47 protein-coding genes and 1 tRNA gene (2 of these 48 cut by a window edge) are annotated in these 57671 nt (G+C 59.0%); 16 read left to right on the top strand and 32 right to left on the bottom strand.

Annotated features, from left to right (window positions below):
- A protein-coding gene (locus tag AC13C8_RS07885; RefSeq protein WP_482846964.1) for a multidrug effflux MFS transporter crosses the window boundary here: on the top strand, positions 1–642 show its 3' portion. The gene continues 591 nt to the left of window position 1, outside the view; 642 of the gene's 1233 nt are visible here — the last part of the coding sequence; its start codon lies beyond the left edge, outside the window; the stop codon is at positions 640–642.
- Here AC13C8_RS07885 and mfd read toward each other — a convergent pair.
- Complete coding sequence (gene mfd / locus AC13C8_RS07880; protein ID WP_482846963.1) at positions 639–4109, bottom strand: transcription-repair coupling factor; 3471 nt, start codon at positions 4107–4109, stop codon at positions 639–641. The two genes, AC13C8_RS07885 and mfd, sit on opposite strands and share 4 nt — an antisense overlap.
- Positions 4110–4153: 44 nt before the next feature.
- Complete coding sequence (locus tag AC13C8_RS07875; protein ID WP_482846962.1) at positions 4154–4678, bottom strand: component of SufBCD complex; 525 nt, start codon at positions 4676–4678, stop codon at positions 4154–4156.
- A gap of 242 nt (positions 4679–4920) precedes the next feature.
- On the opposite strand from AC13C8_RS07875, the gene hemB reads away from it, so the two are divergent.
- Both hemB and AC13C8_RS07865 read left to right on the top strand, forming a co-directional pair.
- Entirely contained in the window at positions 4921–5937 is a 1017-nt protein-coding gene (gene hemB / locus AC13C8_RS07870; protein ID WP_482846961.1) for a porphobilinogen synthase, read from the top strand.
- Positions 5938–6117: 180 nt separating this feature from the next.
- Positions 6118–6651: a lipid-binding SYLF domain-containing protein gene (locus AC13C8_RS07865; RefSeq protein ID WP_245744700.1), complete on the top strand. Its 534-nt coding sequence runs from the start codon at positions 6118–6120 to the stop codon at positions 6649–6651.
- Between the two features lie 65 nt (positions 6652–6716).
- On the opposite strand, the gene AC13C8_RS07860 is transcribed toward AC13C8_RS07865, so the two are convergent.
- A complete protein-coding gene (locus tag AC13C8_RS07860) occupies positions 6717–7589 on the bottom strand; it encodes an NAD(P)-dependent oxidoreductase (protein ID WP_482846960.1) in 873 nt (290 codons plus the stop codon).
- Positions 7590–7700: 111 nt separating this feature from the next.
- Between AC13C8_RS07860 and AC13C8_RS07855 the strand changes: the two genes are divergently transcribed.
- Entirely contained in the window at positions 7701–10169 is a 2469-nt protein-coding gene (locus AC13C8_RS07855) for a penicillin acylase family protein (RefSeq protein WP_482846959.1), read from the top strand.
- Between the two features lie 47 nt (positions 10170–10216).
- Here AC13C8_RS07855 and hflX read toward each other — a convergent pair whose 3' ends face one another.
- The 9 genes from hflX to dusB all read right to left on the bottom strand — a co-directional run bounded on the left by hflX (position 10217) and on the right by dusB (position 22230).
- Complete coding sequence (hflX, locus tag AC13C8_RS07850; protein WP_482846970.1) at positions 10217–11515, bottom strand: GTPase HflX; 1299 nt, start codon at positions 11513–11515, stop codon at positions 10217–10219.
- 8 nt (positions 11516–11523) lie between these two features.
- Positions 11524–11760 carry an RNA chaperone Hfq gene (hfq, locus tag AC13C8_RS07845; protein WP_091430174.1) on the bottom strand — a complete coding sequence of 79 codons (237 nt, stop codon included), beginning with the start codon at positions 11758–11760 and terminating at the stop codon, positions 11524–11526.
- Between the two features lie 191 nt (positions 11761–11951).
- On the bottom strand, positions 11952–13499 hold the full coding sequence (locus AC13C8_RS07840) for a TrkH family potassium uptake protein (protein ID WP_091430175.1): 1548 nt from the start codon (positions 13497–13499) through the stop codon (positions 11952–11954).
- Between the two features lie 27 nt (positions 13500–13526).
- On the bottom strand, positions 13527–14903 hold the full coding sequence (gene trkA, locus AC13C8_RS07835) for a Trk system potassium transporter TrkA (RefSeq protein WP_091430177.1): 1377 nt from the start codon (positions 14901–14903) through the stop codon (positions 13527–13529).
- Between the two features lie 108 nt (positions 14904–15011).
- Complete coding sequence (ntrX, locus tag AC13C8_RS07830) at positions 15012–16445, bottom strand: nitrogen assimilation response regulator NtrX (RefSeq protein WP_091430179.1); 1434 nt, start codon at positions 16443–16445, stop codon at positions 15012–15014.
- Positions 16442–18655 (bottom strand): sensor histidine kinase NtrY-like, encoded by a 2214-nt coding sequence (locus AC13C8_RS07825; protein WP_091430181.1) that lies wholly within the window; start codon positions 18653–18655, stop codon positions 16442–16444. Before AC13C8_RS07825 ends, ntrX begins: the two co-directional genes overlap by 4 nt.
- A gap of 139 nt (positions 18656–18794) precedes the next feature.
- A complete protein-coding gene (locus AC13C8_RS07820) occupies positions 18795–20168 on the bottom strand; it encodes a response regulator (protein WP_482846958.1) in 1374 nt (457 codons plus the stop codon).
- A gap of 2 nt (positions 20169–20170) precedes the next feature.
- The gene (locus AC13C8_RS07815; RefSeq protein WP_091430185.1) at positions 20171–21253 is read right to left on the bottom strand and encodes a two-component system sensor histidine kinase NtrB; all 1083 of its coding nucleotides are present in this window, start codon (positions 21251–21253) and stop codon (positions 20171–20173) included.
- Complete coding sequence (gene dusB / locus AC13C8_RS07810) at positions 21250–22230, bottom strand: tRNA dihydrouridine synthase DusB (RefSeq protein ID WP_482846957.1); 981 nt, start codon at positions 22228–22230, stop codon at positions 21250–21252. The genes AC13C8_RS07815 and dusB overlap by 4 nt, the downstream gene beginning before the upstream one ends.
- A gap of 166 nt (positions 22231–22396) precedes the next feature.
- Between dusB and AC13C8_RS07805 the strand changes: the two genes are divergently transcribed.
- The 4 genes from AC13C8_RS07805 (at position 22397) to AC13C8_RS07790 (ending at position 25898) form a co-directional block, all read left to right on the top strand.
- Complete coding sequence (locus tag AC13C8_RS07805) at positions 22397–23542, top strand: bifunctional 2-C-methyl-D-erythritol 4-phosphate cytidylyltransferase/2-C-methyl-D-erythritol 2,4-cyclodiphosphate synthase (RefSeq protein ID WP_482846956.1); 1146 nt, start codon at positions 22397–22399, stop codon at positions 23540–23542.
- Between the two features lie 4 nt (positions 23543–23546).
- Positions 23547–24047, top strand: a complete 501-nt coding sequence (locus AC13C8_RS07800; RefSeq protein ID WP_091430190.1) for a phosphatidylglycerophosphatase A family protein — start codon at positions 23547–23549, stop codon at positions 24045–24047.
- A gap of 3 nt (positions 24048–24050) precedes the next feature.
- Positions 24051–24542 (top strand): CinA family protein, encoded by a 492-nt coding sequence (locus tag AC13C8_RS07795; protein WP_091430191.1) that lies wholly within the window; start codon positions 24051–24053, stop codon positions 24540–24542.
- 174 nt (positions 24543–24716) lie between these two features.
- Positions 24717–25898 carry an ammonium transporter gene (locus AC13C8_RS07790; RefSeq protein WP_482846955.1) on the top strand — a complete coding sequence of 394 codons (1182 nt, stop codon included), beginning with the start codon at positions 24717–24719 and terminating at the stop codon, positions 25896–25898.
- 57 nt (positions 25899–25955) lie between these two features.
- Here the strand turns inward: AC13C8_RS07790 and AC13C8_RS07785 are convergent, their stop codons facing one another.
- The gene (locus tag AC13C8_RS07785) at positions 25956–27245 is read right to left on the bottom strand and encodes an MmgE/PrpD family protein (RefSeq protein ID WP_482846954.1); all 1290 of its coding nucleotides are present in this window, start codon (positions 27243–27245) and stop codon (positions 25956–25958) included.
- 123 nt (positions 27246–27368) lie between these two features.
- Between AC13C8_RS07785 and AC13C8_RS07780 the strand changes: the two genes are divergently transcribed.
- Together AC13C8_RS07780 and AC13C8_RS07775 are read left to right on the top strand one after the other, a co-directional pair.
- Positions 27369–28643: an HlyC/CorC family transporter gene (locus AC13C8_RS07780; RefSeq protein WP_091432281.1), complete on the top strand. Its 1275-nt coding sequence runs from the start codon at positions 27369–27371 to the stop codon at positions 28641–28643.
- A gap of 99 nt (positions 28644–28742) precedes the next feature.
- A complete protein-coding gene (locus tag AC13C8_RS07775) occupies positions 28743–29111 on the top strand; it encodes a hypothetical protein (protein WP_482846953.1) in 369 nt (122 codons plus the stop codon).
- A 15-nt stretch (positions 29112–29126) separates the two neighbouring features.
- Here AC13C8_RS07775 and AC13C8_RS07770 read toward each other — a convergent pair whose 3' ends face one another.
- A complete protein-coding gene (locus AC13C8_RS07770; protein ID WP_482846952.1) occupies positions 29127–30680 on the bottom strand; it encodes a helicase HerA-like domain-containing protein in 1554 nt (517 codons plus the stop codon).
- 550 nt (positions 30681–31230) lie between these two features.
- On the opposite strand from AC13C8_RS07770, the gene AC13C8_RS07765 reads away from it, so the two are divergent.
- On the top strand, positions 31231–31872 hold the full coding sequence (locus tag AC13C8_RS07765) for an invasion associated locus B family protein (protein WP_482846951.1): 642 nt from the start codon (positions 31231–31233) through the stop codon (positions 31870–31872).
- A 69-nt stretch (positions 31873–31941) separates the two neighbouring features.
- Here the strand turns inward: AC13C8_RS07765 and AC13C8_RS07760 are convergent, their stop codons facing one another.
- From AC13C8_RS07760 to AC13C8_RS07745, 4 genes are read right to left on the bottom strand one after another with little or no spacing between them, the layout of a single operon-like run.
- Positions 31942–33150 (bottom strand): beta-ketoacyl-[acyl-carrier-protein] synthase family protein, encoded by a 1209-nt coding sequence (locus AC13C8_RS07760; protein ID WP_482846969.1) that lies wholly within the window; start codon positions 33148–33150, stop codon positions 31942–31944.
- Positions 33151–33164: 14 nt separating this feature from the next.
- Positions 33165–33431: an acyl carrier protein gene (locus tag AC13C8_RS07755; protein ID WP_091430205.1), complete on the bottom strand. Its 267-nt coding sequence runs from the start codon at positions 33429–33431 to the stop codon at positions 33165–33167.
- Positions 33432–33459: 28 nt separating this feature from the next.
- Positions 33460–34566, bottom strand: coding sequence for a UDP-3-O-(3-hydroxymyristoyl)glucosamine N-acyltransferase (locus tag AC13C8_RS07750; protein ID WP_091432282.1), 1107 nt, complete (start codon positions 34564–34566; stop codon positions 33460–33462).
- A gap of 58 nt (positions 34567–34624) precedes the next feature.
- Positions 34625–36250 (bottom strand): L,D-transpeptidase family protein, encoded by a 1626-nt coding sequence (locus AC13C8_RS07745; RefSeq protein ID WP_482846950.1) that lies wholly within the window; start codon positions 36248–36250, stop codon positions 34625–34627.
- 350 nt (positions 36251–36600) lie between these two features.
- Here AC13C8_RS07745 and mepK point away from each other — a divergent pair, with 350 nt between their 5' ends.
- Complete coding sequence (gene mepK / locus AC13C8_RS07740) at positions 36601–37182, top strand: peptidoglycan L,D-endopeptidase MepK (protein ID WP_091430207.1); 582 nt, start codon at positions 36601–36603, stop codon at positions 37180–37182.
- 81 nt (positions 37183–37263) lie between these two features.
- On the opposite strand, the gene AC13C8_RS07735 is transcribed toward mepK, so the two are convergent.
- Positions 37264–37929 carry a cytochrome b/b6 domain-containing protein gene (locus AC13C8_RS07735; RefSeq protein ID WP_482846949.1) on the bottom strand — a complete coding sequence of 222 codons (666 nt, stop codon included), beginning with the start codon at positions 37927–37929 and terminating at the stop codon, positions 37264–37266.
- On the bottom strand, positions 37922–39580 hold the full coding sequence (locus tag AC13C8_RS07730; protein ID WP_482846948.1) for a tetrathionate reductase family octaheme c-type cytochrome: 1659 nt from the start codon (positions 39578–39580) through the stop codon (positions 37922–37924). The genes AC13C8_RS07735 and AC13C8_RS07730 overlap by 8 nt, the downstream gene beginning before the upstream one ends.
- Before the next feature lie 173 nt (positions 39581–39753).
- Here AC13C8_RS07730 and AC13C8_RS07725 point away from each other — a divergent pair, with 173 nt between their 5' ends.
- The gene (locus AC13C8_RS07725; protein WP_482846947.1) at positions 39754–40494 is read left to right on the top strand and encodes a glutamine amidotransferase; all 741 of its coding nucleotides are present in this window, start codon (positions 39754–39756) and stop codon (positions 40492–40494) included.
- Between the two features lie 39 nt (positions 40495–40533).
- On the opposite strand, the gene AC13C8_RS07720 is transcribed toward AC13C8_RS07725, so the two are convergent.
- The 6 genes from AC13C8_RS07720 to AC13C8_RS07695 all read right to left on the bottom strand — a co-directional run bounded on the left by AC13C8_RS07720 (position 40534) and on the right by AC13C8_RS07695 (position 45536).
- Positions 40534–40610: transfer RNA gene (locus tag AC13C8_RS07720), tRNA-Arg, on the bottom strand.
- A 191-nt stretch (positions 40611–40801) separates the two neighbouring features.
- Positions 40802–42679 (bottom strand): M10 family metallopeptidase C-terminal domain-containing protein, encoded by a 1878-nt coding sequence (locus tag AC13C8_RS07715; RefSeq protein WP_482846946.1) that lies wholly within the window; start codon positions 42677–42679, stop codon positions 40802–40804.
- Between the two features lie 278 nt (positions 42680–42957).
- Positions 42958–43446: a 30S ribosomal protein S9 gene (rpsI, locus tag AC13C8_RS07710; RefSeq protein ID WP_091430215.1), complete on the bottom strand. Its 489-nt coding sequence runs from the start codon at positions 43444–43446 to the stop codon at positions 42958–42960.
- Positions 43447–43448: 2 nt separating this feature from the next.
- A complete protein-coding gene (gene rplM / locus AC13C8_RS07705) occupies positions 43449–43913 on the bottom strand; it encodes a 50S ribosomal protein L13 (protein ID WP_091430218.1) in 465 nt (154 codons plus the stop codon).
- A 147-nt stretch (positions 43914–44060) separates the two neighbouring features.
- On the bottom strand, positions 44061–45059 hold the full coding sequence (locus AC13C8_RS07700) for an SLAC1 anion channel family protein (protein ID WP_091430221.1): 999 nt from the start codon (positions 45057–45059) through the stop codon (positions 44061–44063).
- Positions 45060–45110: 51 nt separating this feature from the next.
- Positions 45111–45536, bottom strand: coding sequence for a PaaI family thioesterase (locus tag AC13C8_RS07695; RefSeq protein WP_091430223.1), 426 nt, complete (start codon positions 45534–45536; stop codon positions 45111–45113).
- A gap of 57 nt (positions 45537–45593) precedes the next feature.
- Here AC13C8_RS07695 and AC13C8_RS07690 point away from each other — a divergent pair, with 57 nt between their 5' ends.
- The 3 genes from AC13C8_RS07690 (at position 45594) to typA (ending at position 48693) form a co-directional block, all read left to right on the top strand.
- A complete protein-coding gene (locus tag AC13C8_RS07690; protein ID WP_482846945.1) occupies positions 45594–46391 on the top strand; it encodes an enoyl-CoA hydratase in 798 nt (265 codons plus the stop codon).
- 22 nt (positions 46392–46413) lie between these two features.
- Positions 46414–46743: a DMT family transporter gene (locus AC13C8_RS07685; protein ID WP_091430227.1), complete on the top strand. Its 330-nt coding sequence runs from the start codon at positions 46414–46416 to the stop codon at positions 46741–46743.
- A 126-nt stretch (positions 46744–46869) separates the two neighbouring features.
- Positions 46870–48693: a translational GTPase TypA gene (typA, locus tag AC13C8_RS07680; RefSeq protein ID WP_091430229.1), complete on the top strand. Its 1824-nt coding sequence runs from the start codon at positions 46870–46872 to the stop codon at positions 48691–48693.
- Positions 48694–48939: 246 nt separating this feature from the next.
- Here typA and AC13C8_RS07675 read toward each other — a convergent pair whose 3' ends face one another.
- The 6 genes from AC13C8_RS07675 to guaB all read right to left on the bottom strand — a co-directional run.
- Positions 48940–49227: a DUF1330 domain-containing protein gene (locus AC13C8_RS07675; protein ID WP_091430231.1), complete on the bottom strand. Its 288-nt coding sequence runs from the start codon at positions 49225–49227 to the stop codon at positions 48940–48942.
- Positions 49228–49306: 79 nt separating this feature from the next.
- A complete protein-coding gene (gene alaS, locus AC13C8_RS07670; RefSeq protein ID WP_482846944.1) occupies positions 49307–51952 on the bottom strand; it encodes an alanine--tRNA ligase in 2646 nt (881 codons plus the stop codon).
- Between the two features lie 127 nt (positions 51953–52079).
- Positions 52080–53156, bottom strand: coding sequence for a recombinase RecA (gene recA / locus AC13C8_RS07665; protein ID WP_482846943.1), 1077 nt, complete (start codon positions 53154–53156; stop codon positions 52080–52082).
- Between the two features lie 207 nt (positions 53157–53363).
- Positions 53364–55880 carry a hybrid sensor histidine kinase/response regulator gene (locus tag AC13C8_RS07660; RefSeq protein WP_482846942.1) on the bottom strand — a complete coding sequence of 839 codons (2517 nt, stop codon included), beginning with the start codon at positions 55878–55880 and terminating at the stop codon, positions 53364–53366.
- 105 nt (positions 55881–55985) lie between these two features.
- Positions 55986–57146, bottom strand: a complete 1161-nt coding sequence (locus AC13C8_RS07655; RefSeq protein WP_482846941.1) for an RsmB/NOP family class I SAM-dependent RNA methyltransferase — start codon at positions 57144–57146, stop codon at positions 55986–55988.
- 48 nt (positions 57147–57194) lie between these two features.
- On the bottom strand, positions 57195–57671 hold the end of the coding sequence (gene guaB, locus AC13C8_RS07650; RefSeq protein WP_091430238.1) for an IMP dehydrogenase. The gene runs 972 nt beyond the window's last position; the window shows 477 of its 1449 coding nt (coding positions 973–1449); its start codon lies beyond the right edge, outside the window — the gene reads right to left on this strand; its stop codon occupies positions 57195–57197.

The raw sequence follows: 57671 nt of genomic DNA, 5'->3' as shown, positions 1-57671 counted from the left end.
GAAACCCTGCCGAACGAGCGTCGGCGGCCACTGTCACTGCGGCCCACACTGGCGGCGTTCAAGGTGGTTTTGCAAACACGAGTGACGCTGATCTACATGGCGATCATCACGCTGGCATTCGGTCAGCTGATGTCGTTCATCAGTTCAGCCCAGCAGATTTTTGTCGATGTGTTGGGGGTTGGTACAAACTTCCCCTATTATTTCGCATTGGTGACGGTTTTTTCCGCCTTCTCTGGGTTCTTAAATGCCCAGCTTGTGATGCGTTTGGGAATGCGTCGGCTGGCGCTGGCGGGGTTTGCCACGCAGACGGTTCTGGCCTCACTGACGCTGCTTGCATGGTGGTGGTTGGCCCCACACGGCGCGTTTGCGCTGTGGCTGTTCTGCGGCTGGGCGACAACGCTGTTTTTCCTGAACGGGCTGAGCTTTGGCAACCTGAACGCGCTGGCCATTCAGCCGTTGGGCCATGTGGCGGGTACCGCAAGCGCCGTGATCGGTGCTGTGCCCACCGTGGCAGCGATCGCCATTGCGGCCCCGATTGGGTTGGCCTTCAACAACACGCCGTTTCCGCTTCTGATCGGGGTCACGACATGTTCGGCGCTTGCATGGGCGCTGATGCAACTGGACCGGGGAAACATGAGCTAGGACCCTGCCGTCTTCGCCTTGCTGGACGCCTCACGCGCCTCTTTCACCTTCATCGCCAAATCCTGCGCGATGGCAAACGCCCCCTTGATCTTGTCCGAGGTCTTGCGCCAGTCGCGGCGCACCACGATCTTGTTGTCACGCACCTTGGCCAGCCCGTTCTGGGCGTGGATGAACTCGACCAACCCTTCGGGCGAGGCAAACTTGTCGTTGTGGAACTGGATCGTCGCACCCTTCGGACCCCCGTCCAGCTTTGCGATGCCCGCACGTTTGCACATGCCCTTGATCCGCACGACCAGAAGCAAGGTGTTGACCTCTTTCGGCAGGGGGCCGAAGCGGTCGATCAACTCGGCGGCGAAGCCTTCAAGCTCGACCTTGGTGGCGAGCGACGACAGACGACGATAGAGGCCAAGGCGCACATCAAGATCAGGCACGTAAGTATCTGGTATCAAAACAGGAACGCCCAAATTGATCTGCGGTGCCCAAGTGCTGTCAGCGTCTGACAGCCCTTCAAGTTCGCCCGCCTTGATCTTGGCAATCGCCTCTTCCAACATCTGTTGATAAAGCTCATAGCCCACTTCGCGCATCTGACCGGACTGTTCCTCGCCCACCAGATTGCCCGCGCCACGAATATCCAGATCCTGGCTGGCCAGCGTGAAGCCCGCGCCCAACGCGTCCAGCGACCCGAGCACACGTAACCGTTTTTCGGCGGTCGGTGTCAGCGGCACACGCGGCTTGGTGGTGAGATAGGCATAGGCGCGCGTTTTCGACCGCCCCACCCGGCCCCTGATCTGGTAAAGCTGCGCCAGTCCGAACATGTCGGCGCGGTGTATCACCATCGTATTGGCGGTCGGAATGTCGATTCCGCTTTCCACAATCGTGGTGGCCAGAAGCACATCGTATTTGCCGTCGTAGAAGGCATTCATGCGCCGATCCAACTCGCCCGCCGCCATTTGCCCATGTGCCACCACGAACGTGACTTCAGGGACGTGATCGGCCAGAAACGCCTCGATCTCGGGCAGATCCTTGATACGTGGCACCACGAAGAAACTTTGCCCACCACGGTAATGTTCGCGCAACAGCGCCTCACGTATGGTGACGCTGTCGAACTCGGACACATAGGTGCGGATCGAAAGACGGTCCACCGGCGGCGTGCCGATGATCGACAGATCGCGCACACCTGACAGAGACATTTGCAAGGTGCGCGGGATCGGCGTGGCGGACAGCGTCAGCACATGCACGTCGGACCGCATTTCTTTCAGCCGTTCTTTATGCCCCACGCCAAAGCGTTGTTCTTCATCGACAATCAGCAACCCCAGGGTCTTGAACCGAACATCCTTGGCCAACAGCGCATGGGTGCCGACAACAATATCCATCGTGCCGCGGGTCATACCGTCGCGAGTCAGGTTCGCCTCGCGTTGTCCGACGAAACGGCTGAGCTGTCCGACCTGAATGGGAAACCCCCGGAAGCGTTCGGCGAAACTTTTATAGTGCTGTCGCGCCAACAACGTGGTCGGTGCAATGACCGCGACCTGCTGACCGGACATGGCCGCCACGAAGGCCGCGCGCATCGCGACCTCGGTCTTGCCGAAGCCCACGTCACCGCAGATCAAGCGATCCATCGGGCGACCCGAGGACAGGTCGGTCAACACATCCTCGATGGCGCCAAGCTGGTCTTCGGTCTCCTGATACGGGAACCGCGCCGAGAACTCCTCCCATGCATGATGGGGTGCGTCCAGCACGGGCGCTTTTCGCAGCTCGCGTTCCGCGGCCAGACGGATCAGTTTGTCGGCGATCTCGCGGATACGTTCCTTCAGCTTGGCTTTCTTGGCCTGCCACGCCCCACCGCCCAACTTGTCCAGCAGCCCGGTGTCCTGGCCGAATTTCGACAGAAGCTCAATGTTCTCGACGGGCAGAAAAAGCCGATCCCCGCCTGCATATTCCAGCGCCAGACATTCATGTGGCGCGCCCATCGCGGTAACGGTTTCAAGACCGGTGAACTTGCCCACGCCGTGATCAACATGGACGATCAGATCACCGGCGGACAGGCCTTGCGCTTCAGTCAGAAAGTTCTCGGCCCGTCGTTTGCGCTTGGGCGCGCGGATCAGACGGTCGCCCAATACGTCCTGTTCGGAAATCACCGTCAGATCCGGGCCTTCAAAGCCGTGTTCCAACGGCCAGACGGTCAGATAGACCCCGCCCTTGCCATCCGGCACATCGCGGAAATCGGTGATCCGCGTGGTGGCGATCAGACCTTCATCCGACAGCAGTCCTTGCAGCCGTTCACGTGCACCTTCGGAATAGGACGCAATGATCACCGGTTGATCTATCTTCGTCTCAACATGATCTGTCAGTGCTTTGAACAGATTGATGTTTTCCTGCTGACGCTCCGGCGCGAAATTGCGCCCGATGCGCCCACCACCATCCAGCACACCTGCACCCGTGGCTTGCGGAAGTGCGGCCAGTTGGACAACCCGCGTATCGGCCAATGCAGCTTCCCAAGCGGCATCATCCAGATACAGCAAGCCCGGCGGGCAGGGTTTATAGACCGTATCCATCCGGTTTTTCGCAGTCATGGCGATCTTACGGGTTTCATACTGATCAACAATCGCCTCCCACCGGCTTAGCCGCGACGGCGTCAATTGATCGTCCAGCATGACCGAGGCATCAGGCACGTAGTCGAAAATCGTCTCCAACCGTTCGTGAAAGAACGGCAACCAATGTTCGTTGCCCTGATGCTTGCGCCCGGCCGAAATGGCCTCATAAAGCGGATCGTCGGACCCGGCGGCCCCGAACTCGATGCGGTAGTTCTGACGAAACCGGGTGATCGCGGCCTCGTCCAGAATAACCTCGGACACGGGGGCCAGTTCGATGCGATTCAACGTGTCGGTGGTGCGTTGCGTGACCGGGTCGAAGCGACGGATGCCGTCCAGCACGTCACCGAACAGGTCCAGCCGCACCGGGCCGTCATGACCGGGGGCGTAGATGTCGATGATACCGCCCCGGATCGCAAAATCGCCCGGCTCCATCACCGTGGGCGCTTGCGAAAAGCCCATACGCACCAGAAACGCCCGAAGCGCATCCACGTCGATCTGGTGATCCACGCGCGCGGTGAAGGATGTTTCTTTCAGCAACGCCCGCTCTGGCACCCGCTGGGTGGCCGCGTTCAGCGTGGTCAGCAGGACAAACTTGCCTGCAATCTGACCCGTCGCCAGCCCCGCCAGTGTCGCCATGCGGGTGGCCGACACGGCTGCGTTGGGCGACATACGGTCAAACGGCAGACAATCCCACCCCGGAAAGCGGAGGATGGTGACATCGGGAGCGAAGAACCCCAGCGCGGCCTCCATCGCGGCCACCCGCTTGTCGTCGCGCGCGACATGCACAACCGGGCCATGACCACGGGCCAGTTCTTTCACCACCAATGTGGCGTCATAGCCTTCGGGGGCACCAGAGAGCAGCAATTTTTCCATGACGGCGAGGTAACGGCCTGAGGTCTGGTGTCAAGGGCGCAGGGTCAGCGCAATACACCCAATGACAGGTTTTGATACATCCCCCAGAGCGAGGTCACGAAGATCGCGCCCATGCCAAGGAACTGGGTTTGGACACGGTGGCGGTTCAGACGTTTACGCAGGTCTTCGCCCTCAAGCGCGCGTTCGCGGATCACGGCCGCGGTGTTCAACGACATCAGTCCAGCCAACGCAATCGGAAACAGCAGCAAAAAGACGGCCTGCGCAAATTCGACCTTGTACCAGAAGCCCAAGATTGCCATCGACGTGAACAAGGCTGCGGCAAAGCCGAGAATCCACAGGCCCGATACGCCCGCGACATACAAGACACGATTGCAGTTGATGCGCACCAGATCTTCAAGATCTTGTTGCGCCTCGCCTTCCAGCCGGGCGGCCTTCTGAATCAGATCAAACGGCACGCCAACCACCCAATGGCTGACGGTGGACCAGGCCACGGCAAGCGCGATCCAGTACCACAGGTTCGAAAAGGACCGCATGTCTATGATTTCAAATACGGTGGAATACCAATCCACGTGCACGTCACCTTGCTTCGGGGCCGTATTCCGGGCGGTCCGAACGTCGTTCGGATCGTCTGCCTGCTCGGGCCGGTCTTATATGTGGCCAGACTAGCTGCGGCGGCGCAGCAATGCCAGCCCGCTTTTGCAGCAAATGGCGGCAGATTGCGCACTTGTGATGGACGTGATCCCATGGCAGGAAGTTTGAAGCCAAAGCGGTCAGGTCCAGTTGTGCCCTGCCCGAGCCAGAGGAGACCAAGATGAGCCGCGCACCACATCCGACCACGGTCGCACCGTTTCCCATGACACGCCTGCGCCGGACCCGGTCCAGCGCCGCGTTGCGCAATCTGGTGCGGGAAAACACTTTGACGGTGGATGACCTGATCTGGCCTGTCTTCGTTGTGGACGGAGAGGATCACGAGGACGCCATCCCCTCGATGCCCGGCGTCACCCGCAAATCCGTCGACCGGCTTGTTGTCGCTGCGCGAGAGGCCGCCGATCTGGGCATTCCGGCGATTTGCATTTTTCCAAATACCGACCCGTCCCTGAAAACAGAGGCATGCGAGGAAGCGTGGAACCCCGACAACCTGTCCAACCGGGCCATTCGTGCGATCAAGGCCGCGGTGCCTGACCTTGCCGTGATGACCGACGTGGCACTGGACCCCTATAACATCAATGGTCACGACGGGATCGTCGTCGACGGCGAGATTGTCAACGATGAAACGGTCGAGGCACTGGTGAAAATGGCCTTGGCACAGGCCGAGGCGGGGGCGGATATTCTTGGCCCGTCCGACATGATGGACGGTCGCATCGGCGCGATACGTCACGCGCTGGAAGCCGCCGACCACCGCAACGTCACGATCATGAGCTACACCGCCAAATATGCGTCAGCCTTCTATGGTCCGTTTCGCGATGCAGTCGGCGCGTCCGGCGCGTTGAAAGGCGACAAAAAGACCTATCAGATGGACCCCTCCAATTCAGAGGAAGCCATGCGGCTGGTCGAACGCGATCTGGCCGAAGGCGCGGACATGATTATGGTCAAACCCGGCATGCCCTATCTGGATATCTGCCAGAGGGTGAAAGACACGTTCGGCGTGCCCACATTCGCCTATCAGGTGTCCGGCGAATACGCGATGCTGATGGCCGCAGCAGAAAATGGCTGGCTGGACGGGGACAAGGTGATGGTGGAAAGCCTGATGGCCTTCAAACGCGCAGGCTGCAACGGCATCCTGACCTATTTCGCACCTCGTATGGCGCGATTGCTCAAAGGCTTGTAATCCATCACACTTCATAGGCCGTTTTTCGCGCCTTTTGCGCTTAACGGGTGACAGCCGCGTCACTTGCCGCTATATTTTGTGGCAAGTGGGCTGAGAACCACAATCGAGCACATGTCGCGCCGATGGCGCATTCAACGAGGCGAAATTATGCAAAAGAACAGGCTTTCCCGCAGAGGATTCATGATAGCAGCAGGCGGCGCGAGCCTATCCCTGGCTGCCTGCGCCAACGGCATCGGGTCGCGCGACGGCGATCGTATCGACGCCCGCGTCGACAGCACGCTGGACTATCTTTACAACCGCTATCCGGGCACGCGGGAACTGGCATCGAAATCGACCGGCCAGCTGATCATGCCATTGGTTACTGAAGCTGGCTTTGGCCTGGGCGGGGCTTATGGTCGCGGCGCCTTGCGCATCAACGACGCCACTGTTGACTATTACCTGCTGACCCAAGCCAGTGCCGGCCTGCAAATCGGCGCGCAACAATATGCGCATGTGTTGTTTTTCATGACCGATCAGGCGTTACAGGATTTCCGTCGGGCCGCTGGCTGGGTGGCATCGGCAGACATCAAATACGCCTTCCAGACCGAAGGGGACCGTCTGACCGCAGACACGATCACCGCGTCGTCACCGGTGGTGGCAGTGGTGTTTGGTCAGGCAGGGTTGATCGCAGGTGCTTCGATCGAAGGCGCGAAATACACGCGGATCATTCCCTGACCCGGACGGATCAGAAACCAAAGAGGGCGGTATAAGACCGCCCTTTTTTATTACTTTACAGAACCTTACCCCGCGGTTTTCAACCGCTTAATCAAACTGGACGTGTCCCAGCGCCCGCCGCCCATTTTCTGCACGTCTTTATAGAATTGATCGACCAAAGCCGTGACCGGCAGCGACGCCCCGTTCTCATCGGCGGTGGACAGGCAAATTCCAAGATCCTTGCGCATCCAGTCCACAGCGAACCCATGTTCAAAATGATCATCCGCCATGGTCTTGTGCCGGTTGACCATCTGCCAACTGCCCGCCGCACCCCCTTGAATCACATCCACCACCTCGCGAATGTCAAGGCCGGCCTTTTCGGCAAAATGCAGACCTTCGGACAGGCCTTGCACCAGCCCTGCAATGCAGATCTGATTGACCATCTTGGTCAACTGCCCCGCGCCGCTGTCGCCCAACCGTTTCACGGTGCGGCCATAGGCCTGCATGACTGGTTCTGCCGCGTCATAGGCCGCCTGATCCCCGCCGCACATGATCGACAGAACCCCGTTTTCGGCCCCCGCCTGCCCGCCGGATACCGGTGCATCGACGAACGACACGCCCTGATTGGCGGCGGTGGAAAAAAGCTCTCGCGTGACGGCGGCTGATACGGTTGTGTGATCGACGAAGATTGCGCCCTTATGCATCCCCGCCAATGCGCCCTCGGCACCCAGGACGACGGCGCGTAAGTCGTCATCATTGCCGACGCAAGCCATGACAAAATCGGCACCCTTCGCCGCCTCGCGCGGGGTGGCCGCCCATTTGCCGCCGTGTTCCGTGGTCCAACGCTCTGCTTTCCCGGCCGTTCTGTTGAAAACGATCACCTCGTGCCCTTTTGCAACAAGATGTCCCGCCATGGGGTATCCCATCACGCCCAAGCCCAAAAATGCGCATTTCGCCATAACCGTTCCCTTCCGTTGAATTCCCGTGTGATGCACAGTAGTTACCGCGTGAGCAGGCAAGGTCAACGGCGACCGTGCAACGACATGTGCGAAACGGTGGATTAGGATTTAATGGGCAAAGTCGTTCTTTGGATGATCCGAATCGTGGCTGGCTTGATGGTTCTGGCCGGGCTGGTGATGACGCTGGTCTATTATCTGGCCGCACAATCGCTGCCCGACTATAATGTAACCCGGCAGACCGCAGGCATCACCGCCCCGGTCGAGATTGTGCGAAACAACGCCAATATACCCCATATTTTCGCTCAGAACGACGCTGACGTCTTTTTCGGATTGGGATACGTCCATGCCCAGGACCGGTTGTGGCAGATGATGATGATGCGACGCACCGCACAAGGCCGATTGTCCGAGGTATTTGGCCGTCGCACCTTGCAGGCGGACGAGCTGATGCGTCGGCTTGACCTGTACACACTGGCCAAAGCAGCGGTCGAGGTGCAGGATGATGATACCAAGGCTGCGCTGAAGGCCTATAGCTCGGGCGTCAACGCCTATCTCAGCCGTGTGAATTCCGAGGCGCTGGGGCGCGGAGCACCCGAGTTTTTCCTGTTTCCGAACGATGTTTCACCGTGGCAACCGGCAGACAGCATCGCGATTCTGAAACTTCTGGGCGTGCAATTGGCCGGTCAACTGGAAGAAGAACTCTTGCGCGCGCGCGTGACGCTTGCCCTGCCAGAGGATCGCGTGAAAGACATCCTGCCCGACATTCCCGGCACCGGGGTCGCCGCCCTGCCCGATTACGCCGCCCTGCTTGACGTTCCAAAGACCCGGTTTGCCAATCTGACCAAGCGTCAGGACCTGCCGGACCTGTGGCCGGCTCCGCGTCGCGGGCAGGCTGGCGCGTCGAATGCCTGGGCCGCATCGGCAAAACGATCCGCCGCTGGCGGCACTCTTCTGGCCAACGACCCGCATCTGGGATTCACCGCGCCTTCAATCTGGTATCTCGCGCGGCTGGAATTATCCACAGGTGGTGTGATCGGTGGCACCATACCCGGTATGCCAGCGATGATGGTCGGGCGATCTGACAGTTTCGGTTGGGGCGTCACATCGTCTTACCTGGACGATCAGGATTTGAACGTCGAAAAACTGAACCCCGACAACCCCAACGAGGTGCAAACACCCGAGGGGTTCAAACCCCTGATAAAACGCGGCTCGATTGTGCAGATCAAGGACGAAGCCCCCGTTACTTTCGACCTGCAATGGTCCGAGAATGGTCCGATCCTGCCGGGGCATCTGTTTGATCTTGGGATCATCACACCGCCTGGCCACGCCATGTCGCTGAACTGGACACTATTGACCAAGGAAGACCGCTCGATGAGCGCGGCAATTCGCCTGATGCGCTCGAAAACGGTAATGGAGGGGATCGCGGCAGGCTCTGATTATGTCGCCCCCAGCCTGACCTTGACCATGGCGGATCAAGAGAATATCGCGATGAAGGTAATCGGCGCGATGCCCAAGCGCGACGCGCAGCACCAGACCCGCGGCCGCATTCCCAGCCCCGGTTGGGTGGTCGAAAACCGGTGGCAGGGCATTCTGAGTTACAGCGCCAATCCCGAATTCGTGCAACCCACAGGCGGAATCGTTGGCAATACCAACAACAAGCTCGTGGACCGCCCATTCCCCAATCACATGAGCTATGATTGGGGCGACAGCCAGCGTGTGCAGCGCTGGAGCCGTTTGATGCAGGCGCGCGAGGTGCACACGCGCGACAGTTTCATCGAAGCCCAGCTTGATTCGGTGTCCGTCACCGCACGCACGCTTTTGCCGCTGGTTGGGGCGGATCTGTGGTTTACCGGCGATGCGGCCCCCGATGGCACCCCCGAGCGCGCACGCCAACGCGCGTTGGAGCTTCTGGCCAATTGGAACGGCGAAATGAATGAGCATATGCCAGAGCCGCTGATCTATTCTGCATGGCTGCGCGCTTTGCAAACCCGTCTGATCCGCGACGAACTTGGCCCGTTGGCCGGCGAGTTCACCCAGATCGAACCGATATTCATCGAACGCGTCTATCGCGATGTCGAAGGGGCCGGCATCTGGTGCGACGTGATCCAGTCCGCGCCCAAGGAAACCTGCACCGACATTGCCCGTGTCGCATTGGATGACGCCCTGTTGTGGCTGGATGAAAATGCTGGTGGCAAACAGGAAAGTCTGCGCTGGGGCGATTTTCACGAGGTCACGCATAAGCACCCGGTTCTGGGGGACATACCCTTCCTGAGTTGGTTCGTGAACATTCGACAGTCAACTTCCGGGGGCGACAACACGCTGATGCGTGGACGCACGGCGGGCACTGGCAATAATCCCTATCGCAATGTGCATGGGGCCGGATATCGGGGCGTCTATGATTTTGCCGACCCCAACAGTTCGCTGTTCGTGATTTCGACTGGCCAATCGGGCCATCCGCTATCGCGGCACTATGACGATCTGGGCGAGCTCTGGCGGCGCGGGGAATACACACCAATGTCGCTGGACCCAGCCTTGGCGCGGGCAGCGTCAGTCGGGGTCACGCAGCTTGTGCCGAAGAACTAGCGCCGTCGTCGAACCAACAGTCAGGATATCCGGCGGGCTGGCAATGTTCAAAGCGCCGCATATTCCGCAGCCTGCCGTTCGGTCCAGGTCACGGTGATCGCCCAGCCCTCTTCGCCCGGCTCTTCGGTCTCGACAATTCCCTTGTCAAACAGCCATGCCCTTTTGCGTCCGTCCGAGAAAGCCAGAACCACAGTCTCGGTCCTGCGAGGTGTATCAAGGGCGGTGTCGATGGCCAGCACCAGATTATCGAACCCCTCACCCGTCAGGGCCGAGATGGCCAGAATGCTGTCATTACGCTCGGCCTCGCGGCGGCGGGCGTCTTGTTCGTCGGCGTCCAGAAGATCGATCTTGTTCCAGATCTCAAGCTGGGGCGTGTCTTCGCTCACCCCAAGCTCCGTCATGATCAGATCGACATCATGGGCCTGTTCATCGGTGCTTTCATGGCTGATGTCGCGCACGTGCAAGATCAGATCGGCGGCCAGAACCTCTTCCAGCGTCGCACGGAACGCGGCCACAAGCTGTGTCGGCAGGTCCGAGATGAAACCCACCGTATCGGACAGGATCACCTTGCGTCCGCCCCCTTGCGCGGGCTGCTTGCCGATCGCGGGCAGTTCGATCTGGCGCATGGTGGGGTCAAGCGTGGCAAACAACATATCCTTGGCCAGAACCTTCGCCCCGGTCATCAGGTTGAACAGGGTGGATTTTCCGGCATTGGTATAACCGACAAGCGCGACAATCGGATACGGCACCTTGGCGCGGGCTGCGCGGTGCAATTCGCGGGTCCTTACGACCTTTTCAAGCTGTTTGCGCAACCGATTCAATTGGTCATCAATGGCGCGACGGTCGGCCTCGATCTGGGTTTCACCGGGGCCGCCGACAAAACCCAGTCCGCCGCGTTGACGTTCAAGGTGGGTCCACGCCCGCACGAGCCGTGTGCGTTGATAGGTGAGCGCCGCCATTTCGACCTGCAACACCCCTTCGCGGGTGCGCGCGCGGTCGGAAAATATCTCAAGAATCAAACCGGTCCGGTCAAGGATCTTGACCTTCCATTCCTTCTCGAGATTACGTTGCTGCACCGGGCTGACCGGTCCGTCTATCAAAACCAGCTCAACCTCGGCGGCGTGCAGCTTTGCCCCCAGTTCCTGCAACTTTCCCTTACCAAACAGCTTGCCGGGATGCGGCGTGGGCAGGCGCACAACCTCTGCGCCGACCACTTCCAGATCGGGCAGGGCCATCGCAAGCGACACGGCTTCCTCAAGCGCTGGGGCCGCGTCTCGGCGGTTGCGGTCGGATGTCAGTTCGGGGTGGAAAACCCAGGCCCGCGTGGGCTGTTCTTCCCGGTCAATGAGGTCGCTCAGCTGTCTTCGCCATCATAAAGGTTTATTGGTTGGCCCGGCATGATGGTTGATATCGCGTGCTTATAGACCAACTGCGACTGTCCATCTCGGCGCAGAAGGACGCAGAAATTGTCAAACCACGAGATCACGCCCTGAAGTTTCACGCCGTTGATCAGGAAGATCGTCACCGGAACTTTCGATTTTCGAACATGGTTCAGAAACGCGTCCTGTAGGTTCTGTTTGTCGGCAGCCATCGCTTTTTTCCTTTTTTCTCTCGTGCTGCCGGACCCCGGCAGAATATCTCCTTGCCGCCACTATGGCGTGAGGGCTTGACCTTTTCCACCCCCTTTTTGCACCTTGGGATCAAGGAATTGACCAGAATAGCGTCGGGACGAGCCGCAGCGCAGCACCTCGCCCATCACGTGCAAACACTGAGCGCGACGCGTCAGCGCCGCCAGACTTCGGGGCTGAGCAGCGCGATGATGGCCAGCATTTCCAGACGGCCAAGGATCATTGCCCCGGCCAGAACGGCCTTGGCCGGGTCTGACAGGGTGCTATAGGAAATCGGCTCGGCCGCTGCGACCTGCGCAATCGGCCCGGTCGTGGTCAGTGCAGCAATGGTCAGCGTCATGGCGCTTTCGAAATCCTGTCCCAGCAGCGAAAACAGCCCCATCACCAGCGCCACGGACATCGACATCAGCATGAAAAAGACCCATGCCATGTAAGCCCCGCGACCGCGGATGTGACGTGCCTCGGTGCCTGATCCGCCGACCGAAGATGGATGGACGAGTTTTTCCATTTCACGTAACCCGTGCAGATACAGCGCATAGACGCGCATCAACTTTGCCCCGCCCGCCGTTGTGGCGACCCCGCCACCGATCAGTGCCAAACCCATCAGGATCAGCCCTGGCGTCTGAAGACCCGACCAATCCCGGCTGACAGACCAGGCGGCGCTGTCGAATCCGGTCGTTGTCAGGAAGGACAGCACCGTAAAGAAGCTGCCCCAAAGAGACGTCAGACCAGCAATCCAGTTCTGCTCTTCATCCACTTCATAAGCCCCCACCCAGTGACGCAGGAACAAAAACAATGGCAGCACGACCACGATCACCAGTGCCAAGCGGATTTCGGGGTCGTCCGACAACCGCCGTCGCCGTTCGCTGCCCTGCATGTCCGACGCAAAGGTCACGCGCGAGATGGCGAAAATGAAGAAGAACGCCATCACAATCTCTCCGGCATAGCCCGAATTGGCGCCCGACGGACCACCGACCGGAGAGATACCGCTGGTCGCAATGGTCGACATCGCGTGGCTCAATGCGACAAAGGCCGTATCACCGGCAATGATCAGACCCAGCCATAATGCCGCGGTAAGGCCAACATAGACTGGCAGAAGGCGCACACCATAGGTTCGGATACGTTCAGAAAAGTCGGCCACGCGCGTGATCTGGCTGACACCCGCGCCAAACCGGGTGTCGCCTGACGCGGCTGCTCCGCGCTTGCCGAACCTGGCCCGCACCTCGAACCCGCCCAGCGACATCGGGGCCAGAATGGCGATCGCACCGACCCAAATGAACAGCCCGCCCATCCAGCCCACCAAGGCGCGCCAAAGGTGCACCGACCTGGCAATGCGATCCGCATCTTCAAACAGGGTTGCGCCCGTGGTGGTCAGGGCCGATACCATCTCGACATAGGAATTCAGAAAGGTGGTCGTGCGCACAGCCTGATGAAAGGGCACCGCCAGCATCACCGGCAACAGAACGAACAGCCCCAGCAGGGCCAACAGATGACGTCGATGTCGGGTCGAGCGGTCTCGATCAGCCATCGCTATCGCCAGAAACGAGGTCAGAAATCCGAACAGCAGCGCGCCATAGAGAAAGACCCGCGCCTCGTAAAACTCGCCAATCATCCAGCCGAAGCCCGCGGGCATCAACATCGCAAGCGCGCTGATCCCCATCAGGATCACAAGCAGCGGCAGTTTGACGATCGTGGCAAGCATGGCTTTGGCCTTGTCCGGGCGGCGGGATCAGAAGAAATCGATGGTCACTTGCAGCAAGCGTTCGACCTCGGGCACGTCTGCCGCCATCGAGAACAAGGCGATCACGTCCCCTTCGTCGATCCGCGTCTTGGCGGTTGGCTTCACAACCTTGTCCCCCTTCAGGATCGCACCGACAAGAACGCCCTCGGGGAAATCAATGTCGCGCACCGCTTTGCCCGCGATGGGCGATGTCGAAAGCACCTGTGCCTCGATCACTTCCGCTTCGGCATCGCCCAGCGAATAGACCTCGCGCACTTTACCGCGACGGATATGGCGCAGGATCGAGCTGACGGTCTGGGTGCGCGGGTTGATATAGGCGTCGATCTTCAACGGTTCCATCAGGTTGACCAGCGACGGGTCATTGATCAGACAGATCGACATCGCACATCCCGCTGTCTTCGCCCTGACAGCGGCCAACAGATTCACCTTGTCGTCATCCGTCACCGACAGGATCGCGTCAGCGCGGGGCACACCGGCTTCGTTCATCAGTTCGATGTTCATTGCATCGCCATGCAACACCACCGTGCGTTCCAACGCATCGGCGGCACGCTCGGCGACGGCGCGGTTCAATTCGACAACCTTGGCGCGGATCCGGTCAGTCCGGTTTTCCAGCTCCCGCGCCACGGCCAAACCCACATTGCCGCCGCCAAGGATCACGACACGCTCTTGACGCTTCACCGACTTGCCGAACACTTCAAGGGTGCGGTTTACATCCTCGGTGCGGGTAAACACATAAATCTGATCGCCGCCGAACAACTGGTCCCCTGCCTCGGGCGCAAACAGGGATCCGTCGCGTCGAATGCCGACCACCACCGCGCTGAGTGTCGAGAACAGATCGGTCAACTGACGCAGCGGCGTGTTGACCACCGGACAGTCATCGGCGATCTGAATGCCCAACAGTTGAACGCGCGCGTCCATGAAGCTTTCGATATCAAAGGCCGATGGCGCTTGCAGCCGTTTCAACACCGCCTGCGCAACCTCGCGTTCCGGGCTGATCACGACATCAATGGGCAGATGGTCGCGCCGATACATGTCGGCGTAAATTGCATCCAGATAGCTTTGGGCGCGCAACCGCGCGATCTTGCGCGGAATGGCAAACACAGAATGCGCGATCTGGCAGGTGACCATATTCACCTCGTCCGAATGGGTCGCGGCAATGATCATATCAGCATCCCTGGCCCCGGCGCGGTCCAACACATCGGGATAAGAGGCATGGCCCGCCACGCCTTGCACATCCAGCGTATCCGTCGCCCGCGCAACAAGTCCGGCGTTGTTGTCCACCACCGTCACGTCATTCTTCTCGCTGGACAGGTGACGCGCAATTTGCCAGCCCACCTGACCGGCACCGCAAATGATGACCTTCATCCGGTTCTCCCTGATGTCACATCAAAAAATCCATGGCAGATGGTCCGATCAGGGTCAATGCCCGCAGACCAAAACCGCCCACCACCGGACATGGCAAGCCCAAGATGATCAGGCGTCGGCCTCGACTTCTGTTTCTTCGTTTTCATCCGCCACATAGGCAACACGTGCCCCTGCCTTCGACCCGGTGACAACCCCCAGAGATTTCAGTTTGCGATGCAAGGCCGACCGTTCCATACCAACGAAATTCGCCGTGCGAGAGATATTGCCGCCAAACCGGTTGATCTGCGTCAGAAGATATTCCCGCTCGAACGCCTCGCGGGCTTCGCGCAGTGGCATCATCGCCAGCGCACCTGACACCACGATCCCCTGATCGCCGCTATCATCTCCACCGCTGTCCTGCCCCGGCAGGTCAGCGGCTTGAATTGGCCCGGTGCCTTCGCCCAGAATAAGCACCCGTTCGATCATGTTCTTCAACTGTCGCACATTTCCGGGCCATTGCATGGTTTGAAGCATCGCTTCCGCATCATCGGCCAGGTCGCGCAACGGCAGACCCTGATCGCGGTTGAACGCTTTCAGGAAAAAGCGCGCAAGCTCAGGAATATCCTCGCGGCGTTCGCCAAGGGGCGGCACGGCAATCGGCACCACGTTCAGCCGGTGATACAACTCCTCACGGAAGCGACCACCGTCGATTTCAGCCTGCAAATCGCGATTTGTCGACGAAATGACACGCAGATCGACCGAGACCTTGTCGTTGCCACCCACACGCTGAAACCGCTGATCGACCAGAACGCGCAGGATCTTGGATTGCGTGCCCGGCGGCATGTCAGCCACCTCGTCGAAATACAGCACGCCGCCATTGGCTTCTTCCAACAGTCCCGGTTCGATCCCGCGTTCGGCGCTTTCGCGGCCAAACAGCACCTCTTCCATCCGATCCGCTTCGATCGAGGCGGAGTTGACCACCACGAAGGGTGCCGACGCCCGGTCGGAATTGGCGTGCACATAGCGCGCAGCCATTTCTTTCCCCGCGCCCGCGGCACCGGACAGCAGCACACGACCGTTCGACTTAGTTACCTTATCCAGATGGGATTTCAGCGACTTGAATGCCGCACTTGATCCGATCATCTCGGTTGGGTGGGTGTCACGGCGTTTCAGTTCGGTGTTTTCGCGGCGCAGGCGGCTGGTTTCCATCGCACGCCCGATCACCACCATCAACTGGTCGATGTTGAACGGCTTTTCGATGAAGTCGTATGCCCCTTGCTTGATCGCGGCGACGGCAATTTCGATATTGCCATGACCCGAGATGATCACCACCGGGACTTCGGGATGTTCGCGTTTCACCATTTTCAGGATATCGATCCCGTCCATCGCTGAATCTTTCAGCCAGATGTCCAGAATCATCAGCGACGGCAGTTCCGCTTTCACCGCCGCCACCGCTTCGTCAGACGTTCCCGCCAATCGGGTCGTGAAGCCTTCGTCTTCCAGAATATCCGAGATCAGTTCCCGGATATCCCGTTCATCATCGACAATCAGAATATCGCTCATGTTGCCCCCGCTTTCTGCTGCTCGGTCCGCCCGTCATCCATGGGCAGAAAAATTCGTGCAAGTGCGCCTGCATGGCCGCCATTGCCTTGAAAGGCGGGCGCGTCTTCAAGGGTCAGACGCCCGCCATGCTCTTCGATAATCTTCTTCACAATCGGAAGCCCCAGTCCGGTTCCTTTTTCCCGTGTCGTGACATAGGGTTCAAACAGCCTTGACCGGTCTTCCGGCAATCCAATTCCGTTGTCGGCGATTGTGATCTCGATCCCGCCCGCAACGCGCTGCATGTCCACCCGAATCTCTGGTGAATGATTCAGTGGCGTTCCCTTTTCCTCTAATGTTTCAATCGCTTCACCGGCGTTCTTTATCAAGTTCGTCAAGGCTTGCCCGATCATGGTGGGGTCAATCTCGACATTGATCGGCCCATCCAGCAATTCAGCACGAATGGTCACACCCTCCTGACCCGCCTGCTGAAGCAGCACCGCGTCGCGCACCAAGGTCACGATATCGGTCGCGCGCCGTTCAGGTTCGGGCATACGCGCGAATTTCGAGAATTCATCGACAATGCGACGCAAGTCATTGGTCTGGCGCACAATAACATCGGTATATTGCTCCAGCGCCTCCACGTCGATACCGTCCACTTTGCTGAATTTACGCTTGATACGTTCAGCGGACAGTTGGATTGGGGTCAACGGGTTCTTGATTTCGTGGGCGATGCGACGGGCGACGTCGCCCCATGCCGCCATGCGCTGGGCAGACACGAGGTCGGTGACATCGTCGAACGCCACCACATAGCCCTCCAACCCGCCCTCATCCGACCGGCGTGTCGCGATGCGCACCAACAGGTTTTCCTGCTTCCCGCCACGCGTAAGACGCAGTTCTGTCTGGGCGGTTTCACGATTGCCGCTTGCCACATCGTCCAGAAGGGATTGGAATTCGGGCACCACCAGCGCCAGTTCCCGTTCGACGCCGGTTTCATCGCGCACGTCCAGCAGATCTTCTGCGGCACGGTTGACGAAAGTCACTTGCCCTTCGGCATTCAGGCCGATCACACCGCCGGTCACGGACCCAAGCACGCTGTCGAACAACCGCCGGCGGCGTTCGATCTGTTCGGTGTTTTCCAGAAGTCGGGCGCGCTGGCCTTTCAACTGGGTGGTCATCTGGTTGAAATACCGGCCCAACATGGCGATCTCATCATCGCCATCTTCCTCGATGACGCGCACGTCCAGATCGCCTGCCCCAACCCGCTGCGCGGCCCCAGCAAGCCGCCCGACCGGGCGGGCCAGACGTTCGGCAAAAGACATGCCCATCCAGATGGCCGCAAGGATCAGGATCACCGCAAAACCCAGATAGATCAGACCAAACTGGAACAGCCGCTGGCCGCGCTGGCTTTCCAACTGGTTATAGACGCGGGCCGCTTCCTGCGTTTCGTCGACAAGGTCCAGGATCTCGCCGTTCACATCGCGGGTCAGTTGGATCAGGTGGTCCGAGAAATTGTCCAGCTTGATCAGAACCCGGAACTCGTTGTTCTGCCAATCCTCGATGACCACGGTTTCGCCCGCAAGCGCCCGGTCCAGATCGGCCTGGCTGGGTTGTTCATAATCGAACAGATACGATCCGCCACCCCGCACGCGGATAACACCGTGTGAATCGATCACATAGGCTTCACGCAGCCCACGCTGGATCCGAGCCTGACCCTGTGTCAGCAACGACCCAAGTTCAGCATCCGTCAACAGCAGTTGCGATTGGCGCTGGCGTTCAAGAAACACCGCGATGGCTTCACCATCCTGCACCAGCCCATCACGGCTTTCCTGCTTATAGGCCTGCGCGGCGGAAAGGGAATTGCCAACCACAGTGCGCACCCGGTCGGAAAACCAGCCCTCAAGCCCCATATTCAGGGTCAACATCGCAAAGATTGCCACAAGGATGGTGGGACTGAGCGCGATGACCGCAAATACCACAGTCAATCGCAAATGCAGCCGTGACCCCGCGCTTTCCTGACGGCGCGCCACGATCATTCGGCCAAGCCCTGCCAGAACAAGCCCCGCCACCATGATTACATAGATCACATCAGCCAGCAGGATCAGTCGTAACGTGTTGCTATCAGCGCGTTGGGCAAAAGGTCCAAGCGTCAAGAATGTCACAATGGCCAGAACCGGGCCAAGGACAACCATTCCAAAGGCACCAACCGATCTGAACCTGCGCCACCGGCGCATGGACAGATATTGGTCCAGCCTCGACTTCCGCACCGCGCGTCGCGCCACTGTGCTCGCCCCTACTCGTCATGGCCGCGTTTCCGCAGCGACCGCCTGAGTGGCCCGGGTCTTTGCCCAATTGCCACGCTCTGTTGCCCTTTTACATCAACTTACGGCGGCGTGTCACCTCGATTTCGAGCTCGGTGATCTTTTTACGCAAGGTATTGCGGTTGATTCCCAGCAAATCGGCACATTTAGCTTGGTTGCCGCCGGTCGCGTCCAGTGCGATTTCGATCAACGGAAGCTCCACTTCGCGCAAAATCCGCTGATAAAGCCCGGTTGGCGGCAGTGTTCCGCCGTGCAAATCGAAATAACGTTGCAAATGCCGGGCGACCGAATCTGACAGACGTTCATCGCTGATATCCGCTGTCACGAACGATGCAGAGGCCGCTCTGCCCAAAGCCAGTTCAACTTCCGCCTTGGTGATTTCTTCCTCGGCGCTGGTCACGACAAGCCGATTGACCAGATTTTCCAGTTCACGCACATTTCCCGGCCACGGGAACGCCCGAAGGGTCTGCGCTGCGTCAGAGGAAAACCGCCGTTCGGGCAGACCATCGCGCGCGGCACGGGCCAGGAAATGTTCGGACAGGGCGGGGATATCCTCAAGCCGTTCGCGCAGGCTGGGCACCGGGATCACGACACCGGCCAGGCGGTAATACAGATCTTCGCGAAAAGCGCCCTGCGCCGCCGCCTTTGCCAGATCCCCTTGCGATATCGCCAGAACACGCGGACCGTTCGGCCCCATACCGTCCAGCAGACGCGACAGGCGCGCTTGCGCATCCGCATCCAGATCGCCGACGCCATCAAATAAAATGGTGCCCCCACGCGCGCGCCGGACCACATCGCTGACCCCGTCCGACGGGGCAAGATCATCTGGCGTCGCGATGATGAAAGGCCCTTCGCGCCGCTCGGAGAAGTCATGCAGGGCCTGTGCGATCAGCGACTTTCCCGTGCCGCTTTCGCCGGTGATCAGCACCGGCAGGTCAACATTCAGAACCCGCGCAACAAGGCGATACAGCTCTTGCATTGCAGGGGTGCGCCCAACCAATGGCAAATCCGTCGCGGTGTTGGCGTGCGGGGCCGCTTCGGCATCACTGGGCGTTCGCACTCGCTTGCGTTCCAACGCCTGCGCCGTGCGCTTCATCAGGTCCGGCAGATCAAACGGTTTCGGCAGATAGTCGAACGCCTCCGCCTCGGCGGCCTGAATAGCGGTCATGATGGTGTTTTGGGCTGAAATGACGATCACCGGCAGGTTGGGCCGCAATTTCGCGATCCGCGGCAGCGCCTCCAACCCGTTTCCATCCGGCATGACAACGTCCGAGATTACGGCATCCCCGCGCCCGTCTTCGACCCAGCGCATCAGCGTTGCCATCGACCCGGTGGCGTGCACCCGGCACCCCGCGCGGGTCAGCGCCTGCGTCAAAACGGTGCGGATCGTACGATCGTCATCGGCGACAAGAACGGTTCCGTCCATGGTCAGCCTCCTTTCCGATTGGGGGCCGGGGCGACCGGCAGGGATATGCGAAATGCGGTGCGTCCGGGACGGCTGTCGACCGAGATCAGCGCGCCGTGATCCGTCAGGATCTTGGACACCAGCGCCAGACCCAGCCCGGTTCCGTTTTCGTGTCCCGAAACAAACGGGTCAAATACATGATCGGCGATGTCGGCGGGCAGGCCCGGACCGTTGTCGATCACCTCGACCTGCAAGGGCAAACTCGCTTGGCCACCTTCAGGCAAGTGCAGACGCAGCCCCGCCTCGTAATAGGTGTGTATTTCTATTTTCCCTTCGCCTTTGCAGGCTTGTGCGGCGTTCTTCAGCAAATTCAGAAAGACCTGTTGTATCTGATCGCCATCAACCCAGACATCCGGCAAAGATGGATCATAAGCCTCGGAGATTACCATGCCGGGTGCAAATCCGATCTGCGCCGTTGCCCGCGCACGATCCAGAATATCGTGAATATTCACTGGAGCGCAGGCGGGTGGGCGCAGATCGCCAAACTGCTCCACCTGATCCAACAGCGCCACAACACGGCGGCTTTCTGCGACGATCAGGTCGGTCAGTTCCCGATCTTCCGAGGACAGTGACATCGACAAAAGCTGCGCGGCCCCGGTGATCCCGGCCAGCGGGTTCTTGATTTCATGGGCCAGCATTTCGGCCATGCCGATGGCTTGCCGCGCCGCCACCTGCGAGCCTTGCACCCAGCCCAGATGCTCGGCCCCATTGCGCGGCTGAAGCAGGATCAGGACGTGGTTCTTATCGCCCCCCGGCGTGGTCAGCGGCGAAAACTGAACATTGATTTCGCGCAGATCGCCGCCCGGCAGGGTCAGCTTGGCGCTGTCCACATAAAGCGGGCCGCCGGTGCTTCGTACCCGCGCAAGGGCGTCGTCAATATCGACGGATAGTTCAATTTTTACACCCAACCGAGCACCGATCAGGCTGCGTTCCGAGATGTTCAGAAACATCTCGCCTGTGCCGTTCAACCGTTGAACGCGTCCGTCTTCACCAAGTTCGATCGCGGGCACCGGCAATGCCGACCAGAGATGACCGTCCCCACTCATGCCGCGCGCCGTTCGGTTAGCATGGCGTCAGGCAGCATGGACAACACATCAGCGGTGTCGCGGTTTGACAGGATGCGACGGCGCAACCCGGCATCAGTTTCGACCATATCCATATACCAGCCCAAATGCTTTCGAATGACCCGTGCGCCCAGATCAGCACCGTAGAAATCAAGACTGGCCCGGTAATGCTCCGTCACCATATTCGCCAAAGCCATGCCCTGCGGGATCGTCGGGGCGGCTGTGCCCCAGATGTCATGCGCCACCTGTGCCAAAAGCCATGGTTGCCCGCCGCTACCCCGACCGACCATCACACCATCGGCACCGCTTGCCGCCAAAGCCTGCCGCGCGGTCGCCGTGTCCACGATGTCGCCATTGGCAATCACCGGGATCGACACGGCCTCTTTCACGGGGCGGATCGCGGCCCAATTGGCGCAGCCCTTGTAGAACTGGCAACGGGTGCGACCATGGATCGTGATCATTTGAATGCCCGCCGACTCGGCCATCTGCGCCAACGTCGCGGCATTGAGGCTGTCATCATCCCAACCAAGGCGGGTCTTCAGCGTGACGGGCACCGAAACCGCGTCCACGATCGCCTTGATCAACTGCAACGCATGATCCAGATCGCGCATCAGGGCCGAACCGGACATGCCACCGACCACTTTGCGGGCGGGGCATCCCATGTTTATGTCGATGATCTTTGCGCCATTCTGTTCGACCATACGCGCAGCCTCACCGGCCCAATAAACATCCCGCGCGGCCAACTGCACCGCTGTATCGGCGTATCCAAACCCCAGCTCGGCCCGTTCGCGCACCCCCGGCTTGGCCTGCACCATTTCCTGACTAGCGACCATTTCCGACACCACAAGCCCCGCGCCGAAGCTGGCGACAAGGTTGCGAAACGGCAGATCCGTGATGCCGGCCATGGGGGCCAGCAAAACCGGAGGGTCGAGGGTGAGATCCTTGACGCGGACTGACATGCCTAATCCTTGTGCAACATGCTTGAAGCTGTAAGACGCCTTGCGAAATAGCAACTTCTGACGCCGCGCGCGAGGATTAGATTCTTAGTTTGCCTATTTTTTGTGCAACTTTCTTGACCCAAATGGCCCCATTGTCCTTCATTTCGGCACAGCCTAAACAAGAGCCATGGAAATCGCAGCCATCATCGTTGCCGCCGGACGCGGCACCCGCGCAGGCACTTGCCTGCCCAAGCAGTGGCGCCGGATCGCTGGCGCGACGGTGGCACAGCGCAGCGTGGCCGCCTTTCAAGCGCATCCCCGCATCACACGCTACGTGCTTGTCATTCATCCTGATGATGATGCGCTGGCCCGCGACATTGACGGGGTCCAGCTTGTGCATGGCGGCTCCACCCGTGACGCGAGCGTGCGCGCGGGGCTTGAAGCTCTGGTCGACCATGCGCCCGATCTGGTGCTGATCCATGACGTGGCCCGCCCGCTGGTCAGCGCCGATGTGATCGACGGCGTGATCGGCGCACTTTCAAGCGCCCCCGGCGCTGCCCCGGCCCTGTCTGTCACCGACGCGCTGTGGCATGGCACCGGCGGCGTGGTCACAGGCACCCGGTCGCGCGACGGACTTTTTCGCGCCCAGACCCCACAAGGGTTCCACTTTGGCCCGATCCTCGCCGCCCACCGCGCCCATCCGGGCGGGGCAGCGGATGATGTCGACGTGGCGCGCCGCGCCGGGCTGGACGTTGCCATCACGATGGGCGATGAAAATAACCTGAAGATCACCATGCCGGGCGACTTTGCCCGCGCCGAACGGCTGATCCGCGATACGGCAAAGGAGCAGGAAATGGACATCCGCATTGGCAACGGGTTCGACGTGCACGCGTTCGAAGATGGCGATCACGTCATCCTTTGCGGTGTGCGCATTCCGCACGGCCGCAAACTCAAAGGGCACTCGGATGCGGATGTGGGGATGCACGCGCTGACCGATGCCATCTACGGGGCGTTGGCCGAGGGCGACATCGGCCAGCATTTTCCGCCGTCTGATCCCCAGTGGAAAGGGGCGAAAAGCCATATCTTCCTGCGCCACGCGGTTGATCTGGCCAAGTCGCGCGGCTATCGCCTGTCGAACGCCGATGTGACCCTGATTTGCGAACAACCAAAGATCGGCCCACATGCAAGCGCCATGCGCGCGGCGTTGGCGGAAATCATGGGTCTGGACGTTGACCGGGTGTCGGTGAAAGCCACCACCTCGGAACGTCTGGGGTTCACCGGCCGATCTGAAGGTATCGCATCGCTGGCTTCGGCCACCTTGGTCAAGGTTTGATCGGATGCAGAAACCAACCGCCAAACTGATCGCGACGTTCTTCTATTCCGGGCTGATGAAGCCCGCCCCCGGCACGTGGGGCACGCTGGCTGCGCTGCCCGCTGCGTGGCTGTTGCATCTTGTCGGAGGCCCCGTCCTGCTGACCGGGGCCACCATCATTGCTTATTACATTGGTCTCAAGGCAACCGAGGCCTACACTGCGGGGTCAGACAACCACGATCCCGGCGAGGTGGTGATCGACGAAGTGGTAGGCATGTGGATCACCCTGTTTCCAGTGTCCTTCGGGGCCAAGATGATGGGCGCGGATATCCTTGCGCTTTATCCCGGCTGGATCGTCGGCTTTCTGGCCTTCCGCTTCTTTGACATCACCAAATTCGGTCCCATCGGCACTGCCGACCGGCGCGGCGACGCGGCCGGGGTGATGATGGATGATGTCTATGCTGGCGTCGCGGCCGCCGTCACCGTGATCCTTGCCGCATATGCCGCCCATGCGGTTATGATATGACCCATGTCCCAACAAGTCTCCGCCTCTGACCTTCTTGACCTGTGCCGCACCAAGGGCTTGATCATCGCCACAGCAGAAAGCTGCACCGGCGGCATGGTTGGTGCGTGGCTGACCGAAGTGGCCGGCAGTTCTGATGTGTTCGACCGTGGTTTCATCACCTATTCCAACGCCGCCAAACACGAGATGCTTGGGGTCAATCAATCCACGCTTGAGGCATATGGCGCGGTGTCGGAACAGGTCGCGCATGAGATGGCACAAGGCGCGCGGGACCGATCGCAGGCGGACTTGGCGGTGTCAATCACCGGTATCGCCGGCCCCGGCGGATCCGAGCACAAGCCCGAGGGACGCGTTTGCTTCGGGATCGCCACACCGAGCACATGCAAGACCGAGACGGTTGAATTCGGCGCTGCGGGCCGCGCCAATGTGCGTGCCGATGCCGCGAAACACGCACTGATGCTTTTGACGCAAGCTGCCTTGGCATTGGGCGATGGTTGAACACAGGTTTGCACGGTGCCCAGATAACACCCAAACCTGAAGAAACTGCGCCTTATAATTAGGCGAGTTATATTTTTGCGCGCCTTCTCTCAGCAAATCTGCCGAACACTATCCCGTCTTCGTCCGTGCTGCGCCACAAAACGCGGCACCACAGACTCACTCAAGGAGGGGATTATGAACGGGGCAGATACCGCTTGGATCATCGTGGCGACGGCACTGGTGCTGTTCATGTCGCTGCCGGGGCTGGCGCTTTTCTATGGTGGGCTTGTGCGTGCGCGCAACGTGCTCAGCGTCTTCATGCATGTCTATGCCATTGCCTGTTTGATGAGCGTGCTGTGGCTGGCTTTCGGCTATACCATCGCGTTTGGTGACGCGACACATGGATGGTTTGGCAGTCTGGACAAGGCTTTCCTGTCAGGTGTCACGGCTGACAGCCTGTCGGGCACCTTGCCCGAGGTTCTGTTCTTCGCCTTCCAGATGACCTTTGCGATCATCACCCCGGCGCTGATCGTCGGTGCTTATGTCGAGAGGATCGGGTTTGGGTTCGTCATGGCCTTCTCCGGTCTGTGGATGCTCGTTTGCTATGCGCCGGTCGTGCATTGGATCTGGGGTGGTGGCGCGCTGTCCGATGGTGGCATCTTTGGCAAGATTGGCGCGCGCGATTTCGCGGGTGGCATCGTCGTGCATGAAACCGCCGCCATTGCCGCGCTGATCGTTGCCGTTATGTTGGGACCGCGCAGACACCGCACCACCCCACCCCATGCCCCTTGGATGGTATTCATGGGGGCGGGCATGCTGTGGGTCGGCTGGTTCGGCTTCAACGGCGGTTCGCGACTGGCCGCAGATGGTGGTGCAGCCATGGCGATCACCGTCACCCATATCTCGGCCGCGACCGCCTCGCTATCCTGGGCGGTGTGGGAGCGGATCAAATACGGCAAGGCCAGTCTAGTGGGTATCGTGACCGGCACCATTGCCGGTCTGGCCTCGATCACGCCCGCATCCGGCTTCGTCGGGCCCATCGCGGCGCTCATCATCGGTGGTGTTGCCGGCGTTCTGTGTCAGGAAGCCGTAAATTTCATTCGCAACAAACTGCAAATCGACGACACGCTGGATGTGTTCGCTGTGCATGGCGTGGGCGGAATTTTTGGCACGATCATGATCGCGGTTTTCGGTCAGGGCAGCTGGATCGCGCAACTGGGTGCGCTGGCAATCGTCGGTGCGTTCACTGCCATCATGACCGTGGTTCTGGTGAAATTGGTTGGGCTGTTCCTGCCCTTGCGCGTGGATCCTGAGATCGAGACAAACGGGCTTGATCTGTCAGCCCACGGGGAACGTGCCTATGACATCATGTCGTAACGCGGCTCAGACGCTGAATTAAGACAGGCGGGCTGCAAGGTCCGCCGCCGGTCCCGGTCAAGCCGACCTCAGCAGTCCACACAGCGTTGGCACGTCGGGAAGCGATCCCACCGCGTCGATCAAAGGCTCGGCCCGTGGCCCCAACAGCGCCCTGCTTTTTGCCTCCAGCTTTTCGCGCCGGGTCTCAATCGTCATGGTCTGGTTCAGATTATGCTCGGCCGTGAACGCCGCGCCGGACCGCAGGGTCACTTCAACCCGTGCCGCGGTTTCCGCGATGTTGTCATCCGCCACCACATGAACCCGCGATGCCAGAGCGGACAAGAACGAATCGCGCGCGATTTCGTCCGAAAAGCTGTCCAAGACCGATGTATCGACCCCTGACAGCGCCATCGCGGCGCAATGGGCAAAAGAGAATTTGACCTCCATCCCGGTCTTGGGGTGAGGAATGTTGCACACGCTCATCCATCGGGGATGCGTCCAAAGCTGCATTTCGGCGATGTCGGGCGCAGCGCACTCGATCTGGGCCAACGCCTCAAGCATGGCATGGGTGCCGTGGCAGCAGGCGTGAAACTTGTGACTGATCGACAGAATGTCCCAATGCTGGCCTGGCCGCTCAAAGACCGTGTTATCCGCTTGCGCCGCGTGTGTGGGGCCAAAACCCTGAGGCCCGTCGATCCCATCTGGCGTCGAGATAAAGCCCGCCTTCGCCGCCCGTGCCACCTCGACCCCTGTCTGGGCGGCAAGACCGGCGTGATAAGGCTTGCCCATCGTTCCGAACTGACTCTTCAATCCTGCCGCACGGGTGGCACACAGACCCAGCGCCTGCGTCATCTGGTGTGCGCTCAGGGCCAGCAACCGCCCCGCGGCCAATGTCGCGCCAAACGCGCCTGCGGTGGCGGTCTGATGAAAGCCCGTTTGATAATGACTGCGCCCCAACCAACGCCCGATGCGGATCGAACCTTCAACACCGACCAGTGCTGCATCCAGCAGGTCGGACCCAGGCGCCTCAATCCAGTCTGCAATCGCCAGCGCCGCAGGCACCACCGCAACGGATGGATGGCCGATATGCGCGAAATGTGTGTCATCGTAATCCAGCGCATGGGACGTGGTGCCATTGACCATCGCCGCCGCCCGCACCGGAAACTTTCGGGATAACCCGGCCACACTGGCCTGGGCGCCGCCGCCGTCGTCCACAGCCATTTCGCGCATGATCCGCGCGACGGGTTCACCAACGCCGGCAATGGTGACAGTGGCCCAATCCAGAAGCGACAGGGCCATCACCTCACGCGCTTGATGACCGGCATCGCCCTTGACCGGCCCGACACCGAAGCGCGTGAGTTCGTTCATGACCATGCCCATCTGCACCCCTTTCCTGCCCATCCCTTGAAAGCATACGCGTTGACCTACATAAGACTATTACGTTTTGCGCAAAACGCAGTAACAGAAAAACGAAAGGCAAACGGGATCATCATGGACACTGGCTTTTGGATCAGCAGCGGGGCAATCGCGGCGCTTCTGGTGCTTTCGGCATTCTTTTCAGGGTCGGAAACGGCGCTGACGGCAGCATCGCGCGGAAAGCTCAGGTCACGCGCAGACCGGGGCGACCGGGGATCCCAACGCGCGTTGACGATCACCGAGGATAACGAACGCCTGATCGGGTCGGTCCTGTTGGGCAACAACCTTGTGAACATTCTGGCCGCCTCGCTTGCGACCGCGCTGTTTACCCGGCTGTTCGGCGACAGCGGCGTCGCACTTGCGACCCTGGTCATGACCCTGCTGGTCTTGATCTTCGCTGAAGTGCTGCCGAAAACCTATGCCATCACGATGCCCGAGGAGGCCGCGGCGAAAGCCTCCGGCCCAATCTCGGTGGTTATCTCGTTGTTTTCGCCCATTGTTTCGGCAGTGCGTGTCATCACCCGCGGATTGCTAAGCCTGTTTGGCGTAAAAACCGACCCCGACAGCCACATTCTGGCGGTGCGGGAAGAGATCATGGGCGCCATCGCGCTGGGCCATTCCGAAGGGGCCGTCGAAAAAGAAGACCGTGACCGGTTGCTGGGTGCGCTGGATCTGGGTGATCGCGCCGTCGAAGAAATCATGCTGCACAGAAGCCAGATCGAGATGATCGACGCCTCGGCCCCTGCAATCGAAGTGCTGGAACAAATCCTTGCCTCGCGGCATACCCGCCTGCCCGTTTATCGCGACGAACCAGAGAACATTATTGGCGTGATTCACGCGAAAGACCTGAGCCGCGCGATGTATATGGCGCAGGCCGAAGGTAAACCGATCGAGGAATTTGACGTTCTACAAGTGGCGATGAAACCCTATTTCATCCCCGAAACCACGACGCTGGACGACCAGATGCGTCAGTTCCTGCGCCGTCACACCCACTTTGCGCTGGTCGTGGATGAATACGGATCGCTGGAAGGCCTGATCACGCTTGAGGACATTCTGGAAGAGATCGTGGGCGAAATCACCGATGAGTTCGACGTTCAAACCGAGCCTGAAATCAAACGCAACGCGGACGGCAACTATCTTGTCGACGGGGCCGTGACGATCCGGGACATCAACCGGGCAAATGACTGGAACCTGCCGGATGACGAAGCCAACACCATCGCCGGGCTGGTGATCCACGAGGCCCAGATGATCCCCAATGAAGGCCAGGTCTTTTCCTTCCACGGCTTCCGGTTCGAAGTTGTGAAGCGCGATGGCAATCGGGTGGCGATGCTGAAGATACGCCCGCTATAGTCTCCGCGTGATGCGTGGCTGTATCGCGGGGTTTAGACTTGCAGTCGACCGTCAGATGACGGTTAGCTGGGATAACACCAACTGATATCGGAGCAGTCCATGACCAAGCGCGCCCATTCACCCCTCGCCCTGACGACCGCAATCTGCGCGTTGATCGCCACCGCGCCCGTCGCGATGGCCGACAGTGACACACAAGACCCGCTGTATCCGGCACTGGCCGGAAAGTCCTTTGTCGGCAAGACCGGGCTGGCCATCAAACTGGAAGAGGATGGCACCATCAGTGGCGGCAGCGATACAATGCAATTCGGCGGCACGTGGACGGTCGAGAACGGTCAATACTGTCGCACCCTGACGGAGCCAACGCCCGAACCCATGCGCTCAACCGGCTGTCTGGATGTCCAGATCGACGGCGACCAAGCGACCCTGACCAGCGAAGATGGCACGGTTCGGACTTACACGCTACAATAGATTCTGGCGGCGCACCTAGCGCCCCTTGAACAATGACCCGAAGATGCCGCGCACGATGCGTTTGCCTGTCGTGCCCTTCAGTTCTTTGACCACCACGTTCAGGACCGCTTCGCTGAACCCTTCGTCGGATTTTTGCGACCGCCGGCGTGAAACTGGTTTGTTATCTTCGGTGCCGGTGTATCGCCGCCCGGCTTTGAACTCACGCAAGGTCAAGGTTTCTTCCGCTTCGGCGGCGCGACGCTCTGCCTCTTCTGCTTCTTTCGCAGCGTCAGCAGCCCGTTTGGTCAGCATTTCATAGGCGCTGTCGCGATCTTTCAGGGTCTCGTATTTCCCGGCAATCGGGGACGCGTCGATCAGCATCTTTCGCTCGCCCGGTTCAATCGGGCCAAGCTGCGAACTGGGTGGACGGATCAATGTGCGTTCAACCACGCTTGGCGCGCCTTTGGCTTCCAGAAACGAGGTGACAGCCTCGCCGACGCCCACCTCGCGGATCGCATCCTCGGTCGAAAACCGGGGATTGTCGCGATAGGTTTCGGCGGCTTGTTTCAGCTCCTTGCGGTCGCGGCCTGTGAACGCGCGCAAGGCGTGTTGAATACGGTTGCCCAACTGGCCCAGGATGTCCTCTGGCACGTCGGCGGGGTTCTGCGTGATGAAATAGACCCCCACGCCCTTGGAGCGGATCAGCCGCGCCACCTGTTCGACCTTGTCCACCAATGCCTTGGGCGCGTCGTCAAACAGCAAATGCGCCTCGTCGAAGAAGAACACCATCTTGGGTTTGTCCCGATCGCCCACTTCGGGCAATTCTTCGAACAATTCGGACATCAGCCACAGAAGGAACGTCGCATAGAGGCGCGGCGCACCCATCAGTTTGTCGGCTGCCAGGATCGAGATGCGGCCGCGCCCGTCTAGATCGGTGCGAATGATATCGGCCAGATCGAGGGCTGGCTCTCCAAACAGCTTGTATCCACCCTGGTTTTCCAGAACCAGCAACGCGCGCTGGATCGCCCCGACGGAACTGGTCGAGACATTGCCATAGCGCAGAGACAGCTCTTTCGCGTTCTCGCCCACCCAAACCAACAGGGCTTGCAGATCTTTCAGGTCCAAAAGCGGCAAGCCCTGTTCGTCGGACACGCGGAAGGCAATGTTCAGCACCCCTTCCTGCGCATCCGTAAGCTCCAACAGGCGGGACAGCAGCAGCGGCCCCATCTCGGTCACGGTGGTGCGGATCGGGTGGCCCTGTTCGCCATACAGGTCCCAGAACGTCACGGGGAAGGCTTCATAAGCGTAATCATCAAAGCCGATCTTCTGGGCGCGACTGGTGAAGGCCTCGTGCAGCTTAAAGCCCGCTGACCCGGCCTTGGCCAGCCCAGACAAGTCACCTTTCACATCAGACAGAAACACCGGCACGCCCTGGGCTGCGAAACTTTCCGCAAGAATCTGCAACGTCACGGTTTTCCCGGTGCCAGTCGCCCCGGCGATCAAACCATGCCGATTGGCATATCTAAGCAAAAGCCCCTGCTTGGTGGCATAGTCTTCACCCCCGCCACCAACGAAAATCGCACCATCCATCTACTCGCCTCCCAAGGGCCAAAAATCACTTGTCCAAACAATACAAAATTAACCGATTTGCACCATAGTGGATTCACCCCGACAATTGTCGATTGTCGGGGTTGACATCCTCCCTGTCAGACTGGCCTCGCCTTCGGGCGAGGCGTTTTTCTTAACAAGGTGAATTAATTAGGCGTCAATGGTCGAGTTTCCACATGTCGTCAAAAACCGACATTTTGCTTGAAAAACCCGTCGCAAAAATCCTTGACCCCTGCGACCAAGTGACATAGCGTCTGCCTCATAAGCCGGTCAGTCCGGCAGGGAGAGAACAATTGAAAAGGATCCGCCTGTCGGATCCTTTTCTTTTTTCGGTCATTATCAAGCTCAAAATCCGGGGAAATTCGCCACCCGGCGACCGTTGATATCCCGGTCCCCTTTCGGCGGTCCTTTGCCCAAAATCAGAGCCGACGGTGACTCCGGCTCAACCTTTTAAGGTTTTGCACCTGACACCCGTTTTGGGTCGTGGTATCCACACACCCAATGAGACCCGAAATATATGTAAGGATCCGACATGAAGGCTGAGCTGATGAAAACGCTGCCGCTGGCAGTTCTTTTGGCGCTGGCGACCCCGGCATTTGCACAGGACACACCCGAGACCCCCACCGAGGCCCCCGCAACCGAGGCGGAACAGCCGGCCAATCAACCCAATGTCGATTTGGGTGAACCGGTGGATGGTGAACGCCAACCGGGCCAGACCTATATCGAAAAGGTTGTAGGCGATTGGGAGCGCAAATGTATCACATTGCCCGAAGGTCAGGGGGATGACCCCTGCCAGATGTATCAACTTCTGAAAGACGACAAGGGCAATTCAGTTGCCGAAATATCGCTTGGACGGTTGCCCGATGGCGGTCAGGCTGTTGCCGGGGCGACAGTGGTTGTGCCGCTTGAAACCCTGTTGACCCAACAGCTGACCGTTGCTGTGGATGGTGGGCAGGGCAAACGCTATCCGTTCCGGTTCTGCGCGCAACCCGGTTGCGTCGCGAATATCGGTTTCACCCAAGCCGAGGTTGATGGGTTCAAACGCGGGGCAACGGCCACCGTCACAATTGTGCCAGCCGCCGCGCCGGATCAAAAGGTCAACCTGTCCATGTCTTTGAAAGGCTTCACAGATTCCTATAACGAATTGATTGTTCCGGTTCCGTCACAGCAGTAAGCCGAGCATATGAACACAAAAAACGCCGCCTCATGGGGCGGCGTTTGTCATTGGGCTGCCGTCTCAAGATCAGATTGTGCGCAGTGCCAGAACGGCGTTCAGCCCCCCGAAGGCAAATGCATTGGACAGAACCGCATTGACCCGCACGTCGCGCGCCACGTTGGGCACCACGTCCAGCGCGCATTCCGGGTCCGGTTCCTCGTATCCGATGGTGGGCGCGATCACGCCCTCGCGCAGCGCCATGATGCAGGCCAGAAGCTCGACCGCGCCGGTGCCACCGATCAGATGCCCGTGCATCGACTTGGTGGACGAGATCATCAGGTCATCGGCATGATGCCCAAACGCATCGGCCACTGCCGCGCATTCCGTCTTGTCATTCGCCGTCGTGCCCGTTCCGTGCGCATTCACATAGCCCACATCTTCGGGGTTCAGGCCCGCGTCACGCATCGCCCCGACAATGGCCCGCGACGCCCCCTGCTTGGACGGCATCACGATGTCGGCGGCATCCGAAGTCATCGAGAAGCCCACCACCTCGGCCAGAATCTCGGCCCCGCGGGCGCGGGCGTGCTCATAGTCCTCGAACACGAACACCGCCGCGCCTTCGCCCTGCACCATACCGTTGCGGTTGGCGGAAAAAGGGCGACAGGCGTCTTTCGACATGACCCGAAGACCCTCCCATGCCTTGATGCCGCCAAAGCACAGCATCGCCTCGGACCCGCCGGTGATCATCACATCGGCCATACCGGACCGGATCATCTGCATCGCCTGCCCCATCGCGTGGTTGGAACTGGCGCAGGCGGTCGCCACGGTGAAACTTGGTCCCTTAAGGTTCCATTCCATCGACACATGGCTGGCGGCGGCGTTGTTCATCAGCTTGGGCACCACGAAGGGATGAACGCGGTTCTTGCCATCCTCGTAAACGGTGCGATAATTCTCATCCAGCGTGTTCATCCCGCCGCCGGACGTGCCCAGAACCACACCGGAGCGGGTTGCCAGTTCGCCCGAAAAGCCAAGGCCCGCCTGCCCGATCGCCTCGCGCGCGGCCAGCAGGGTGAACTGCGTGAACCGGTCATAAAGCGCGATTTGCTGGCGGTTGAAGCTGGCCTCCGGTTCATAGCCCTTGATCTGCGCACCGATGCGGATCGACAGGCGTTCCACATCCTGAAATTCCAGATCGCCGATGCCACTGCGGCCCTCGCGCATCGCCTCAAGCGTTTCAGGCACATCGCGTCCCAATGCGTTGATCGTGCCTTGCCCGGTGATCACAACCCGGCGCATGTGCCGTGTCACGGTCACGCGGCCTGCGTCGCAACCAAACCCTGCACCGCACGGATGATTGCGTCGACCGAGGAAATGTCGAAATCCCCTTCGGTCGGGTCATTGGCGTTGAACGGGACCGAGACGTCAAACGCCTCTTCAATGGCAAAGATGCTTTCGACAAGCCCCAGACTGTCAATGCCAAGGTCTTCCAGCGATTGATCCAGTGAGATATCGCCGGGTTCCAACATGGCCTGCTCTGCCAGGATGGCGATCACGCGGTCTTTGATGTTGTCCGACATGACATACCCTTTCGCGTTTTGCGGATTTTTAGTTCTTGTCCACCAGTTTTGAAACAGTTTTCTGAAGCTCGCGCAGCGTTTCGGCCAACCGCGGCAAGCGGCGCAATTCCCGGCGGATGGCCATTTCGGTTTCGATCTTCACCGCGGGGCTTCCCAAAACCGCGCGCCCAGCAGGAACGTTGGTGTAAATATTGGTGCCACCGCCCGCAATTACATCATCGCCGATGAAAATATTGTCGCTGACCCCGACTTTGCCACCCAACACAACACGGTTGCCGATCCGGGCGGACCCGGACACGCCGACATTGCCGCACATCATCACGTCTTCGCCCACATCCGCGTTATGGCCGACCTGCACCTGGCAGTCGATCTTGGTGCCACGCCCGATGCGGGTGGCCCGGATCGTGCCGCGGTCGATGGTAGAGCTGGCCCCCAGTTCCACGTCGTCGCCGATCTCGACCCCGCCCAGCGAATGCACCCGCGCCCAATGATGGCTGCCGACAACGGCCACGGCTTTTTCACCCTCGGCCATGCCGCCGCGCAGGCTTTCCACGGCGCTTTCCTTGTCAAGCGTGACATAGGAAAAACCGTCTCCTCCGACGACCGAGTTCGACTGTCCGATATAGCGATCTCCGATGGTGCACAGATGCGCGATGCGCGCACCCGGATGCAGGACAAGATCGTTGCCGATGACCGTGCCGTATCCAATTGTGGCGTGCGGCGCGACTGTTGCGCGCGCGCCGATGGTCACATTCGCGCCGATTACCGCAAGTGGCCCTATGCGGGCGCCTGCACCGATTTTCGCGGTGTCATCGACAACAGCGGTTGGGTGAATGCCCTCGGCGATGCCCAGACCAGGGTCAAGCGCCCGGGTCAGAAGCGGCATCGCCGCCTTACCCCGATTCAGGCAGATCGCACCATCCAACCCCAACGATTGCCAGTCCGCCCCATCCCACAGCAGCGCCGCGCGGGCCTTTCCCTTCGCAATTCCGTCCGCGTATTTTGGGTTCATCGCCAGCGCAAGCTGGTCTGGTCCCGCATCCATCGGCTCGGCCGCGCCAACCAGAACGATATCGCCATCGCCAAACACCACGGCCCCCAATGACGCGGCGATTTCTGAAAGAGTGAACTGCATCTGATCCCCTTGTGCCGATGGGGGCACGATATGTGCGCCACCATCTTTACCCAAGGATTTACCCGTCTACGGCACCAAGCGCCACCCCGGCGTTTTGCAAAGCGGCCCAGATTTTGGTGTCACGTTCGTAAACGTCACGGCGATAGTTCATGCGGCCCTTTGCAGGTGCCACCGCAGTGCGATAAACCAAATGCACCGGAACCGGTTCTTCCAGATTGACCCGTGTCTCACGACCCGTGTTCAGAATCTTGTGAAAGGTTCCTTCCGGATCGGAAGTTTGTCTGGCCAGCAACGCATAGGCAAAATCAAACGGTTCGCTCAGGCGGATACACCCGTGGCTGAAGTCCCGCACCTCGCGCCCAAACAGGCTTTTGGCGGGCGTATCATGCAAATAGATGTTGTATTTGTTCGGGAACATGAACTTCACCAACCCCAACGCATTATCGTTGGAGGGCGGTTGCTTGATCGCAAACGGAAAGGATCTGGCCGAATAAGCATTGAAATTCACTGAAGACCGATTGACCACCCGGCCCCGGCTGTCGATCAGTTTCAGATGGCTGACCGCATTCGGATTGCGTTTGAGCATCGGCAAATACTCTTTCGTCGCAATCGAGCGTGGGACGTTCCAGGTCGGGTTGATGACCATGAATTTCATCACGTCCGAAAACTCGGGGCTGCGCCGGTCACTCTGGTTCTTTCCGATCACCGAGCGGGTCGTGAAGGTCACACGCCCACCATCGACGATCTGGGTGCTGAAATCCGCGAGATTGACCCAGACGTGGCGTTTTCCACGTTCGAAATTGGTCCATCGTTCCCGCTCCATCGCGACCAAAATCGAGGCTTGACGTTTTTCCGGGTCGACATTGATCTCGTCAATCGTGCTTGGACCGGCCACACCATCGGCGGTCAGCCCATGGTCTTGCTGGAATTGCAGCACGGCCTTTTGAATGGTGACGTCATAGGACTGGCTGGCCGAACGGCTCAGATATCCCATACGGATCAGGCGGTTACGCAAGGCAATAACGGCCTCACCCGACTGCCCGGGTTTCAACGCGCTGGCGGCAACTGGTGCGCCCCAGCCGCCATTGGCAAGCTGTTGATCCAGACCCAGTTTCGCTTTCATCAGACGTGCGTATTCCGGCGATTTCGGCGGCAGGGCTTTCAGATACCCGGCAGGGTCGGACCGGACGAATTCCGCCAACAGATCTGCGCCGTTCTTGCGTGGCACCTCGCGGACAATGCCGCTATCAACCTTTGAAGGCGTCAGAACGCCGCTGTTCACACCCTGGGCATAACTCAGAAACAGTTTTGAAAGTTCGACTTCGGCGCGGCCAAGGTCGCGCATGCTTTGCACATCGGACAGTCGGGTTTTCAAGACCGCAGTGTCATAGGCAGGCAAGCCGTGATCGCCGGCCGCCGTCAGCGCTTTCAGCAGGGCCGTGCGGCGTGATGCGGTCTGCGACAGCGATCCGGTCCAGATCGGTTGATAGCCGTTTTCGCGATAAAATTCAGCGATTTCCGTGTCACGTGCCGCCGCTTCCGCCACCGCTTGCGCGAAGGCGGATACTTTGGTTTGCGCGGTCAGTGGCGCGGCAAGAAACGAAAGGAACAATATCCCCAAAAGCCTTGCAAAAAAAGCGGTTCTGTAGGGGGTAGGATGTCGTTGCAGCGCGATCATATTCATGCTTTGCCCAATAACTATGTTAAACCTGCGTGTAAAATCAGATAATCCACGATTAACAGCCACAAGTCCATTCACAATGACGATTGACAGGTCGGTTCCGGGCAGAGCTGCCCTGCGCCCCATGCCTTGACGTCTTTCTGCCACGGTTTACCACTTTTTCACTGGTTTAAGCAATATTTTGCCGATTTTGCTTGAACACGTTAAGCACCGAAAATCTTTGCTTGGCCCGCGATTCGAGTTGTGCCATAAACTCGACAAGCCTGGGGAAGAGGCTAAAACACTTGTTAACCTGATTGGACAACGATCCATTTCAGGCGCAGAAACAGGCAAGCGACGGGACACGCTGAGACATGACTATCGACAATTCGGTCGGATCCAAATCCATTATCACACGCCGTGGGTTGTTGGGCGCATTTGCCGCCACAGCAGTAACCGCAGCGCCAATGTATGCAAATGCCGCGGGTTTCCTTCGCGGTGGGGGCGATGTCCGAAGGCTCGCCATGTATTCCGGGCGCACAGGCGAAACGCTCAACATGATCTATTGGATCGAAGGCGACTACATCAAAGATGCCTTGAAAGAGATCAATCATTTCATGCGCGACTGGCGCACAGATCAAGCGGTCAATATCGACACCCGCACGGTGGATATCATGGCAGCCGCGCATAGCCTTCTGGACACGAAGGAACCCTATATGATGTTGTCGGGTTATCGGTCGCCGAAAACAAACGCGATGTTGCGGGCCAAGTCCAGAGGTGTGGCGAAAAACTCGCTGCACATGAAAGGTCAGGCGGCTGACCTGCGCCTGAAATCCCGATCGGTCAACCAGATGTTCAAAGCCGCGCGTTCCTTCAGTGGCGGTGGCGTCGGCAAATATTCGGGGTCGAACTTCGTCCATATGGATAGTGGCGTGGTGCGCAGCTGGGGCCGATAGCGCCGCAGGTATTCTGACAAATCCGACCAACATGAAAAAGGCCCCCGTTCCGAGGGCCTTTTCTGTTTCTGTCGTCCAGCCCTACTTTTTCCTGGACAAGAGCCGACCCGGCTCATTGGTTTCCAGATAGGCTTCCTGCTCGGGTGTCAGGTCTATGCAGTCATAACCTGTCACCATCGGGCGCACATGGGACCGGAATCCATGCCCAACCGTCAGAAGATAGACGTGGGTGATGACAAAGGCTGCGATCACGTAGGCGGCCAGCAAATGCACATTCGCGATGATGTATAGCGCGAAAGACGACCCCGCATCCGCTGCCCATAAATTATAAGTCAGATACAGTAATCCCGACCCCCAGACCGCCGGAAACACCACGACTTTCAACGCGAAATAGGTCAGTGCCTGAAGCGGATTGTGTTTGCGCCAGAAGACCTTGCGATAGGGCGGCTCTTCCCCACGAAAGACACCATAGGCATAGAAGCGTGCCATCTGAAGCAACCCTTCGAGCTGCGGCACGAACTGCCGCCATGTGCCCGTGGTAAACAGCCAGAACGTCGCGAATATCCAGACCGCCAGCAACACCAATGCGGCAATGGTGTGCAACATCACCGCAGGGCCGAAAGGCAGAAGTGAATGCACCCCGTTCAGACCAAAACCAGTGAACAGGAGAATCACGATCATCACCATCTGGGTCCAGTGCCACAGACGTTCGAAACGGGGGTAAACCTTGACGACGCGTCTAACCATGATCTGTGCCTCCTTGACGGCCACCGATGAGGCGCAGAACGATGTGCAACCCCACACCCAGAATTGTCAACGCCACCAGCGCCATGCCTAACATCCCGATGGCGGATCGCGGATTGGTGCCGGGCATATAGACCGCAGCGATCCCATCCAGCCGCCCGTTCTGCGCGTGACAGGCTGCGCAATCCAGCGCGTCCCTTGCGGGTGCAACCATATGGGTGATCGGCCAATACATCGCGGTATCGACAAAATCGAAACTTCCGGAATAGTCTTGCCCTGCCGCTTTCATGCCAGCCTCGATCGTCTTGGGCCAATCAAAGTTTGTCCAAAACGCAGTGTCAGTGGTCGGCCCCCAGACATGGGAATAAGCCAGTTTGTTGCTGCCTGTATCGTAGGCCTGCCGCCCCTCCATCCGCTTGAAGGGCCAGATTCGGCTGTCCACCCCGCCGGGCGTGCCGTTGATACGGTTCACTTCGACAATGGTCTTTGGGTTGATCTCTTCCCCGGTCGCGTATTCCACATGGCCGTTGAACCATGCGTAATACGGCACAACATTTTCACCCCATTTGAAATCACCCTTGGTGGACAGATAGGTGTCCAGCTCTTTGCCATCCGACTGGATGAAATTCGCCTCGTGCATCGGTTTGCCATCGGTGCCCATGCGGCCTGCGGTCGACCAGTCCCAATAGGTCTTGGTGGCGACACCTCCGCGCGCAAATTCGGGGATGTGACAGCTTTGGCACGCGAGCTTGTCTGTGTGATCGTTCAGCTTCACGCCCTTGATGTTCAGCGGATGCGGATCGCTGTCATGGCAGCTTTCACAGGTCGCGGCAGTGCGCACAGCCCCCGGCTTTCCACGCCCGGTGGCGTCCTTGGCCACCGTATCATAGCGCGACCCGGCCCAGTTGTGCCTGTCCTCGACATGACAGGTAGAGCACGTGAAGTTCAGACCGTCGGGCGACATGTGGACATCAACCTCGGTCGATGGGGCATAAAGCGCCGAACTCAGATCGCCGTGTTTCACGTTGTCCCCGCCCCCGCCATAGAAATGGCAGTTGCCGCAATTGTCGCGCCCCGGCATCCCGACGGACTGCGCAGCTTTTGCCAGATCAACCGGCCAGGCCGCGGCGCCTGTAATGGTGCTGGTGCCAGGCTTCACCGGGTCCAAGGGCGGGTGCCCGGCCCCGGTGGCCGATTTGGTGTATTGACCCGAGCGGTCGTGGCACACCAGACAATCGGGCACTGCGCCCGCCTCTACGGATGTCGTTGACATATCATCCCAACCGTAGCCCGCATGACACGAGGTGCAGCGCGGCTCGTTCCCGGCCACGTTGCCACAGAATGCGTTGATCACCTTGGATTTCCCCAGCGTTTGCCCGCTGTCGCTTTCATAGGTCCATTCAAAATGGATTGAATGCATGATCTGGTTGCCAGCTTCCGTATGGCAACTGACACAGGCCTCGGTCACCTCCGGCCCCGAGCTGAAAGATTTTTTCAGGATGTCGAACTTCATGTGATCCGCCGTCGCGCTGGAAATCGACCTGGCCGGTGCGGGTGGCGGAGTTGGCGCTGCGGCCTGATCCTCAGCGGCGGCTGACCCACCTGTCCCGGCGATCAGCCCAAGCGTAAGGATCGTTGCAAGAAATCTCTTCACGGCTCTGCCCTCCTCTGCTCCGGTTCGCGCGGCGGAGGAATCCATTCTGATATCACGATATGTATCTGAGTCGGCGAAACACACCTAATGTCAAAACGCCGCACCGACGACGCCATATGATTGACCCCGACCCCGGGCTTTGCCATCGTCTGTCGACTTGATACAAGGTGTCCATGAAACCCTTTCTGATCCTCCAACTCCGCCCGGAAACCGATGCGTCTGATGATGAATTTCGGGCATTTTTGGCCAAGGGCGGGTTGGAACACGACCAGGTGCGTCGCATACGTTTGGATCAGCAAAACATCCCGGCCGACCTGAACCTTGACGATTTTTCCGGGGTAATTGTTGGTGGCGGGCCGGGTTGCGTATCCGATGCGCCTGACAAGAAAACCCCGGCCGAGGCGCGGATTGAATTCGAATGCCTATCCCTGATGCCGCAGATCACTGCAAAGGACACCCCGTTTCTGGGCTGCTGCTATGGGATTGGCATTCTTGGCCAGCATCTGGAGCCGGGTTCCGTGTCGAAAGACAAATACGGCGAACCCGTCAGCGCCAGCACGTGCGACGTGACGAAAGACGGGCGCACCGATCCCCTGCTCGACGGCATTCCAGACAGGTTCGAAGCCTTTGTCGGCCATAAAGAGGCGATGCAACACCTTCCAGAGGGTTGCCGCCAACTGGTCTCATCCCCTGGCTGCCCGTTTCAGATGATCCGATACGGACAGAGTGTCTATGCCACGCAGTTCCACCCCGAAGCCGACGCGCACAGCTTTGAAACCCGCATCGGCATCTACAAACATCACGGCTATTTCCCCCCCGAAGAGGCCGAGGCGCTGGTGGATATGGTGCACGCAGCCAACGTGCACGCGCCTGCCCAAATCTTGCGGAATTTCGTGGCACGATATCGGGCTTGACCCCGTCAATCACATCGTCTGTTTTTCAGGATAAAGAATTGGCGCACCCGAGAGGATTCGAACCTCTGGCCTCTGCCTTCGGAGGGCAGCGCTCTATCCAGCTGAGCTACGGGTGCCAGTGACACAAGGTCTGGGCGGGATATAGGCCATCACCCTGCCCCTCGCAACATGAAAAGGAGCGTGCGCCTCACCATCCAAAGTTGCGCGCCATCATTAGATTGTCGCAAAAACACGAGCCTTTTGCTTTCTTTCAAGCATTACTTCTAAATGCCGATGAGTGCTGAGCACTTGCGCAAGCCTTCCGCGTTTACAGAATGAAATCATAGCCATACAGGACATCAACACCCAGCACCATAACTTCAAAATCTGGCAGCGCATCACCATCGACGTCGGCTCTGACCAAAGAATGTGGGCCTGCATCCTCAACCCAGACCGAGTTTGCCTGTGCGCCGTTCTTTGAGAAAACAAACTTTTGATCGCCAGGTACATTTACTCGGGCGTCTATCTGAGCCAGGTGAAGATCATCTTCGCCACTGTCAAACTGGAGGATCTGGTCACGATCTGACCCTATAGCACTGTCGCTGATGTTTCTGAAAATGAACGTATCTCGGTCAAGATCGACACCGGCATAGAGCAAATCACGTCCTTCACCGCCGTCCAGAACGTCACGACCTTTTTCCCCCTTCAGGATGTCATCGCTCAACCCGCCGAACAGCTTATCGTGCTGTGATCCACCAAAGAGCTTATCGTTGCCATCCCCACCATAGAGTAGGTCGTTGTGAATGCCGCCGAAAAGCTCGTCTTCGTCAGCACCACCCGACAACAAATCATTCTGGTGTCCACCATAGAGTTTATCATTGCCTGATTTCCCGTGCAGGACATCGTTGCCGTTGTTGCCCTTTAGGACATTTCCCTGCTCATTTCCGAACAATGAATCCTTGGCTTTACCACCCGAAACGTTCTCTATGCCCGATATCGTGTCCTGGCCAAATCCGGTGTTTTGTGGGCTGCTTTGATCCAATTTCACAAACGCCTTCTTTGCACCGGTGAACATGAGCCAATCAGTCCCGCTGCCGCCGTCTATGCGGTCGTTGCCTGATGAGGCATAGATTATGTCATTCCCCGCGCCTGCGAAGATTCTATCATATCCGGCCTTATCATAGATCTTGTCGTTCCCAGCGTTGCCAGTCAGCGTATTGGATACGTTGTTTCCAATGATCGTATCGTCCCCCTGCCCGCCGATTGCATTCTCGATGACCGTACCGACCGCCAACGTCAGGTTGCCCTTCAATCCACCGACTCCCGAGAATGTCGGCTTTGCTTTAACAGACGAGGAGGGCGTCAAGTTGATGGATTGATCGAAGGACCATCCGGAAAAATCTAGCGTATCTATGCCCCCACCGTCAGCAATCGTATAGGCATTGGTATCCGCATAGATCGACATTCGTGACAGGATCGGATCGTCACTTTGTGAGATCGTCGTATTGAATCCGTAGGTGGTGTTGCCCTTGAACGCGTTTGACGTTCCGAACGATGTCCCATTGTAGGACTGACCGCCATACATGCGATCAAGGGCCAGCAGGTCGGCGGCCATATAGGTTTGCAGATAGGCGAAATCGGCATTTACGTTAAAATTCACGGCCTGCGAGAAATATGACATGACACTGTTTTGCCAACTGTCATTGGTGAACCTGGCGTTCTGAGGATAGGTGCCACCTCCGTTGTACAGGCCCTGATGCCCCAGCCCCAGGGTATGACCAATTTCATGCAGAAACGTCTGCATCACATAGTTGTTTTCACTGCTTGATCCGCTGATCCAGTATTTGCTGACATTCACATAACCATAGTCGACGAAACCGCCACCATCGCTGTCCACGGCACCTGCAAAGGCACCGGCGTATTCGTCGCCGAAAACAATATCTGCATTGCCGTAGGAAGAGGTTTCCTGAAAGTTTATTCCTGTTGCATTCGACAAATAGTCAAACGCGTCACGCACCAGCTCTCGTCGCCCGATTGAAATGCCATTGCCGTCGTACCAGTTCGAACCCACCGAATAGGTTATCGTCCCAAACTGAGCATCATTGCCGCCTGACGTCAGGTTCCATTTCAGGGGGGCGAAACCCGATTCACGCCAAAATCCGTTTGATAAAAATCCAGCCAATACACTCAGAGACTTGTAGACCATACCTAACTCATTCTTTTGATTTTGGTTCAGGTCACGGGGACCATATCAAGACAGGGAATCGCCCGCAGACAAATCGCGGACCCTTTTGAACACTAAAATTCGTCGAGAATAAGACTTAACCCACCCGCGCCATTCAAGCCAGATCAAAACCGGAAATGGACGACACCATGGCGGTTTGCCTTCGCGTTTATCATTGCGCTGTGTGAAACAACAAAAGCGAAACAAAAAAGCGCCCGCAATTGCAGGCGCTTTTGTCTTCATAAAGCAGAGAAGCCGAATTAACGCTTCGAGAACTGGAAGCTCTTACGGGCCTTGGCTTTACCGTATTTCTTGCGTTCCACAACGCGCGAGTCGCGGGTCAGGAAGCCGGCGGCTTTCAGGGCGCCACGCAGGCTGGGTTCGTAAAGCTGAAGCGCTTTCGAAATCCCGTGTTTTACGGCACCAGCTTGTCCGGACAGGCCACCGCCTTTTACGGTGGCAACCACGTCAAACTCGCCTTCAACACCAGCGATTTGCTCGGGCTGGCGCACGATCAGCTGAAGAACGGGACGCGCGAAATACTTGTCCATGTCCTTGCCGTTCACGGTGACTTTGCCAGACCCCGGCTTGATCCAGACGCGGGCAACCGCGTCTTTACGCTTGCCGGTGGCATAGGAACGGCCAAGGTCGTCACGAACAGGTTCCCGAGGCGCAGCAATCTCGACCACGGCTTCAGTGCCCTCGGCAACTTCGTTCAGGTCTTCGAGTGTTTTGATTTCTTCAGCCATGATCAGCCCTCACGCGTGTTTTTGGAGTTCATGGATTTGACATCCAGCACTTCGGGGCTTTGCGCCTCGTGGGGGTGCTCGGCACCGGCATAGACGCGCAGATTGGTCATCTGCTTGCGGCTCAGCGGACCGCCCGGCAGCATACGCTGCACGGCTTTGGTCAGCAGACGCTCGGGATGGGCACCCTCAAGGATCTGGCCTGCGGTGCGGGATTTGATGCCGCCCGGATAACCGGTGTGCCAGTAGTGCACTTTGTCGGTGCGCTTCTTGCCGGTCATTTGAACTTTATCGGCATTGATCACGATGACATTGTCACCCATGTCCATATGCGGTGTGAACGAGGCTTTGTGTTTGCCACGAAGACGCGTTGCGATGATCGACGCAAGACGACCCAGCACGACGCCTTCAGCGTCGATGATGATCCATTTCTTGTCGATATCTGCAGGCGTTGCAGAGAAGGTTTTCATTGATTCAGCCCTGATTGGGTTTCGGATGGGCTGGTTTTAGTGATTTTAGCCCTGCGGTCAAGCGAAGTTATTCGCTAAAATACAAACCTAAACAACGGGTTAGAATTATGGTAATATATTACCCCACAAAAAACGCCCCGTTCCCGCCTATTCTGGTCGGCAAACCTCGCCCCGTGCGATTGCTTGCCCTGTGCGCAATACAAGACCAGCGACCATAAGAACCAGAAAAATCAGGATCAAAACCCCCAGGGTTTGGTGTCCACGCGATCCATCCAATTGCGAAAAGCGGAAGGACGCGATCGAGAGCGCGGCCAGCGGAAAGCTCAAGGCCCACCAGCTGAGCGCAAAGGGAAGCTTGGTCAGTTTCGACACCTGCGCGACCACCAGTATTGCAAAGATATAGCCCGCATTCAGCAATATGCGCGCAAAGCCATCGACTGTCCCGGTCATGCTGACATAGGCCAGAAATGCGACGGCGGGCGGTGCGATCAGGATCACCATCGTCGGAAAAAGCCGGGCCGCCATGGGGTCGTGGAAGATCAATCGGTTCATAACCAATGTCAGCAAGACGATCCAAAAGATGATACCGCCGGAAAAAAACAGCCACGAAGTTTCGATATACCCGATGCGGGCACCAAGGATGGGCACAATCACGTTGCCGACGGCAGGAATGAACCACGCCGGAGTCAGGTGGCCGACCTGAAAACTGCGATGACTGATCCAGCCCGTCACGACCGCAATGGTCAGAACGCCCTGTCCCGCCACACCGGCGAGCCAGATCCAGGTGGCCAGTGTTTCATCATAGGGAAAGATCGCTGTCGCCACCAAAAGCAGCGATACCGTGATCGTCGGGAAGAAGGCAATTTTCACCGGGTGATGCCATTCCTCGGCCACCATCGCCGGATAACGCAGGGCCTTGGCGACGTATATCCCCGCAATCACCAGAAAAACCGCGATTGCGATCAGTAAAACAAGGGATGACGCCTGGGCCAGCCACGGTGCCGCCGGGGCGCCCGCATGCAGGGTCAGCGCCAATCCGACCAGCCCCATGACAATCGCAAAGAAGGTAACGGGAAACTGGGCGAGCCGACTGTGTTCGGCTGGAGGCGTGATGGGATCCGGGTCGCTGGAAATATGTTGGGACATAGGGGCCTCGTCGCTTGGGTTCGTTTTTGGTGCGCCAATCCCCGCCGCCGGTCAAGTCCGTTCCGGCGGGATCGAATAGGTCAAGCTGGCGCGGGCTACAGGCGCGTCGTTGCCCTCTGAGTGGATCAACACATCCCCGACCGCCAGAACCCGTCCCAGTTTGTGTAAACGTGCGTGGGCGACAAGACTGGTGTTGGCCGCGGGTTTGCGCATGAAATCAATCGAGCAATTGGTAGTGACGGCCAGCGCCTTTGGTCCGATCATCGCAAGGATCGCCAGATAGATCGACACATCCGCCAATGCAAACATCGTCGGCCCCGACACCGTGCCACCGGGACGCAGATGTTTGTCGCCGATCCGGGTGCGCACTGTGATCTGCATCGGAGCGACATCTGCGATCTCGAAATCCGGCGCGACTTGGGGAAACGCTTCCTCCAGGAAGGATTGAAGCTGGTCGCGCGACATTTTCAACTGCATGGTTTCCCCCCGTGATTTTCCCGCCTATCGTGGGCCAGAATATTGAGGGAGGACAAGATGGCAGACCCACTATTGATCCGTGAGGACGCAGCGTCAGTTGCACGTTTGACCCTGAACAACCCCGGTGCGTTGAACGCGTTGTCGGATGCGATGCTGGCTGCGCTGAAAGCCGAGTTCGAGGCGTTGGCGCAGGACGACACGATCCGCGCCGTGGTGATCGCTGGTGCAGGCAAAGTGTTCTGCGCAGGTCATGACTTGAAAGAGATGACTGCCGGGCGGCAAGCCGAAGACGGTGGGGCTGCCTATTTCAAAGACTTGTTCGATCGCTGCGCCGAGGTCATGTGCATGATCCCCCGCCTGCCCCAACCGGTGATTGCCGAGGCCCATGGCATCGCAACAGCGGCCGGTTGTCAGTTGCTGGCGACCTGCGACATGGCCGTGGCGGCCGAGGGCACGCGGTTTGGGGTGAATGGCGTCAATATCGGGCTGTTTTGCTCGACCCCCATGGTGGCGCTGACCCGCAACGTGCCGCGCAAGGTCGCGTTTGAAATGCTGACCACGGGCGAATTCATCGACGCTGCGCGCGCACGCGAGATCGGGCTGGTAAACCGCGTCGTCCCGCACGAAAACTTGCGCGCGGCCACAGATGAACTGGCACAATCCGTGGCTTCGAAGCTGGGCGCTGCGGTCAAGATCGGCAAAGCGGGGTTTTATGATCAGGCCGATATGTCACTGGAGGCGGCCTATGCGTTTGCGGGTGGGGCGATGGTTGAAAACATGATGCTGCGCGACACCGAAGAAGGGATCAGCGCCTTCATCGAAAAACGCAAGCCAGACTGGGACCGGTCCCGCTAGCCCCATTCCACGAGGTCATATCATGCCATACCTGATCCTGTTCTTCGCCGTGCTTGCCGAAACCATCGGCACAACCGCGCTGCAAGCCAGCCAGCAATTCAGCCGGTTCTGGCCATCCGTGACCGTCGTCGTCGCCTATGGCATCAGCTTCGTCCTGTTGGGATGGGCGTTGAAATACATGGCGGTCGGTGTGGCCTATGCGATCTGGTCCGGGTTGGGCATCGTGCTCATCGCCTGTATTGGCTACGCGCTGTTTGGGCAGAGGCTCGACCTGCCTGCGCTGATCGGTCTGGCAATGATCCTTGGTGGTATCCTGATCATCCACCTGTTCTCGCAGTCCGCACAACATTGACACCGCGCCAGTTGCGGCGAGAAAATTAGCAAGAGTTGCTTTTTTGGTGGCGTTCAAACGCCAACCGGGCTATGCGCGCCCCTAACTTCTCATACGTTTGATACGTTCTCCCCTTAAGGTGGCCCTATGGACCTGCGCAATATCGCGATCATCGCACACGTTGACCACGGCAAGACGACCCTTGTTGACGAGCTTTTGAAACAATCCGGCGCGTTCCGGGAAAATCAGGCCGTGGCGGAACGCGCCATGGATTCAAATGACCTGGAGCGTGAGCGCGGCATCACCATTTTCGCCAAACCCACCTCGGTCGAATGGAAAGGCACGCGGATCAACATCGTTGACACGCCCGGCCACGCCGATTTCGGCGGCGAGGTAGAACGGATCCTGTCCATGGTGGACGGTGTTGTGTTGCTGGTTGACGCCGCCGAAGGCCCAATGCCGCAAACAAAATTCGTGACCTCGAAAGCACTCGCCTTGGGCCTGCGCCCCATCGTGGTTCTGAACAAGGTCGACAAGCCGGATGCCGAACCCGATCGTGCTCTGGATGAATGCTTCGATTTGTTCGCCAATCTGGGTGCCGATGATGACCAGCTCGACTTCCCGCACATGTACGCCTCGGGTCGAAACGGCTGGGCGGATGCCGAGTTGGACGGGCCGCGCAAGGATCTGCACGCGCTCTTTAACCTGATCGTGAACCACGTCCCTGCCCCGCGTCAGCTGGCCCATCAGGACGAAGACTTCACCATGCTCGCCACAACGCTGGGTGCTGACCCGTTCGTCGGTCGATTGCTGACCGGACGTGTGGAAACCGGACGTCTCAAGGTTGGTGCGACCGTGCAAGCCCTGTCGCGCATCGGCCAAAAGATCGAGCAGTTTCGCGTCACCCGTATTCAGGCCTTCCGCGGCCTGGGGCAACAGGACATCGACGAAGCCCTTGCGGGCGACATCGTATCGCTCGCGGGCATGTCAAAGGCCACCGTGGCAGACACGATCTGTGCGCTGGCGGTCGATACACCGCTGGATGCCCAGCCTATCGACCCGCCCACCATTACCGTCACCTTCGGCATCAACGACAGCCCACTGGCGGGCCGCGAAGGCAAGAAGGTGCAATCGCGTGTCATCCGCGAACGCCTGATGAAAGAGGCTGAAAGCAACGTTGCCATCAAGATCGCAGACACCCCCGGCGGTGAAGCCTTCGAAGTCTCGGGCCGTGGCGAATTGCAGATGGGCGTTCTGATCGAAAACATGCGCCGCGAAGGGTTCGAGCTGTCGATCTCGCGCCCGCAGGTGATCATGCGTGAAGTCGATGGTGAGACGATGGAACCCATCGAAGAAGTCACCGTTGACGTGGATGATGAATACTCCGGCGTCGTGATCGAAAAACTGACCGGATCGCGCAAAGGCGAAATGACCGAGATGAAGCCCGCAGGCGCAGGCAAGACCCGGATCATCGCCCATGTGCCGTCGCGTGGTCTGATCGGCTATCACGGCGAGTTTCTGACCGACACGCGCGGCACCGGGGTTCTGAACCGCGTGTTCCACGGCTGGGCGCCCCATAAGGGCTCCATTCCAGGCCGTCGCGCAGGTGTCCTGATCTCGATGGAGAACGGCACATCCGTTGCCTATGCGCTTTGGAACCTTGAAGATCGCGGACGCATGTTCATCGGCGCGCAGGAGAATGTGTATCAGGGCATGATCATCGGCGAGCACAGCCGCGAAAACGATCTTGAGGTAAACCCACTGAAAGGCAAGAAGCTGACCAACGTGCGCGCCTCGGGCACGGATGAGGCCGTGCGCCTGACCACCCCGATCACCATGTCGCTGGAAGAAGCCATCGCCTATATCGACAATGATGAATTGGTCGAAGTGACGCCGAACTCGATCCGCCTTCGCAAACGGTATCTGGACCCGCACGAGCGGAAACGGCAGGCGCGGTCGTCAGATCAGTAACGACCAACGTCCCATCCTGAAACCGCCCGGCGAACCCGCCGGACCGCGCCGACCCGCCCCGTCAAACCAAAGGTTTGTGACGACAGGGCGGCGGCGCGATTGCCATCTGCTTCGATAACACTCACAAGCTCGAAGAACCGCTTTCGTCGATCCCACGCCCTTTCCCGGAACTCTTTGACCATCCAAGCGACCGTGCTGCCCGCAATCGCAAAAAGCGGTATGATCAGGGAAATCGATGTTAGAGTTTCATTCGTCCGTTTCAACCACCAACAATTCGCGCTCTGACGCCCCGCGCGCGTGGCTCAACGCCTCTTGATATTCGGGCGAGCGATAGCATCCTTCGGCGGCCTCGACGCTTGGGAATTTCGCCACCACATTGCGTGGGCGGTCCTTGCCTTCCAGTTGCACATAGCGCCCGCCGCGCGCGATGAAATGGCCGCCGTGTTTCGCAATCGCAGGCCCGGCAAGGGCGGCGTATTTGCCATAGGCCTCTTCATCCGTAACGGTCACATGGGCAATCCAAAGGGCGGGCATCGTGTCTCTCCTGCAATATAAAAAGGCCGCGTAAGTCAGCAGACGATACGCGGCCGATCAGATTTTGCAATGGGGCCTGTCAGCCCGCGATGGCAGCTTCGGCTGCGGCCACAGCGGCTGCGGCACCCGAGAAGTCCAGCCCCCCGCCCTGCGCCAGTTCTGGGCGACCACCGCCACCCTTGCCGCCAAGTGCAGGCACAGCCGCTTTCACAAGGTCAACCGCCGACACACGGTCAGTCATATCCGGCGTCACCCCTGCGGCCACGGCGACCTTGCCGTCATTGTCCGAAATGATCAGAACTGCACCTGATCCAAGCGCATCTTTCTGTTCATTCACAAGCGTTTGCAGGTCTTTCCCGGCGACACCCGTTATGGTCATTGCAAGGAACTTCACGCCACCGATATCCTTGGCCTCCGCCCCTGCCCCCGCGACCTTCGCCAACTCGCGTTTCAACGCTGAAATCTCATTGTTCAGCGCCTTGCGGTCGTCCAACAACGCCTTGACGCGGTCCACAACCTCGTCCGGCTTGGCTTTCAACATGCCTTGCAGTTCCGAGGCGCGCGCGGCTTCTGCTTCGATATAGGCAACAGCAGCCTTGCCGGTCAGTGCTTCGATCCGGCGAATGCCCGCCGCGCTCGCGCCTTCGGACAGGATCACGCATACGCCAATATCACCGGTCTGGCGGACATGAGTGCCACCGCACAGCTCGATGGAATAGGTCTGGCCATCAGTGCCCTTGCCGGTGGGCGAATGACCCATCGAGACGACGCGCACTTCGTCGCCATATTTCTCGCCAAACAGCGCCTGCGCGCCAATCTCGCGCGCGTCATCCGGCGTCATGATCCGTGTTTCGACAGGCGCGTTCTGGCGAATATAGGTGTTCACCTCGCGGGCGATGTTGCTTAACTCCTGCGCCGAAACCGCCTTGTTGTGGCTGAAATCAAAGCGCAAACGATCCGGCGCATTTAACGACCCGCGTTGCGCAACGTGATCACCCAGCTCGTTTCGCAGGGCTTCATGCAGCAGGTGCGTGGCCGAGTGGTTGGCGCGGATCGCCGTGCGGCGCAGGTGTTCAACCGCCAGTTCAGCGCCCTGCCCCGTGGCAATCTCGCCCTCATCCACCTTGGCGAAATGGATGAACACATCCGCGACCTTTTTGGTATCGGTGATATGGGCCGACCCCGTGTCAGTGCGGATCAGGCCGGTATCGCCCACCTGACCGCCAGCCTCGGCATAAAACGGCGTCTGGTTCACGACAATCTGAACCTCGTCCCCGGATGTCGCCCGATCCGTCAATGCGCCGTCCGCGACAAGTGCCAGAACCTGCCCCTCGGCATGTTCGGTGTCATAGCCCAGAAATTCAGTCACGCCATGCTGTTCGGCCAGATCAAACCAGATGGTCGCATCCGCTGCTTCACCTGACCCCGACCATGCGGCCCGCGCACGCGCTTTTTGCTCTTCCATCGCGGCGTCAAAACCGGCCTGATCCACGCCACGTCCCTTTTCCCGCAGCGCATCCTGCGTCAGATCCAAGGGGAATCCATAGGTGTCATAGAGTTTGAATGCAGTTTCGCCGGGCAGTTCCGCACCTTCGGGCAGGCCTGACACCTCGTCATCCAGCAGTTTCAAACCGCGGTCGAGTGTCTTCTTGAACCGGGTTTCTTCGTTCAGAAGCGTTTCTTCGATCATTGTCTGGGCGCGGCCAAGTTCGGGATAGGCCTGACCCATCTGCGCCACCAATTCGGGCACAAGACGGTGCATTACCGGGTCTTGCGCGCCCAGCAGATGGGCGTGGCGCATCGCGCGGCGCATGATCCGGCGCAGCACATAGCCACGCCCTTCGTTCGAGGGCATCACACCGTCCGCCATCAAAAACGACGTCGAGCGCAAGTGGTCCGCAATCACCCGATGATGCACATTCTGATCGCCATAGGGGGCCACGTTCGTGACATGTGCCGATGCTTCGATCAGCGCTTTGAACAGGTCGGTGTCATAGTTGTCATGGCTGCCTTGTAGCAGCGCGCCAATCCGCTCCAGCCCCATACCGGTGTCGATGGACTGCATGTCCAGCGCCTTCATGGAGCCATCTTCGAACTGTTCATTCTGCATGAAAACGATGTTCCAGATTTCAATGAACCGGTCGCCGTCTTCTTCTGCGCTGCCCGGAGGGCCACCCCAAATGTGATCGCCGTGATCATAGAAAATTTCGGTGCACGGCCCACAGGGACCGGTCGGCCCCATCTGCCAGAAATTGTCGGCCGTATCGATGCGAATGATCCGGTCCTCGGGCACGCCGACCTTTTTCCAGATATCAAAGGCCTCATCGTCCGTGTGATAGACCGTGGTCAGCAGGCGTTTTGGGTCAATCCCAAATTCCCTTGTGATCAGGTTCCACGCAAAGGGGATCGCTTCATCTTTGAAGTAATCTCCGAAACTGAAATTGCCCAGCATTTCGAAAAACGTGTGGTGGCGGGCTGTGTAACCGACATTGTCCAGATCATTATGTTTGCCGCCTGCGCGCACACATTTCTGTGCCGTAGTGGCGCGGGTATAGTCGCGGGTCTCAAGCCCCGTAAACAGGTTCTTGAACTGCACCATGCCCGAATTGACGAACATCAGCGTCGGATCGTTGCGCGGCACAAGGGGCGAGCTGTCCACAACCGTGTGCCCGTTATCTTCGAAATATTTCAAAAAGGTGGAGCGGATGTCGTTAAGGCTGGCCATGATATCTTATCTCTGAATGGGCGTTCACATTCATTTACCTTTGCCAGCCCCCCCTGTCCACAGCCACCGACGCCCAAAAAGAAAAGGCCGGGTTCAGCCCGGCCTTCCCAATATCATGTAGACGAGATCACGCTTCCAAAAGCCCGTCGTCGTCCTCATCTTTTTCCGCTTCCGGCATGTCGAAATCCAACCCGTGGGCGGCGCGGATCTTGTCTTCGATCTCAAGCGCGGTGCGGTTGTTTTCGCGCAGATAGGTCTTGGCGTTTTCCCGCCCCTGACCGATCCGTTCGTCACCATAGCTGAACCAGGCGCCGGACTTCTCGACCACGCCAGCTTTCACCCCAAGATCAAGAAGCTCGCCCATTTTCGAGATGCCTTCGCCATACATGATGTCGAATTCAACCTGCTTGAACGGCGGGGCCACCTTGTTCTTGACGACCTTGACGCGGGTTGCGTTGCCGACCACCTCGTCCCGGTCCTTGATCGCGCCGATCCGGCGGATGTCCAGCCGAACCGAGCTGTAGAATTTCAGTGCGTTGCCGCCCGATGTGGTTTCCGGGCTGCCGAACATGACACCGATCTTCATGCGGATCTGGTTGATGAAGATCACTGTGCATTTCGAACGCGAGATCGAGCCGGTCAGTTTGCGCATCGCCTGGCTCATCAACCGGGCTTGCACGCCGACATTGCTGTCACCCATATCGCCTTCCAATTCGGACCGGGGCGTCAGCGCGGCGACCGAATCGACGACCACCATGCTCACCGCGCCCGACCGCACAAGCGTGTCGACAATCTCAAGCGCCTGTTCGCCCGTATCGGGTTGGCTGATCAGCAGTTCATCCAGATCAACGCCAAGTTTCTTGGCATATTGCGGGTCCAGAGCGTGCTCGGCATCCACGAAGGCACACACACCACCTTTTTTCTGTTCCTCGGCGACACAATGGAGCGTCAACGTGGTCTTGCCCGAGCTTTCGGGGCCGTAAATCTCGACAATGCGGCCTTTTGGCAGCCCGCCGATCCCCAGCGCAATATCCAGCCCCAGCGATCCGGTCGAGGTTGAAGCGATCTCGGCGACGGGATTGTCCGACCCCAGCTTCATGATCGACCCTTTGCCAAATTGTCGTTCGATCTGCGCCAGCGCGCTGTCGAGCGCCTTCTGTTTGTCACCGTCACGTTTCATATCAAAGATATCCGCCGTTGCCATTTGTTATCATCCCTTATTTCACACCCGCGAACGGGCGGCAATCATGCTCGTGTTCTGCTCTTGTTCTCATATGCCGTTATGAGCACAAAATAAGAACATTTCAAGTTATGTTTTCATTATTAAGTTTGACGGGGAATGGTAAGCAAAGGGTTAACGATCAATTTTCAGGTGCGGACAGAGTTGGACACCCTGTCTGTTATGTCGGCATCAGTGCAGTTGTCTTTGCACCGTCGCGGTCAGATCGGTCAGAGAGAACGGCTTGGGCAAAAACACGGAATTGGGAATGCGTGACTGATGTTCAGATACCGAATCTTCAGCGTAACCTGATACGAACACAACCTTCACACCCGGCCGATCCTCCAGCGCCTTTGCCACCCAAGTCGGGCCATCCATACCGGGCATGATGACATCGGTGACAAAGACATCGACCGACAATGTCGTGTCTTCCAGTGTTTTCAGGGCTTCCTCGGCATTCTCGGCCTCCAGCACCGTGAACCCCCTCATTCGCAAAGCACGCGACGCGAAGGCGCGCACCGGAGCTTCGTCTTCCACCAGCAAGACGATGTTATCTTTTACGTCGTCCAGGTCGTGAGTGGGTTTGGGAATGGATGCGGTCACGGGCGTCGGGGGCTGCTTTATTGATTGACCCAGAAAACCATCGCTGGCTTGGGACGGTCGGATCGGCCCCTTCAGGGTCACGGTCTCAGCAGCCAGAACGATCTGATCATCAACCGTCAGGGCATCCAACGTGGCCTGAATCTGATCGTCGCCCTGGTCATCAATGGCATCCACCTGATCTGCTGAAACCTCTTCACCCGGCACGTCTTGCTCGTCGCTCTCCTGACACACCGGGAAATACAGCGTGAAAGTCGATCCGGCACCGGGGATTGAATCGACAAAGATAAACCCGCCCATCTGCTTCACGATGCCATAGGCCATCGACAGCCCAAGACCGGTGCCTTTACCTGCCCCTTTCGTGGTGAAGAACGGCTCGAATATCTTGCTGAGCTTGTCGGCGGGAATGCCCGTGCCCTGGTCGATCACACGGATCGTGACATAATCGCCAGCCGGCACGGTTGCCCGGTCGCGGTGCATCGCCTGCTCCACTGTGACATTTCGGGTTTCGACACGGATTTCGCCGCCATCCTGCATGGCGTCGCGGGCGTTGACCACAAGGTTCATGATCACCTGATCCAATTGGCGGCGGTCGGCACGGATTGGCATCAGATTGCGGTCGTGATCCAGATCGAGCGACACTTTCTCGCCGACCAGACGGTTGAGCAGATGTGTCAAGTCCGAAAGAGAGTCGGTCAGGGCCAATTTTTCGGGGCACAAGGTTTGCTTGCGCGAAAAGGCCAGCAATTGGCGCACAAGTGCCGCGGCGCGATTGGCATTCTGATGGATTTGCGACAAGTCTGAATATTCAGGATCGTTTTCATCGCGACCCAGCAACAGAAGATCACAATGGCCCGAAATGGCCGTCAGCAAATTGTTGAAATCATGCGCCACACCACCAGCCAGCTGTCCGATCGCTTCCATTTTCTGGCTCTGAACGAACTGCGCCTCGAGCGTCTTCAGCTCGGTCGCGTCTTGCAACACGGCGACCAGCGCACGGCCCGCCTCATCCGCGACCTGCCCCAGAGAGATTTGCAGGAACACATCCTCATCCGGTTTCACCGCGCGCACGACCTCAGCCCGCCCGAGATGCCGCCCGGCATGCGCCTCACGCAGCCATTCGGACACCGGGCGCCCCAATCCTTCGACCTGATCTGCCAGTTGCGTGCCGATGGCGTTTTCATCGCCCAAGAGCCCGCGCGCGCGACGATTGGCCATGATGATCGCACCCGTTGTGTCCAACTTGATCAACGGCACTGGCAGGCTTTCGATAAAGGCCCATTCTTCATTGGTAATGGCGGGACCGGCCGGTGGCGGAAGAAGATAGATCTCCCGCCTGCCGGCGCTGATCTCCAACTCGCAAACAAACGCGGGCACATGACCATTCTTGGCCGAAACCTGCATCACCGCCCCGGCCTTTAGGGGCAATTCCGTAAACACGCGGTCCAGAGTGGTTTCGCGGCCGCCCAACAAGCGGCGAGCGGATTCATTCATAAACAGAATGGTGCCGGATTTCGACACGATCATCATTGGAAGGCTGATATGTTCGCCGGTGCGCCCGCCCTGTCCGCGTTCGCCAAATTCTTCCAACCGCCACAGGAACCCGCTGCCGACAAGTGTATGCACCGAAAGCCGCACATGTCCGCGCCTCAAGACGACATCTTCGCAGGCCGCCCCCTTGGCCTGGGCTTTGTTTTGCAACCGAAACAGAACTGAAGCAGGCGCTGCAAACATGTCGTTCACAGTGCTGGCCAAGGTCGCCCCGAGTTGTTGTCCGAAAGCCGCGGTCGCGGCGACATTCTGATAGCGGATCATCCCGTCGGCATCGGTTGCGAATGTGGCCGCGCCATCGCGATCGGCAAACCGCTTCACGGTGCGAAACATCGTCCTTTGCTGGCGGTGATGATGCGCAGTCAACACCGTGACGGTCAACGCGAGCGACAGAAAGGTCAGCCCGATCAGCAACAGGGTCAACCCCGCCACCGGAAAGCTAACAAACCAGGCCGCACCGACAGAAAGCACCGCAAGAGAGAGCAAGTATCCGACCCGCTGCGATAAGCGCAGGGCGATTTCGGTCAATGGATTGGACGACAAGTCAGCGTACGACACAGAGATCCCCTTTTTCAGAATCGGCTCCCCGGTTATTGCCCGTGGTCGGTTAAGCGCCGATTAATGAGATCTAGGTTAACAACCTGTGATTGTCTTTGCCAAGCCCTACATTCGCCTTAGTCGCGCAACATAGAACCCATCGCCGCCGTCCAGAGGCGAAAACTGGGCTTCGAGGTCGATGGCGAAGCCGGACTGTTCTGCTATGAACCAATTCACTTGCGCCCGGTTCTCAGCATCCAGTAGCGAACAGGTCGCATAGGCAATCGCCCCGTCGGGTGCAGTTTGGGTCGGAAGCTGCGACAAAACCGTCTGCTGGGTATCCAAGAGGCCGGCGAACCTTTCACGCGTCATCAGCCATTTTCCCTGCGGTGCACGACGCCATGATCCGCTACCGGAACAGGGCGCGTCGGCAAACACCAGATCGAACGTCCCGAAATCACCCAGCCTGTCCGGTGTGGCAATCTGGATTTGGCATCCCGCCCGCATAGCCCGCGCCGGAATATCCTTCATCCGTGCAGGCGAAATGTCGTGCGCCACGACTTCGGCCCCGAGAGCGGCCAGCGCCAACGCTTTCCCGCCGCCACCCGCGCAAAAATCCAGAACGCGCAGACCCGGTGCGATCTGCAAGGCCTCGACCACGGCTTGCGAGGCGGCGTCCTGAAGCTCTACCAACCCATCAAGGAAGGCGCGTGAGCTATTGATATTGCGGTGATTTTCCAAAACTTCCAACGCCGTCGGAGCAAGCGGGTGCGGGCGCGTCACGATCCCATCCTCCGCCAATTGGCTCTGCGCCTGATCCAAGTTTGCGCGGGCACTGTTGACCCGTAGGAAGACGGGCGCGCGGTGGCGCAGCGCCTCCAGCACGTCATCTGACCTGTCACCAAGACTTTGATCGAAGTGGGGCAGCATCCAGTCCGGACAATCAAGGCGCGCGGCGCGCGAGAGGTCGCCGCCGGACAGGCGTTCCTGATCGGCCAGAACTGCGGGGGCGTGGCCTACACCTGTGAACAGCGTGTCGGGGTCGATCCCCTGTCCCCGCAAAAGACCGATCATGACCGCACGACCCGTCATTCCGCCACCCAAACCAGCCGAAGAACGCAACCGCCGAAGCGCGTCAAACACGTGGTCACGGATCGCCGCGCGGTCTTTCGAGCCTGCAAAACGATGCCCCCGCGCCCAGCCGGTCAGGGCTTGTTCCGCCGGGGTGCCAGAAAGATGGATATCAAGGATGTCGATGGCCGCTGCGACGCGGGCGCCGGGCGTCACCGCCCTACTCCGAAAACATTAACAAAGCGCCACAACCTCATGATATTCCTATCCAATACGATAGTTTGGACTTTCGCGAGTGATCTGCACATCATGCACGTGGCTTTCTTTCAGACCTGCCCCGGTGATCTTCACGAATTGACAGTTCTTGCGCATCTCGGCCACGGTGGCGCAACCGGTGTACCCCATCGCCGCCCGCAAACCGCCGACCAATTGGTGAATGACAGCCCCGGCACTGCCTTTATACGGCACCTGGCCTTCGATGCCTTCCGGCACCAGCTTGTCGGACGCTGCGTCCTTCTGGAAATAGCGATCGGCCGAGCCGCGCGCCATAGCGCCCAGCGATCCCATCCCCCGATAGGCTTTGAACGAGCGGCCCTGATACAAGATCACCTCGCCGGGGCTTTCATCGGTGCCCGCGATCATCGAACCGACCATCGCGCAGCTTGCGCCCGCGGCGATGGCTTTGGCGAAATCGCCCGAAAACTTGATGCCGCCATCGGCGATCACCGGCACGTCCCCCGC

It is taken from the genome of Aliiroseovarius sp. B-4 (assembly GCF_056857795.1).
The sequence above is the reverse complement of the archived record's forward strand: the minus strand, read 5'-3'. Positions and strand labels throughout refer to the sequence as shown.

Bases quoted from the DNA above. Each gene is read 5' to 3' on its own strand.
- AC13C8_RS07770 (WP_482846952.1), bottom strand. From the start codon at position 30,680: ATGGATGGTGCGATTTTCGTTGGTGGCGGGGGTGAAGACTATGCCACC.
- AC13C8_RS07865 (WP_245744700.1), top strand. From the start codon at position 6,118: ATGATAGCAGCAGGCGGCGCGAGCCTATCCCTGGCTGCCTGCGCCAAC.
- AC13C8_RS07745 (WP_482846950.1), bottom strand. From the start codon at position 36,250: ATGAATATGATCGCGCTGCAACGACATCCTACCCCCTACAGAACCGCT.
- AC13C8_RS07775 (WP_482846953.1), top strand. From the start codon at position 28,743: ATGACCAAGCGCGCCCATTCACCCCTCGCCCTGACGACCGCAATCTGC.
- typA (WP_091430229.1), top strand. From the start codon at position 46,870: ATGGACCTGCGCAATATCGCGATCATCGCACACGTTGACCACGGCAAG.
- AC13C8_RS07860 (WP_482846960.1), bottom strand. From the start codon at position 7,589: ATGGCGAAATGCGCATTTTTGGGCTTGGGCGTGATGGGATACCCCATG.
- AC13C8_RS07780 (WP_091432281.1), top strand. From the start codon at position 27,369: ATGGACACTGGCTTTTGGATCAGCAGCGGGGCAATCGCGGCGCTTCTG.
- AC13C8_RS07825 (WP_091430181.1), bottom strand. From the start codon at position 18,655: ATGCGCCGGTGGCGCAGGTTCAGATCGGTTGGTGCCTTTGGAATGGTT.
- hfq (WP_091430174.1), bottom strand. From the start codon at position 11,760: ATGGCTGCCGACAAACAGAACCTACAGGACGCGTTTCTGAACCATGTT.
- AC13C8_RS07790 (WP_482846955.1), top strand. From the start codon at position 24,717: ATGAACGGGGCAGATACCGCTTGGATCATCGTGGCGACGGCACTGGTG.
- AC13C8_RS07695 (WP_091430223.1), bottom strand. From the start codon at position 45,536: ATGCAGTTGAAAATGTCGCGCGACCAGCTTCAATCCTTCCTGGAGGAA.
- dusB (WP_482846957.1), bottom strand. From the start codon at position 22,230: ATGTCAGTCCGCGTCAAGGATCTCACCCTCGACCCTCCGGTTTTGCTG.
- AC13C8_RS07820 (WP_482846958.1), bottom strand. From the start codon at position 20,168: ATGGACGGAACCGTTCTTGTCGCCGATGACGATCGTACGATCCGCACC.
- AC13C8_RS07765 (WP_482846951.1), top strand. From the start codon at position 31,231: ATGAAGGCTGAGCTGATGAAAACGCTGCCGCTGGCAGTTCTTTTGGCG.
- alaS (WP_482846944.1), bottom strand. From the start codon at position 51,952: ATGGCCAGCCTTAACGACATCCGCTCCACCTTTTTGAAATATTTCGAA.
- trkA (WP_091430177.1), bottom strand. From the start codon at position 14,903: ATGAAGGTCATCATTTGCGGTGCCGGTCAGGTGGGCTGGCAAATTGCG.
- AC13C8_RS07755 (WP_091430205.1), bottom strand. From the start codon at position 33,431: ATGTCGGACAACATCAAAGACCGCGTGATCGCCATCCTGGCAGAGCAG.
- AC13C8_RS07785 (WP_482846954.1), bottom strand. From the start codon at position 27,245: ATGAACGAACTCACGCGCTTCGGTGTCGGGCCGGTCAAGGGCGATGCC.
- ntrX (WP_091430179.1), bottom strand. From the start codon at position 16,445: ATGAGCGATATTCTGATTGTCGATGATGAACGGGATATCCGGGAACTG.
- AC13C8_RS07690 (WP_482846945.1), top strand. From the start codon at position 45,594: ATGGCAGACCCACTATTGATCCGTGAGGACGCAGCGTCAGTTGCACGT.
- AC13C8_RS07800 (WP_091430190.1), top strand. From the start codon at position 23,547: ATGCAGAAACCAACCGCCAAACTGATCGCGACGTTCTTCTATTCCGGG.
- rplM (WP_091430218.1), bottom strand. From the start codon at position 43,913: ATGAAAACCTTCTCTGCAACGCCTGCAGATATCGACAAGAAATGGATC.
- AC13C8_RS07685 (WP_091430227.1), top strand. From the start codon at position 46,414: ATGCCATACCTGATCCTGTTCTTCGCCGTGCTTGCCGAAACCATCGGC.
- mfd (WP_482846963.1), bottom strand. From the start codon at position 4,109: ATGGAAAAATTGCTGCTCTCTGGTGCCCCCGAAGGCTATGACGCCACA.
- hemB (WP_482846961.1), top strand. From the start codon at position 4,921: ATGAGCCGCGCACCACATCCGACCACGGTCGCACCGTTTCCCATGACA.
- AC13C8_RS07795 (WP_091430191.1), top strand. From the start codon at position 24,051: ATGTCCCAACAAGTCTCCGCCTCTGACCTTCTTGACCTGTGCCGCACC.
- AC13C8_RS07805 (WP_482846956.1), top strand. From the start codon at position 22,397: ATGGAAATCGCAGCCATCATCGTTGCCGCCGGACGCGGCACCCGCGCA.
- recA (WP_482846943.1), bottom strand. From the start codon at position 53,156: ATGGCAACGGCGGATATCTTTGATATGAAACGTGACGGTGACAAACAG.
- AC13C8_RS07855 (WP_482846959.1), top strand. From the start codon at position 7,701: ATGGGCAAAGTCGTTCTTTGGATGATCCGAATCGTGGCTGGCTTGATG.
- AC13C8_RS07675 (WP_091430231.1), bottom strand. From the start codon at position 49,227: ATGCCCGCCCTTTGGATTGCCCATGTGACCGTTACGGATGAAGAGGCC.
- rpsI (WP_091430215.1), bottom strand. From the start codon at position 43,446: ATGGCTGAAGAAATCAAAACACTCGAAGACCTGAACGAAGTTGCCGAG.
- AC13C8_RS07815 (WP_091430185.1), bottom strand. From the start codon at position 21,253: ATGAGTGGGGACGGTCATCTCTGGTCGGCATTGCCGGTGCCCGCGATC.
- AC13C8_RS07725 (WP_482846947.1), top strand. From the start codon at position 39,754: ATGAAACCCTTTCTGATCCTCCAACTCCGCCCGGAAACCGATGCGTCT.
- AC13C8_RS07700 (WP_091430221.1), bottom strand. From the start codon at position 45,059: ATGTCCCAACATATTTCCAGCGACCCGGATCCCATCACGCCTCCAGCC.
- AC13C8_RS07715 (WP_482846946.1), bottom strand. From the start codon at position 42,679: ATGGTCTACAAGTCTCTGAGTGTATTGGCTGGATTTTTATCAAACGGA.
- AC13C8_RS07840 (WP_091430175.1), bottom strand. From the start codon at position 13,499: ATGCTTGCCACGATCGTCAAACTGCCGCTGCTTGTGATCCTGATGGGG.
- AC13C8_RS07735 (WP_482846949.1), bottom strand. From the start codon at position 37,929: ATGGTTAGACGCGTCGTCAAGGTTTACCCCCGTTTCGAACGTCTGTGG.
- mepK (WP_091430207.1), top strand. From the start codon at position 36,601: ATGACTATCGACAATTCGGTCGGATCCAAATCCATTATCACACGCCGT.
- AC13C8_RS07760 (WP_482846969.1), bottom strand. From the start codon at position 33,150: ATGCGCCGGGTTGTGATCACCGGGCAAGGCACGATCAACGCATTGGGA.
- AC13C8_RS07750 (WP_091432282.1), bottom strand. From the start codon at position 34,566: ATGCAGTTCACTCTTTCAGAAATCGCCGCGTCATTGGGGGCCGTGGTG.